The sequence below is a fragment of the Arthrobacter sp. NPDC058097 genome, from assembly GCF_042884885.1.
Taxonomy (GTDB): Bacteria; Actinomycetota; Actinomycetes; order Actinomycetales; family Micrococcaceae; genus Arthrobacter.
The window spans coordinates 1-56893 of the sequence record NZ_JBHVSZ010000009.1; the positions used below are offsets into that span (position 1 = coordinate 1).

Consider the following 56893-nt stretch of genomic DNA (forward strand, 5'->3'; position numbering starts at 1 on the left):
CCTGCTGTGAGGACGCGGAATCGCCGCGGTGATCCCGGAACCAGCCGATCAGATCAGCCATCGGGAACGACGCGGATCGGTCGGCGGCAGTCCCCCGTTCCTTGACAAAGAGGACTACAAGGGCCGGAACGTCGTCAAACGGAACTTCAATAACTTCCAGCGGTGTCTCATCGTCATTGCAACCGGGTAGAGATTTACAGTCCACGGGAAAGGCGTCCGCGGTGCTTCTACGGGCAAATGTCCTGGAGCCGCCTGATGGCCGCGCGTTCAACGAGTACGGGGACCATTGTCCGCACCGGGCCCGAATTGAAGGCCGAGTACTCTTCACAGACCGCGTCCTCAATGTCGGTCCGGGAGCGTCCGGGAAATCTGCAGGCAAGGGTGTTAATTACCGACACCACAGCATGCTGCTCTTCATTGGTTTCCATCGCTCACCTCATCATCGAAATGTCTATGGGGCTGCAGCCCTTCCGGCAGCTTGAAAGATAAGCATGCTTTCTATTATTGTCGGAGTCAATCTTCTTCGCCTGTCCCCCATCAGGCGGAGTGGTTGCCAGGAAAGCCCTGCAGCTCCACGTGCTGTGGGGCTTTTCGCTACCCGCGCTACGCGGCGGGGGTCATATCGGAACGGCAGAGGGAGTATGCAGTGGCTCAGGGTGACATTGAGACGTACTACGAAAACGGTGCCTGGAAGAACAAGCGCGAGGGCACCGGCCGCGCATTCGGCGCCGGGTACGGCACCAAAGACGAAGCGGTAGCTGCGGGCCGCGAGGCGGCCCAGGCCGACAAGGTGGAGCACGTCATCCGGAACCAGGACGGCCAAATCGGTTCCAAAAACAGTTACGGCAACGATCCCCGGAACGTCCCGGGCTGAATCAACACGCCGGCACCGGCTCCGACGGTTAACCCGGAAAGGAGCCGGTGTGCCGGCTCCTTTCGGGTTTCTCTGCAAGAAATCTAGGGTCAGTCTAGCTGAAGTGATGGCCGCATTCTGTCCCGACCTCATTGCCGGAGCGCGGCACCTGTCCTGTGTTCCTGCTTGCTGGCGTCGGACGGCGGTCCGCCGCTGGTGGGTGGCCGCTGTGGTGCGCCCTGGGCGGCGGACCGCCCGACTTCTGGAAGGTTCCTTGCCCGGGTGTGGTGATTGGGCCGGGGGCCTTGCCGGGCGGTCGGTCCGCCCGGCAAGGGGTTCATGTTTAGGCGGCTGTTTCGGTCTTTTCGCCGCTGTCGATGATGATCTGCTCGACCTCGCTTGCGGTGTATCCCCAGAGGACCAGCTGGTTCAGGTAGTCGCGGTGGGTTTGGCTGGGTGAGCGCCACGAGTCTTTTTGGATGGTCTTTTCATACCCGGCGCAGATCAGGGCGATCAGTGCGAACTCTGGCCGTGTGGTGGTCTTGGCGACGTGGTCCCGGAGCGGGTTCCAAGCCCACTGGCTGGATTCTTCGAACGTCACCCCGATCATCTCGGCGGCCACGTTGCCGTCGTAGCCGCTGGCGGTTTCGGAGTGGTGGGTGATCGCGTGGACGGTGAAGTACTGCCAGCCCTTGGGGGCCTGCTTCTTGGCCAGCAGGTTTTTGACCCATTCGCGGCGGACGGTCGTCGCGGACTGCATGAGCTTGTTGTTCTCGATCAGGGTCTTCCGCTCGGCTTTCTGTTCCTCCGTCATGGGGCCTTTGGGAGCCGATGACGTGCCGTAGCCGCTGTAGTAGCGGAGCGTGAAGCCCAGTTCTTTCCAGCCGGTGACCACGGCGACGGCGGAGTGCCCGCCGCGATAGTCCGTCTCGATGTAGACGGCGTTTCCGTCCTCGTCGGTGGCCGGTTCCCCGTCTGCCCTTTTCAGGGACGTGACCCGGAGTGTTTCGCTGTCCTCCCCGTACCCGCATTCCGGGACGACAATGGTTCCGGCCGCTTCCAGCTCGGCGGTGAGGGCGGCCAGCGCGGCGGCGCGGTCGCGCTTGTCGCGCAGTTGCTGGGTGACGTGCAGGAGCATGTCGGGTTCGTCCATGATGACTGACTCGATCTCAGCCGTGGCGTCTTCATCTGACTCAAATTCCGCGAGGATTAGGGCTTCTTCGATGGTGTAGCCCTTGCCCAGCGCGGCGGCTCCGGTGTCGGTGGACTTGGCTTTGAGGGCGGATTCGACGATGGTCTTGGTCCGTCCGGTTTTCTTGGCGATCGCGGCGGCCGGGACGCCGATCAGGGACAGCTGGTGGTAGGCGTCCGCTTCGTCCGCTTCTGTAAGTTCGGCGCGCTGGATGTTCTCGACCACCTGGGTGACGATGCGTTCGGCTTCCTCGGGGGACTCGATGATCATGACGGGAATCAGGGGGCGCTCGGCTTCGACGGCGGCGCGGGTGCGGCGCTGTCCCATCAGGACGTGCACGGCCCCGTCGTCCTTGCGGTGGGCGATAACCGGTTCCATCACTCCGTGTTCTTTGATGCTGGCGATGAAATCGGCGGTCAGGGCGGCGTCCTTCCGGACGTTGACGTCGACGGTCAGGGTAGCGGGGTCGAGCATTTCGAGCGTGGGTGTAGCGTTCATGGTTTTTGTCCTTGCAGAGACGTGGGGGTGTGGGGCGGCCCTTGGTGACCGGCCAGCGTCCCCTTCTCCCCCGACGCTTCTATGTCTGTCAAGCGGGTGGAAACGGTGCGGGCGCGGACCAAGTTGTCCCTTGGGGCGGTTTAGCGACCGGCCAGCTTCCCCTCTCCCCCCCTGTTGTTTTGGCTGCTGGCGAAGCTTGCGGAGCTGTGGCCGACGGAGGCCTGTCTACCCGCAGGGCAAGGGGCGGGAAATTCCCGGAGGAAATCAGCGACGAAGGAGCGCCGCAGGGACATTTCCTGCACCGCAGGCCCCGACGAAGGAGGGGCTAGACCGGCCGGAGCGGACACGTACAATCCGAAGGACAGCAGCCAAAACGTCGTAGACAACACAGGGCCAGGGACGGCGGAGCCCTGCGGAGCCGGCACTGGCCCCACAGCCGGCCGCGCCAGCGGACGCCCTTTCCTGGTGAGCCCTGCGAACCCTCCATTAGCAGCCCGGGTCTGCTTTCGGCCTCCTTAACCTCGGCGACCGCGCCGCCCCCAGTCGCCGGCACTGCGTGTAAGTGCCGCCACCCAAGGTCCCCGTAAATGCCTAAATGACGCCGTAACAAAGGCCCCTCTCAAAACCCCAGGACTACTTCCTAGGCCGCGAGAAGGGCTTTTTTATTTTTCCCAGATAAGGTGCAGAAACATCTCGTATTTCATATTGGGGGAACGATGAAAAAGCATGTCACTGCCGCTGCCGCTCTTCTGCTCTTCACTGCCTTGTCCGGCTGTGGGGCTGCCGCTGAAAGCTCCAGCACCGCCGCCACTACCAGTACGGCCTCGGCGCCGACACCTACTGTCACTAAGACGGTCACGGTCACGCCAACACCGACACCGGCGCCGATTAAGACGAGCGGTTCTTACAAAGCAGACCTCGCCGCCCTCGGCATCAAGCCCGACAACGTCCAGAACTTCGCCGACTTCATGAAAAAAGAGATTTGCGATGAGACCGGGACAAACCTCGGCGTTAACGTCCGCTCAATCGGCGGCAACTCGACGGGCGGCGGTCCCGACGGCGTTCGGCTCACAGTGGCGTACTTCTGCCCGACTAAGTCGCAGGAAGTCGAGTCTTACTTGGACTACTTCGATCAGTAATTAGGGCACGGAAAATGACCATTCCACGCGGCAAGAAATTCCTGGGAGTCGCCAGTCAGGCGCGCATCCAATTTCAGGACGCTAGTGCCGACCTAAGAAGCTTCCACGCGATACGGCAAATGTTGAAGGAACGCAAAAGAGCCAACCGCCATATCAACAAGGTATCGAAGGGTGTCCACGTCCTTATCGCGGCGACATGGGAAGCCTACTGTGAGGACTTGGCTCTCGAGTCCGCACGCTTTCTAGTGGAAAACGTCGCCGACTGGGAACAACTTCCCCGCCCCCTCGCCAGAAGGATCGCGAAAGAGCTTCGCGAGGATAAGCATGAACTAAGCCCTTGGAAATTGGCTGGGGAGGGCTGGCGAACGCACGTCCTAGAGAACCTCAGCAGCGCTCCCCTGTTCAACGTCCCGAAGGCGGAGAAAATAGATGACCTCTTCCTTCGGGCGATAGGCATAACTTCCATTTCAGAAAGCTGGGTCGACCCCGACGACGGCGTGGACCTCCGCGCCCGCCTTAGGCATCACGTCGAGCTTCGCGGCGCCATTGCCCACGGCACCCCGCCTGAAACGGAAGTCACGCCCGCCGTTGTCTCGGAGTTCTATCAAACGGTGATGCTACTCGCCCAGCAGACCGACGAGGCCGTAAGAGCCTTTCTCGAATCCTCGATCGGCTTTACACCTTGGGAAAAAGAGGGACTGACTCCGGCGGCCGTCGATGTTCTGTCGGAGGACCAGGAGTCCACGCCCGACGCATATACTTGACGGTTCTGGAGCCGGTATCGGGTCGGGGGCGGAACGGGGCGGGAGCCCTGCGGAGCCGGCACTGGACCCCGCAGCCGCCCGCGCCAGCGGACGCCCTTTCCTGTTTTTAAAAGGGCTGAGGCCGGCCCCTCGGGGCCGGCCTCGGTTTTTCCCTCAGCAAAAGGAAATCCAGTCATGCAGCGTCATTGCTGCATCAAGTTATAGGTCCAGCGGGGACTTCTCCCAGGAGATATCGATGATGGGCGTGCCTGGCTGCGGCATGGTCAGCATCGATAGCTCGAGGATGTCCTGGGCATGGGTGGCATCGCCAGGTGCTGCGTCGTCGTCCGTGAGGATGTACTCGTGGCTCATTTGCTGCCCCCAGGCTCTTAGTGGATCGTGTTCCTTTTCCACTGTAGCCCGACGTCCGGCTGGTTCCCGATTGTGTTGCTGCGCCCGCGGCAGCGTGATCGGCGGCCGGAGGAGCGCATGCGGGGGAGGCCGCCACCGCACCCAAGGGGGCCGGACCGGTTTCCCGGCCCGGCCCCGTTTGTTTAGCGGTGCCGCTTGTAGGCGGTTGCCTCGTTCTTCGCAACGGGGGCGATGGTTCCCCGGCTCACCAGCTGGTCCATCAGTTCGGCAAGCCGGTAGCCCGGTGTATCAGCGAGAGCCAGCTCGAAGTGGTCCGCAGCTACTGACGATTGGCCTTTGAGGTACGCCAGCCATCCGATCAAGGTCAGCAGGGGCGCCCGGTAGCCTTCGGGCGCGGCGTCGATGAGGTCCCGGGCGGTTTCCTGTGCCCGGTCTACGCGGTCCCAGTCCGGGGCGATCCCCTCCCCCATGAGCAGGTTTCCGCTGTCCTTGGCGTCCGGCAACTCGGGGTCGATCACGTTGCAGAACAACGTGTCGCGCAGGTCCGGGCGCTGGAGGCACGCCAGCAGCTCCACCGCTGTCTGCGGATCCGTCCAGCCGTCCCGGGTTAGGGCCTCGGCCCACAGTTCCCGGCCGGGGCGCAGCTCGGCGCCGAGCACTCCCGGAAGGGCGTGGCGGATCTGCTCCTCCCGGTCTGCCGGGCCTGCGAACGGGGAATAGCTGGTGCCGGGCGTTTTTTGGTAGCTGCTGCCACGGAACACCAGTTCCGCGTTGAGTTGCCCGTCGGTGATGGATTCCAGCGATTCCGGTGGGCAGCACCCGGCGTCGCTGTCGCACAGCAGGTTTTGCCAGTGCGACGGGGTGATGAGCCACGCGTCCTGCAGCGGGGTGCCTGCGCTGTCCAGTGCCTCAATGACGGCCTCGACGTGGTCGTGGAAGGGGCGGGCCTGCCCGGGCGCGGGGGTGCTGGCCGTGTAGACGGCCAGCAGCACCGCCGTGGCCTGAATGTCCAGCGCGATGTAGTCCACCATGGAACGGGCGAAACCGGCGGGTTCGGCGAACGCGGGGGCGTCGACGCGGAGTGTCGCGCCCAGCGTCTTGCCGCGCATGGTCAGGAACACGAAGGATTCACGCGGTACGAACCCGAGGGAGTGCGGGATGAAACCGAGGATGTCGGCGGGGCTGGAGATACGGATTGCGTCGTTCATGTTGAAAGTCCTTTGCTGAGGAATTTGGTGGGCGGGGGCGGTTCAGGTGACCGGCCAGCGTCCCCTCTCCCCTCCGTTGTTTTGGCTGCTGGCGAAGCTTGCGGAGCTGTGGCCGACGGAGGCCTGTCTACCCGTGAGGGCAAGGGGCGGGAAATTCCCGGAGGAAATCAGCGACGAAGGAGCGCCGCAGGGACATTTCCTGTCACGCAGGCCCCGACGAAGGAGGGGCTAGACCGGCCGGAGCGGACACGTACAATCCGAAGGACAGCAGCCAAAACGTCGTAGACAGGACAGGGCCAGGGACGGCGGAGCCCTGCGGAGCCGGCACTGGACCCCTCAGCCGGCCGCGCCAGCGGACGCCCTTTCCTGGTGAGCCCTGCGAACCCTCCATCAGCACCACCGCTTTTCCTTTTCGGCGCCCCTGACTCCGGTGGGCCGCGCACCCCGGTCCCCCACATGAGTCCTGGGCGGTTGGCGGTCCGCCGCCGCCGACCCACAGCGCAAGCCGGGCACGACGGCGGACCGCCCGCGGTGACCGCCCCGCCAAGGGGACGGCCACCTGAAGGGACTAGCTGGCGAGGAGTTCGGCCACTTCGGCCGCGTCGGACACCAGCACCGCCGCGCCTTCCTTCAGGAGCCGGTGGCATCCTGCCGAGTTGGCGCTGTGCACGCTCCCGGGGACGGCCGCGACATGCCGGGCAATGGTCTCCGCGTGATGGGCGGCGTTCAGCGCCCCCGAGCGCCAGCGGGCTTCCACGACACAGGTGACCCCGGCGAGGGCGGCGATGATGCGGTTTCTCTGCAGGAACCTGTACCGGGTCGGGGCGGAACCGGGCGGAAGCTCTGAGAGCGTCAGGCCGTTAACGCGGATCGCGGCCGCGAGGTCAGCGTTCCCGGACGGGTAGTCCCGGTCAAGGCCGCCGGCCAGTACCGCGAGGGTCGCCGGTCCTTCTCCCTGGCTTCCGGCCAACGCGGCCCGGTGCGCGTGTGCATCGATGCCATAGGCAAGGCCTGAGATCACGCAGATTCCACGTTGGGCCAGCCCGTATGCCATGTCTCCTGTCACGGAGGCGCCGTAGCTGGTCGAGTCCCGGGATCCGGTCAGGGCCACACACTTCGAAGGTGCGGGGATGCCGTTGTCGATGTTTCCCCGGTACCACAGCCCGTACGGGGCGTCGGGCAGGTCATCCAGGCCTTCCGGCCAGTGCTCATCTCCTGGGATGAGGAACCCGCCGCCCAGGCGTTCGATGGTGGCCAGATCCTTCTCCGGGTCGACCTCCGGACCCCTCGGAGCCCATCGTGTCAATGCTTCTGACAGTTCCTCGGCCGTAACCTCCGGGAGGGCGTGTACGGGCTGCACGCCGGTGGCAAGCCGCAACGCGGCGTACGCGCCGAGCCTGCCCACGAGGGCACGGCCGATACGGTCGCCGGGTTCGAAGAGTCGGGTCAGGGCAGCGCGTGCAATGCGATCGTTCATGGTTTCTCTCGTCCTTTGCTGAGGATCCGGCGGGTGGGGCGGCTCTGGTGACCGGCCAGCGTCCCCTCTCCCCGGGCGTTTGTTGCCTGCTGGCGGAGCAGCGCGTAGCTGTGCCCGACGGAGCCGGGGCAACCCGAAGGGCAAGCAGCGATGGGTTGTGGGAGGAAATAAGCGAAGCGCCGACACAAGGCATCGGCTGCGCAGCCGTCCGCAGGACGGTTGAGCCGGTGGAGCGGGCACGTACGATCCGAAGGACAGCAGCAAAAAACAGAAAAACGCTTCAACAGCCCGAGCAAAGCGAGGTCCGTGCAGTGGACCCGGGTGCTAGCTAAGCGAGGCCGGAAACCGGAGTCTTCAGGCGCCGCTTAGTTTCCGGGCTAGGTTGTGGTGCTCTCGCGTGCAGCCCGGGCTTGCTGGTGGCGGTAGAGCGTTGCGCGGCTCCAACCAACGAGACGGGCGGCGTCCTCGGCAGTGCGCCCCTTGGCGCGGGCGTCCTGGGCGATCGCGAGCTTGTCTGCGATGACGGCGGGGTCGGACAGCGGCCGGCCGAAGCGCGCGTGCCGTTTTGTCGTGCTGCAGAGATGCCGGCGAAGGCAGGATAGGTTTCTCGGAACACAGCCCTTGCCTCCCTGACAATAACCCTCTCGTTCTCGTGGTTTGCGTGGCGGTCACCCACCCCAAACTCTCATAGAAGCTACACGAAATTCTCTTCATAGCACCCTGTCAAGGCCGCGGAATCAGCTTCATGATTCGGCTTCACCGAGTCGCGGGTCATATCGCCTAAGGGAGGATCGGGTTTGCGTTCATCAGGATCGTGCTCTACCTCCCTTACTGGCGCCCTTGCTCAGAGGTCGCAATTTATCGCCACGATCCGCGCCTGCACTTTACTAACTGATGTAATATCAGTTAGTAACTGATCAAGGAGGAAACGGTGCTGTACCAAGCCCCCACTCTCGAAGACGTGGACTACCAAGTGCTTGGGGCCGTCGACGGGCTACGCGAGAAGCTTCGCTTTCAAGTTCGTGAGCCCCGCCGATGGACTGGTCTTTTGCGGCGAGTGGCTCTCGCTCGGGCGATCCGTGGCTCTAACAGTATCGAGGGCTTTCATGTAGACGTGAACGATGCCTTTGCCGCTGTCGGAGAGGAGGAGCCGATGACTGCTGACCATGCCGCCTGGTCGGCGGTCAAGGGTTATCGAGATGCGATGACCTATGTCCTGCAATTGGCAAACGAAGAGGACTTCGAGTACTCGGATGCGCTCGTTAAGAGTCTTCATTTCATGATGCAGCACTACGACCTCACCAAGTGGCCCGGGCGGTATAGGAAGGGCCCGATTTACGTATACGACGAAGACCAAGACATGCAGGTTTATGAGGGGCCAAACCCCGAGATAGTGCCAGCACTGATGCGAGAACTAGTCGTAGCTGTCAACAAACAGACCAAGACTCCCGCCATCGTCCGAGCGGCCATGGCGCACCTGAATTTAGTCATGATCCATCCCTTCAAGGATGGGAACGGGAGGATGGCGCGGTGCTTACAGGCACTGGTTCTAGCCCGAGAAGGTGTCCTTGCGCCCGAATTCTGCTCGATCGAGGAGAACCTTGCAAGAAACGAGCAGGCGTACTACAAGGTCCTCGCTGACGTCGGCAAAGGGAGTTGGCACCCAGAGAATGATGCCATCCGCTGGATTCGATTCTGTCTGACTGCACACTACCGGCAAGCGCTGACGGTACTCCGTCGCACCCAGCAGGCAGAGATGCTTTGGGGTGTTGCTGAACGTGAAATCCACGCAGCTGGACTAAACGAAAGGTGTATAGGCCCGTTCTTCCACGCGCTTTCGGGGTATCGGTTACGCAATCAGACATATAGAGAAATCGAAGATGTCTCCGTGAATTTGGCGAGCCGTGACCTAGCAGAGCTTGTGTCGGCGGGTCTACTCGAAGCTTTTGGCGCAAAGAAAGGGCGACATTACGAGCCTGTAGAACGGCTCAAAGAGGAAAGCTTGGAAGTTAGGGCGAAAGTACGCCGCGAACATCCCTTGGATGCAGACCCCTACGAGGCACTCGCTGAAGGAGGACGGCTAGAAGGCGCCACGGAAGTTTTTGAGCCGAGACTGTTTTAGCTGATCCTCTCTGTTGGTCGAGCAATAGATAAGCTCCGCCGCGCCGAAGTTCCCTGCTATTCAACCCCCTACCTCTATCTGGATTTACATCATGAACGCACGGCTTATGGTTTCACCACCGCAACTACGGCAGAAGCTCAATGAGGCTATGACCCAGGGCTCAAACCTCCTCGCCACCGACGCCAGAGATGACTTGACTGTCCTCTCGGCCGGCTATCAAACCTGGGACAAACGAAATCAACTCATCTTGGAAGGCAGCTTCGAAAACAAGTCGTTTTTCCAATCCGGGCCAAAAGCTGATTACTTAGACTTCCGCGGACTTTCGTACGGTTTCGGGCTGGACCACGTCGAGGAGGTCAGTCCCGAAGGATTGCGAAATGACATCGAGAAGAAGATTCAGAGGCTCGCCGTGATTAGAGACAACTTGGACCTTTACAGGTATGAATCTGTGACACATGACGATCGAGGCGCCGCCCGGGAGTCACCTTCAATTTTTCTAATCCATGGCCGGGCGGAAGCACCCCGTCTCCAGGTCCAGAATCTGTTGCTCCGCGCCACCGCTCACGAAGCGGTAGTGCTGATGGAGAAGACCAACCAAGGTGCAACAATTATCGAGAAATTGGAGGAACAGCTAGGCCAACGGGCTGGTTTCGCGGTGGTGATCATCACCGGAGATGATCAGGGCGGCCTGGTTGGCTCGCCAGAAATGCAACCGCGCGCCCGTCAAAACGTGATCTTGGAACTCGGTTATGCAATGGGCCGAGTAGGACGACGCAACGTCACAATTCTCTACGAAGAGGGCGTGGAACTCCCCTCAGACATAGCAGGAGTGGCGTACTACCCTCTCGACTCGCATGGTGGCTGGCAGCGTCACCTGCTCGGTGACTTGAAGGCAGCCGGATTCCACGTGAGTTCAGAGGCTTTGCTGTCGTAAATTGCCTGACCTGCTCCCCACGCAAGCGGAGCCCGAGTTTCTCGCCCGCAAATGACGATGATCCTATCGGGGTCCTTCCCAGATGAGCGTGGTTAGGGCGGTCCGAGACTGCCGCCAGAGCATTGGATACGCTGCTCGGTGTCAAGGGCGTCCACATCAGCTCTGTCACCGTGGCCGGGGCCAGCCTGGTTCTGAGTGCGGGATGATGTCACCGACTGTCCGGACTGCGGTGTCGTTGCCGTGGGCCATGGCCGTCGTCCGGTTCGACTCCGTGACATCCTGTGTTTCGGCCGGCCGGTGCGGCTCCCGTAGGCCAAACGCGTCTGGCGATGTCCGGACCCGGACTGCCCGAGAACTACGTTCATCGAGGAGCATCCGATGGCACGATCCCGGGCGAAACTGACAGCCACGGCAGTCGGGTGGGCGACCGATGCGCTGCAGCGTTTCGATACCTCCGTTTCCGCTCTGGCCCACCAGCTCGTCGTTTCCTGGAACACCATCTGGGACGTTGTCCGAGTGGAGGCAGCTGTCCAGCTACCAAAGCCATACCCGCCACCCCTGAGTAGCCGCGACCCTACAAACGGCCGAGGAACTGATGCCGGTGACAACATAAGGACAGCAGCCAAAAAACGTCGAAGACGTAGACAACGGGTTCAGGGTGTGACGGAGCTCTGCGACGGGCGCGCCCTAAACCCCGACAGCCGGCCGCGCCAGCGGACGCCAGATTCCCGTGCGGGCCCTGCGCCTCGGGGCCGATGGGCTTCCAAAGGCCCCCGGTTTACCAGGATCGGGAAGACAGGCTTGTGCCGTCCCACCTAGCTACGCTCACGGACAAAGGACTGCGGGCCCCGGCGCCGGGGCGCCCGGACTGTTCGCCATACAGCCGGGCCGGCGGAAAGGCATTCCCTCGCACCCGCGACCGCCACGAGTGACAAAGGGCCGCAGCAGCTCGGTCAGCGGTGCGGGTGGCAGGATGGTGCCGTGATGACCAGGCGGCGTACTGCGGCTCCGAACGCGGAGTGGGTACTGATGTATCGGGGCGGGCTCACCCGCTCCCGGATCGCCGCGCTCACCCGGGCGCCGGCCGCGACCGTCGGTTACCACCTGTCCGTGGCACGTGGCGCGGACCCGGGACTGCAGGCCGCCCACGAGCAAGCCGCGGGCCCACCGAGAATGCGGGTGGGCGGGCAGGGGCTGGCGCGGATGCGCCAGCTCGTGGCCCTGGTCCAGGAAACGGGTCGGTACCCTTCCCGCACCGCAACCGACACGGATGAGCGGAGGCTGGCGTCCTGGTTGGAGCGGCGCCGCCGCAACGCCGCGACTGGGACACTCGCACCGGCCTACCGTGACGGGCTGGCCGCCCTGCCGGACTGGCAACGGCCGCCGCGGTCCGTGGCCGATGAGGCCAGATGGCAGGACCGGCTCGCCGCCTTGTCGCGGTACCGGGCGGCAGGGCACGACTGGCCCCGGCATAAGGCCGTCGTGGCCGGCGAAGAACACGACCTCGGTGTCTGGTTGCATTTCCAGCGCCAGAAGGCACGCCGCGGCGAGCTCGAACCGGCCAAGGCAGGCGCGCTGGATGAAATGCTGCCGGGCTGGCGCTTCGGGCGGCAACGGGGCCGCAAACGCCGCACGGGCACCGTGTAACCGCGACTTCCGTCACTGACAGCAGGCAAACCACCAGGACCGGGTAAACGGGTTGTGCCCACTGGGGGCAGGTGGAGCCCTCCGGACAGCTCAAAGCTGTTCCCATTGGCGTGCAACCTGTACCGTCCACGCCGGGACAAGGGCCTCGTGCGTCCCGATGGCAGTTGGAGGATTCCTTACTGTCCGACCCCGGGTCTAAACTTGGAATCTATCGAACATATATTCGAAAAAGGTGTGTTGTGGCCGTCATTGTTGGTCCCCGTGTGCTAAACGCGGGCGTGTCCTTGTTGTCCGTGCTGGTCTCCCCGGTCCCGGTCGCGGCCGGGTACCCGTCGCCGGCGCAGGACTACTTCGACGGCCGGATCGATCTGAACGAGCACCTGATCAAGGACATCACCAGCACCTACGTGGTGCGGGTGACCGGGGACTCGATGGAAGGCGCCGGGATCAGCGACGGGGACGAACTGATCGTGAACCGGGCCCTGGAAGCGCAGGACGGCTCGGTCGTGGTCGCGGTCCTGGACGGGGAGCTGACCATCAAGCGTTTGCGGATCACTCCAGCCGGGGTGGTGCTGCAGGCGGAGAATCCGGCGTACCCGGACATCCAGGTCCCGGCGTTGTCGGACCTGACGGTGTGGGGCGTGGCGACGAGGTGCCTGCACCATGTCTGAGGAAAGCAATGTCTAAGCCCGTGGTGATGCGGCGGATGCCGCAGATCGCCCATGTGGACGTGAACTGCTTCTACGCCTCGGCCGAACGCGCCTTCAACCCGTCGCTGGAGAACCGGCCTGTCGTGGTGCTCTCCAACAACGACGGCTGCGCGGTGACCCGCTCCCCGGAAGCGAAAGCCCTGGGCATCCCGATGGGTGAACCCTGGTTCAAGCTCGCCCCGCGCGCGAAGGAATGGGGCCTGGTTGCGCTCTCGTCCAATTACGAGCTCTACGGGGACATCAGCGCCCGGGTGATGGAGCTGCTGGGCCGGTACTCGGCCTGGCTCGAGGTCTACAGCATCGATGAGGCCTTCCTCGGCGTCAAAGGCTCCCCCGCCGAACTCCTCACCCTGGGCCAGGCCATGAAAGCCGCGGTCGGCCGGCACGTCGGCGTGCCGGTCTGCGTCGGGATCGCCCCCACCAAAACCCTGGCGAAGCTGTGCAACAAGTGGGCCAAACACAACCCGGCCTTCGGCGGGGTCTGCAACTGGGACTCCGTCCCCGCCCCTGTACGGGAAGCACTGCTGGGGAAGTTGTCCGTGGAGGAAATCTGGGGCGTCGCCGGCCGGCTGACCAGACGCCTGAACGCCATCGGCATCCACACGATCGCCGACCTCACCTGCGCGGACCCGGTCGCGATCCGGGACAGGTTCTCCGTGGTCATGATGCGCACCGTCCTGGAACTGCAGGGCACCCCGTGCATCCCGATGGAGGAAGAACGCATCGGCCGGGACCAGCTGATCTTCTCCCGCTCCTTCGCCACACCCGTCACCACCGCCGCCGGGCTCCGGCAGGTCCTCTCCGTCTACGGCCAACAGGCCTCAGCCCGGCTGGGTAAGCACGGGCTGCAGGCCAAGGTCCTCACCGCATTCGCCGGCACCTCGCACTACAACCAGCACCAGAGCTCCTACCCGTCTGTGTGCGTGGCACTGCCGATGCCGACCGCGGACCCGGTCCTGCTCACCCGCGCCGCGCACGCGCTGCTGCCCGCCATCCAGGAAGGCACCAAATACGCCCGCGCCGGGATCATGGTCACCGACCTGCGCTCCACCGGCAACCAATCCCCTCTTGAGCCCTTCGAGAACCCGCACGAGGAACGCCACATCGGAACCCTCCTCGAAGACGTCACCCGCCGGTACGGGCGCGGCGCCATCGGCCTGGGCCACGCCGGCATCAAAACCGGCCTGGACTGGACCATGAAACGCGACATGCTCTCCCCCCGCTACACCACCCACTGGGACGAACTCCCCCTCGTCAAAGCCGCCTAACAAACACCCCCGACGACCAGCACCAACACGAAAGACAAACGAATGACGATCACCCACGAACCCTGCACCACCAGCCCTGCCGGCCCCACGCTCAAGACCCCACCCGCAACCGCGACAACGAAGCCCGGCGTGCCGGTACAGGTCCGGTTCAACCCCGCCGGAACTCCCCTGGCAGTCCGCCACGACGGACAGATCTGGGCGGTCGCGGCCGAACCGGTGCACTGGTTCGAACGCTGCGACTGGTGGCACACCGGCACCCGGGCCGCCATCGGCTCCGGGGACCTGGTCAGCGTCGAACACTGGCGCGTCCAGGTCCGCGCCAGCACCGCGGCACCGTTGCGGACGTTCGAGCTGCGCCGCGATCCGCTGTCGGAGCAGTGGCTCCTGGTTTCCATCACGGACGGGTAAGGGGCGATCGTGGGTGGGTTCTCCGGCCCGGTGCCGGACGAGATGTGGGCGGCGCTGCGCCGTGAGTTCGGACTTCTGCCACTGGAACAGGTGCGCGCCCGGCTCAGTGCACTGCCGGATCCGGAGCCGGCGCTGCGGGCCCTGGTCCGGGTGTTCATCGACGACGGGACCTTCTGCCCGGGCTTCCAGTTCACTACCGGGGGCCAGCTTGATTCCCGGGTGACGGCGCTGTTCCGGGCAGCGCTGGAGGCGAAAGTGCCGCACAACTACTTCGCCCTGTGGAAGATGACCCCGGCCCGGGAGCTGTCCTGGGCCCGCCCGGTGGACCGCCTGGACGAAACCAGCCAACTCGTCCGGCTCCTGCAGGCTGGCGCGGGGGCTGAGGCTATGGAGCGGAGCGTGAAAGGCCTTCTCTTTGTCAGGGGCGCCTGACACAATCGCTGTCAAGGATTCCTGACAGGAGGCGTTATGAGTTGGTCGACGGACTACAGCGAAGGTCATGAGGGGTGGGCGGCCAGCGTCACCCCCGATGGACGGCGCACGGGCAGCTCAACGGGCCAGGGAATGCTGGTCGAGGGGATCACCGGCCGCTACGAACGGGACACCACCCTGCCGGACTACGAGGTGGTTCCGCACCGGGAGATCATCGGATGGCAGGGCCAGTGTGAGTGCGGCTGGCAAGGAGAGCTCTGGGAACGCGTCCCCTCGGCAGAGGAAGCCGACGCAGGCCGGCGCAAAGTTCACCTTCCCTTGGAAAAGTCCGCCCATGCCCCGGAAGCGGTCGAAGATGCCATCGGCGATGAATGGCTCGAACACGTCGCGCCCTTCGGCGCGGTGGCTGGGGTGGAGGCCGCCGCCCGCGACTACGCCCAGGCCGGACGGCGGCTGGACAAGACCGTCGCGGCCGCCAAAGCCGCCGGGGCGACCTGGGCGGACATCGGCCGCGCCGCCGGGATCACCCGCCAAGCCGCGCACGAACGCTGGGCAGACAAATAGGCGGCATCCGGGGAACACGATCCGGCCCGCACGCGCGGTGCCTGGCGTAGCCTTTGGGCCATGGGACCGATGTACGACGATCCGCGGCTGGCCGCGCTGACCCTGCTGCGCATCGCCGCCGAGGAATCCGAAGGTCCCAGTGAACTGACCGGCCGGATGCACGCGGTCCTGGACGACCTCGTGAAGCGCAATGGCGCCGGGTATCTAGCGGAGCTGGCCATCGCCCTCGCCCGGACCGGGTTCATCGCCCTCGATGAACACGCCCGGGCCACCGGGAACAGCACCGCCGAAATCCTGGACGCCGTCGAGATCGACACGATAGAAGGCCTCGATGACGGATTCTAGAGTCGGTGCGGGATTGCCCTCGGGGCTTGCCCCGCCGGTGAAAGTCGCCCTCGCCCGTCCCGTCACGAAGTTGCCCCGCGCCCAGCCCGGGAACCTGCTGTACGAGGCCAAATGGGACGGCTACCGCTGTATCGTCGTCCGGGAGAATGACGGGGCGACGCTGCGGTCGAGGCAGGGCAAAGACCTGACGAAGTACCTGCCCGAGCTCATTCATGTCTTGGAGGCTGCCGTCCCTCCCGGGTGCGTGATCGACGGCGAGGCCGTGATCTGGGCCAACGGCCGCCTCAACTTCACCGCCCTGCAACAGCGCCTCAGCGCCGGCCCGAAAACTCTTCCCGGACTGGTCCGGCAGACCCCGGCCAACTTCGTCGCGTTCGATGTCCTCGCCGTAGCCGGACACGACGCCCGCGGCCTGCCGCTGCACCAGCGAAGGGCCCTCCTGGAAGAACTCGCCACCGGCTGGGAGCCACCACTGTCCCTCTCCCCCACCACCACTGACCCCGATGAAGCCGCCCGCTGGTTCGAAGAACTGCCCCACACAGGAGTGGAGGGGCTCATCATCAAAAACACCAACGAGCCGTACACGCCAGGCGTCCGCTCCTGGCTGAAGCTGAAGCACAGAGAAACTGTAGACGTCATCTGCGGGGCCGTGATCGGACCGATCACCCGACCCTCTGAAGTCGTCGCCGGCCTGATCCTCGAGGGTGAACTGCGGATCGTCGGCCGGTCCACCCCCCTGAAGACCGCTGACGCCCGGGACCTTGCCCGATGGCTGAAACCGCCAAAGAATCAGCACCCTTGGCCGGTCAGCGTGAAGGGCACGACACTGGACAGGTTTAACCGCGACAAGGAACCCGTCGCCCTGACACTTGTGGAACCCTTGGTCGTGGAAGTCTCCGCCGACACCGCCTGGTCGGGCCGGTCTTTCCGGCATCCCCTCCGGCTGCTCCGGGCCAGACCGGAACTGTCGCCCGCCGATGTCCCCCCGCCGGGCAGGTCCACACGGGTTAGCGGTCAGTGCGGATGGTGATGAGCTTTTGTCCATCTTGAAGACGCGCGTAGAGGTCATCCCGAGCCTCTTCGTAACTGTCACCTTCGACGTCGAGGTATCCGTAGCTGCCGTCGGAGTTAGTAATGGTGCCGGTGGGTTTCACTGCTTTGAGTCTATGTGGCTGCAGGTTCGACGGGCTCGATGAGTTCGGGTCCGTTGTTCCGCACACTGTTCGCGCGGGGGCTGACGATCCGGGGTATCAGGGTCGGTTCGGGCAAGGACTCCAGCAGATGCCGCACAGCGTTCTTGTCGGTCAGGTCCGGGTCGAGCCATTCCGCGAAGCGGTCCCTGGGGATGATGACCGGGGAGCGGTCATGCACATGGCCCAGCGCGTCCTGCGTCGTCGTGGTGAGCACGGTGCAGCTAAGCAGCCACCGGCCCGGGTCGTCCTCGGGCAGGGATGGGTCCGCCCACCACTCGTACAGCCCGGCGAAGCCCAGCAAGGGCTCCTTCTCCGAGTACAGGTAGTTCGGGATCTTCTTCCCGTCCTCGGTCTTCTGCCACTCGTAATAGCCCTCGGCCGGCACGATCGCACGCCGCTTTACTGCAGCCTTCCGGAAGGACGGCTTCTCCAGGATTGACTCACTGCGGGCGTTGATCAGCTTGGAGCCGATCTTGATGTCCTTCGCCCAGGACGGGACCAGACCCCAACGCGCAATGAGTAGATGCCGGTCAATCGTGCCCTCATCCAGACGTTCAGCAACGATCGGCACACTCTGGGTCGGCGCCACATTCCAGCTCGGAGGCGGCGGGCTCCCCTCCACCTCTTTGGCCTCAAAGTGGCTCAGAAGGTCACCAGTGGCTTTGGACATCACATATCTGCCGCACATGAGGCCATTCTGCCCGAGAACCCTCGGGAGCATCGGGAACGGACTGCCAACAATCCCAAGACGAACCATCGGCCCGGCATTGCACCTAAATGTCACATGCTCAGACTATGCTCCGCTCATGACTATAGATGCAGTAACAGCACTAGTTCTCGCATGGTCTGCTTCTCCATTGGGCGTTGGTGTTCTCACGGGCGTCATCGTTGCCGCCGTACTTTCTCTGCCACGCCTCGTCCGTTGGTTCATTCGAGGAATCATCAGCGCCCTAAACCTCATCGATCGAAGAACCTCAGCCAAGCATCCGGGCCTTCTTTAAAGAAGGCTCAATCCCAGGTGGTCCCGATCCGTTCACTCTCCACCGGGCTGCAGACACTTCAACTCCTGCGGTCGAGGGACCAACGCGCAGCATGCAGCCTAACCGCCGCCGTCATTTACAAGCAGATAAGGTGCGTGCCAATGATCCGAAGCGCGTTCTCATGAAACAAATGAACATTCGGTACGCCGGAGGCTGTCGGCTCTGCGGCGTCTCTCTTCCGGCCGGGACAAAAGCAGGTCGTTCGGGACCTTGTCGGGGATGTTCCGGTCACCGGGGCGCTGTGCTTCATCGAAGCAGACTGGCCCCTGATCGGAGGAGCGTTCTCGACTCGCGGCGTTCACGTGCGCTGGCCGAAACGGCTAGCCAAGGTGCTTGCAGCGGAGACAGCCGGCGATGTTGATGTGGCCAGAACGCGCGAGTGCATAGCTTCGCGGTTCAAGCCTGCGTGACATCAGGAGCCGACGTTCAAAGCTGCTCGGGAAGCCCATTAAGGGATCTACCTGCGAATCGAGCGATTGACCGCGAGTACTGACCCTCGCGTAGCCGGTTATGTTCCTGGACACGTCAGAAACCCTCCCATCCCCCTTTTGACCGGTTTTCTTTTCGGCAACGAGTTTTGACTAAGCGTCGGAGTACTTTTTCGACGTGTTGCTAAGGCTCGCCGGCAACAGGTCAGAAACTGTCGTTTTTGACCATAGTCTTTAGGATCCCCATGGCTACGGACGGCATCGCCATGCTGAACGCTCCAGGCCGGCCTTCCAAGGGATGTCGGCGTAGCAAGGCAAGATGCTGGTATGAGCAAGTTGAACCATGAATGGGCGATCAAAGAGATTCACCAGTTCCTACACGTGACCGACCAAGTCGGCTACGACAATAGCGGCGGCGGAGTCGTAATGCTTGGAACACACATGCGCGGGTCAAAGACTGAAGCATCACAGCGCGCACACGTGGTGGAGCAGATCCTTGATCGTGTTCTCTCTGGTTGGAGACAGGATCGGCCGGAGAAGGACATGAAATTTGTTTGGCTCCGGGACCGAGCCTCACGGGCCAAGGCTGCGCTGCAAAGGGCCGCGGAGCTTGCTGAGAATCTAGGGGATAACGCCCCCGATATGGATGCTGCCAACCTTCACCCATGGGCTTGGGAAAACGGGCGATCCTACTGGAACACAGGGCATTATCACCAGGCCGTAATGCAGGCGACTATCCGCGTCAACGCCGAGACGCAAGCGAAGCTAGAGCGCATGGACGTGTCTGAGACAGCGCTTTCAATGAGGCGTTCTCATTGGATGCGCCAAAGGACGGTGCCCCTCGGCTGAGGCTGACAGTAGATGACGGGGGCAAGACTTATCAGAACCTTCACCGAGGTGCTCGATCATATGCCGACGGGCTTTACACAGCGATCCGTAATCCCGGTATGCATAAGCCGCAGGAAAATAGCGGAGGAGAAGAGCAGCTTGCCCTAGAACAGCTGGCAGCCTTCAGCTTGCTGGCCCGTTGGATCGACCAGGCCGAAGTACGCCGGGTATAAGTTGTTGGGCCGCCAGGGTTGGACCGGGCCGACACGTGTAGGTTGTTATAGCAAAGCCTTTCACGGAGGCAGCCACTTCCAAATGCAATTAGGGGGAGACCGTGGCGAAAAATAAGCCGAAGAAGAGCTTGGCATCGTTGAGGGGATCAGCCGAGGAAAAGCTGGAGCGCTATACGTGTCGGACCCTTGGTTACGCCTTCAATACATACGACCACTTAGGTGAGGTGGACACACCCATTTCGCCGGGCGATGTGCTGATGGCAAACCTACTGAGCTTGAAGCTCAGTGCCGCTGAAGTCATCCCCCTATTTGCAGACGGTGACGGTCCTGCCCAGCAGCTCCGGAAGGCACTCGACAACGCTTTGGTTAAACTGCGCGACGCGGACAACCTGGAGTCATACGCCGACGTATCCGAATTGGAACGAGCGGTGGAAAGCTTGGCCGCAGCCAACAGAGCAGCTTTGGAGGTAACCGGGTGGACCGCAATAACAGTTTCTAAAGTTCTCCACCGTCGCCGCCCGCACATCGTGCCCTTGATCGATTCCCGGGTATACGACTTTTACGGCACGAGGTCTCCAGGTGAGGTTCGTACATGCCTCAACGAAGACATCCGGACGAACGTCGACTGGCTAACAGATTTGGCTGGGACTACCGTCACTCCTGATGGACGGGCACTGTCACTCCTACGTCTGGCGGACATCCTGATTTGGACGCCCGCCCAGTCGTGAACGGGCAGCTCATTTCCGGTACACCCAAGAAGCAGTCTGTAACGCGCTTCGACAGCGGCGCCCGAGAGGGAAGCCTACAGGCGGCCCTACCAGGCACGGTTTCCCACACCCTCGTGACAGCGGCCAACGCAGATTCGCTGAGAGAGATCTCCTTCCCCGTGGTTGCCTCGGCAACCACCGTCAAACAAGATCAGTTCGCCGCATCCAGTAGACCCAGCAGATTCCAAGCCGACTCTGGACGATTGCGTCAAGTACTTTTGGCTCCGGAAGGACAACTAAAACTGGCCCCACCCGGCATATTGGTGAGCGTCGGAGCCGAGTTGGAATGACCGTGGGCCCCCTTCCCTAACCGGTGCAGGGGCTTCGGGACTACGGCGCGATGCGGCGCTAAGTGCTGCTCTGCTATCAGATTTGAGGTTAGCGCTCTACACTGTGCAGCATCACTTACAGGCCGTGGGGCATTTTGATTTCACGCGGGCTTTGCCTGGTCATCGAGGATGATCAGGACATCCAGGATCTGGTCACGCTGATCCTGACACGAATGGGCTTCGATGTTCATGCCGTATCCACTTGGCGTCCAAGGGGTGACGGCGGCCTGGGAACACCAACCGGTTCTGGTCACGGTGGATTTGAACCTGCCGGACATGGACGGCCTCGACGTGGCCCGGGTATACCCGGCAACGGTCGGATGCACCGATGCTGTTCGTTACCGCCCGATCCGAGCCTGAAGATGAAATGGCCGGCATGGCCTCCGGAGCCTCGGCATATCTGACCAAGCCCTTCCGGGCCTGGCAACTGACAGAAGCGGTGAATAAGCTCTGCCCTGTCGGGAGGCCGGTTCAATCCGAATGACCATCGGCGCCCTCCTCCCCCACAACCCCGGGCCAATTAGCGCCCGCCATTCACTTACTGGCAAAGATCTTGACCAAAACCTTGGATAAATCTGCGGAAATACTCATCGGTTCTTCATCGGATCGTTCGCGTGCTCTACTAAAGTACTTTTGTCGTAAAGTACTCATCCAGTCGCCAATGGGACTTGTTCCGGCGAAATCAACCTAGTCCCGAGGAGTCCACAAATGAAGTGTGTCAAGTGCACCAGCGACAATGTCAGTGTCGAAATGCTGCAGTCGGGGGGAGGCACTCGAAAGCACGGAACCGGCCTTGGCGGAAATGTGAACAATGCGGCCCGCGGCTTGACAGCACTTTCAACTCTAGGGATGTCAAACCTAGTTTGGAAAAAATCAAAGGGAACTGAAAAGACAAAGTTCAAGACACAGAAGAGGGCCATTTGCCAAAGCTGCGGCCATGACTGGGCGATCCGTTAGCAATCCGTCGCTGTGGCAAAGCGTATTTGCGGTCTGACGGCCTTCGTCGACACGCTGGCTCGGTCCGGCGCAGTGATCCACCGTTCAGCCTCATGAAGCAGATGAGGCTTCGGTACGCGGGGGTGTGCAGGTCGTGCGACGCTGCTGTTCCGGCGGGAACCGAAGCGGTCTATGAGAGGGAGACAGAGACCGTCCGATGCTTGGAATGTGCCTCCGAGGCTACAGACGCCATGCCGCGCGGTCTCGAACCACCTCGTGGTGAGTCGTCCGCTGTGGCCGGAGTGGCCGGGTCGTCCGCCCGACGTGAATACGAGCGACGCAAGGCGAATGATGAGGCAAGGCTCCGTCAGAAGTGGGGTCGTTTCGGTGGCATCGCAGTCGCCCTCGCTGACGAGCGCCAAAGCACCAAAGCGTGGGATCGCGGTGCGGTCGGTGAGGAACGCCTGGGCGTTCGGCTGGATGCCCTGGTCACCAATGACATCTTGGTTCTTCACGACCGCCGTATCCCCGGCTCGAAGGCGAACATCGACCATGTTGCCATCACCCGCGACGGAATTTGGGTGATCGACGCCAAGCGGTACAAGGGGCGACCCGAGCTGAAGATCGAGGGCGGCATCCTCCGACCACGCGTCGAGAAGCTCCTCGTAGGACGGCGCGACTGCACGAAGCTGGTCGACGGCGCACTCAAACAAGTCGAACTCATACGCGAGCTCGTCGGGGACGTGCCGGTCACTGGGGCGCTGTGTTTCGTTGATGCCGACTGGCCCCTGATCGGCGGCGCGTTCGCGACGCGTGGCATTCACGTTCTCTGGCCGAAACGGCTGGCCAGAATGCTTACAGAAGAAACCGACGGCGACATCGATGTCGCCGCCGTACGTGAGTCGGTAGCTTTGCGGTTCAAATCCTCATGACGTCCTTCTCGGCTCCCCCGCTTCCGGCAGCTTATGCACAGGCCTCGGCAGGTAGGCTCCATAGGGCTGCCATACTTGGTGGCGGACGCTGTTGATACTTGCGGGCCCGGCTGCTCCTTGTAGCCGGGCTCTTCTCTTTTGAGCTGGACCAGCGACGACACTATGGGGAGGGCGGGCGGATGTTGACGACGTGGGGACCTTCGGGATTCGGGAAGCTTGTCACCGGTTCTGGCAATTGGGAACTGACGCTTGACCATGACGGTCTGACTGTCCACGAACAGGGAACATCATTTCGTGTCGGTCTGGAGGCACTGGTATCGCCGACAGTGCTACCAGGCGTGTTGTGGTCCAGCCTGGTAGTGCCGTACGAGGGCCGAAGCATCGTGCTCCGGGGTATTCCCTCCCGATCCGCCCGTGTACTCGCGCGGGCTGTCGAACTGCAGCTGCGTGTCGCTGAGGTTAAGGCCTGGGCCGCAGGGTTCGCCGACACTATCCTGCCCTCTGCCGGCGGGCGGCGATGGCTCAGCCGGGACTTTCGGCTGCGGTGGGAAGAAGCGAAACCCGGAGAAGGGCTCGGCGACCTTCTGCGCGACCCGCTCCTTGCCGGCCACATTGCCGCTCTCGACCACACTGCGCAGGAAGCAATCCGGTTATGGAGTGCCGACCTGGGAGAACACATTGCGGAGTTAAACGCGGAGCATGTGGTTTCGGAGCTGGAATCCTGTGCTTACTTGTTCGACCGGGTTGAGCGTTCACCCTTAACCCGGGAGCAGGCCCACGCCGTGATCTGTTTCGACAACCGCGTACAGGTCATCGCCTCGGCCGGTTCCGGGAAGACCTCCACCATGGTCGCTAAAACCGCATACGCCCTGCACCGGAACCTCGTTCCGGCGGAAAAAATCCTGCTGCTTGCCTTCAACAAGGACACAGCCGAGGAACTCAAACAACGCGTCAAAGACCGTCTGCATCCACTGGGGCTCGACGGTGACCAGGTCGCCGCCCGCACCTTCCACGCATTCGGACTGAAAGTCATCGGTCAGGCCACCGGCCGAAAACCGGCCCTGGCCCCGTGGCTGGACAGCGGACAAGACCATCATCATTTGATGCGCCTCGTCGACGCGCTCAGAGATACCAATCCTCGCTTCCGGACCTGGTGGGACCTTTTCCGTATCGTGCTCGGCAGGGACCTGCCCGAATTTGGACAGGAACACGACGATCCCGAAGACTGGGACACCGTCACGAAGACGTCGGGTTTCCGGACCCTGCAGGGCGAGATCGTCAAAAGCCAAGGCGAACGGATGATTGCTGACTGGCTGTTCTATAACGGGGTCCAGTACCGGTATGAAGCACGGTACGAACACGACACCACCGATGCCGAACATCGTCAATACTGTCCCGATTTCTACTACCCCGACATTGACGTCTACCACGAGCATTTCGCCTTGGACGCAAATGGGCGCCCGCCCGCCACCGGGTTCGAAGGCTACCTCGAGGGCGTCGCATGGAAACGTGCAACCCACCACCAGCACGGAACAACCCTGCTGGAGACCACCATGGCAGGAATATGGGACGGCACCGCGTTCCACTACCTGGAAACAGAACTCACCAGCCGCGGCATCGCCCTCGACCCCGACCCCGGCCGGCCCATCCCCGGACGCCCAGTGATCGAAAGCGCAGAGCTGGTCCGGACGTTCCGGACCTTCCTGATCCACGCGAAAAGCAACCGGCTCGATGACGCCGCCCTCCGGGACAGTCTCCAATCCCGGCACGGACTCAGGAACCGGTTCCGGCATTCGATCTTCCTGACCCTGTTCTCGGCGATCCGCAACAGATGGGACCAGGAACTCGCCGCAGAGAACTACATCGATTTCGAGGACATGCTCAACCACGCCGCGGACCACATCGAAGCCGGCCGGTGGAACAGCGGATACCACCTGGTCATGGTCGATGAACTGCAAGACGCCAGCCACGCCAGGGCCCGGCTGGTCCGGGCCCTGGTCAACCAGCCTGATCGATACCTGTTCGCCGTCGGGGACGACTGGCAAAGCATCAATAGGTTCGTCGGCGCTGACCTGTCCGTCATGACCGACTTCCACCAATGCTTCGGCCCTGGTCAAACCCTGCGCCTGGAACGAACGTTCCGGTCCACCCAAAGCATCTGTGACATCTCCGGTGCTTTCATCCAGAAAAACCCGCGACAACTGCCCAAAAAAGTCCGATCCCGGACCCCGGAATTCGGGGCCCCTGTCAGAATCGTCGCGGTCGCCGGCGACGCGAGCCGGTTCGCCAACAACGCCGACAGGTTCGCCGGCGCCGTGAACACCTACCTGGAACAGCTGAATCATGATGTGAGTGCGGGGACCGTACCAGCCGGCGCCGGAGGCAAAGTTCAGGTCCGTATTCTGGCCAGGTACCGTCACATGCTCACCAGCATTCCCCGCGGCTACGGAAACGGCTGGGACCACCTGAACCTAAAGATCGGAACTGTCCACAGCGCAAAAGGCCTAGAAGCTGACTACATCGTAGTCCTCGGGATGACCCAAGGCAGATATGGATTCCCCAGCAACATCACCGATGACCCTGTGCTCGAACTCGCGATGCCCTCCGGCGACGCTTTTCCGCTGGCAGAGGAACGGCGCCTCTTCTACGTCGCCCTGACCCGTGCCAGACGATCAGTGCTGCTCCTCACCGTTGAGCACCAGGAATCCCCCTTCATCAAGGAATTGGTACGGGATCACGGCCTCACCGTGCAAAACCTCAATGGACAAACGATGCCTTCGGTGATCTGCCCCGCCTGCGGCAACGGTTTCATGACCCAACGCTCCGGTAAGTACGGCACCTTTTACGGCTGCAGCGAATACCCCGCCTGCACAGAAACAATGAACACGGCCAACTACGCCAAAACCACCACCAACGTCCAGAGACACAAACACGCCAACGGCCCACAGGCCAACGCTGGAACTCCTAATGCTCGATGAGCCAAAGTGGCACCATTGGTCATGGCGCAGACTCGTCCAGTCCATGTCCCAAGCTGCCTACCGTAATCTCACTCAGGGAAAACCCGCCGAGCCCCCATCGGCTGGGTTTTTCATGCATAAAGCTGCCACTAATCGGGGTCTGACGGAATCAATAGCGGGTCAGAACAGGTCGTTATTGACATGCTCGGAGTCAGCCTAGCTTCGAAGGAAATCTTGGCCCCGACTCATAGACTCCCCCACTGCGCCCAGCACTGCCTTCAGAAACGGTCGTTTTTGATTTGCTGCGCCATGAAAACCCATCAGGAGGCAGGTGGGGGTATATCGAAACTTGCGCCTCCACGCGCGTTCTGGGACGTGCAGTCCGGAAGGAGGTTTGGACCACCATCCGGAACTGGAAGTTGGAGGCCACTGGGCCGAGCGCCCTCGTCCGCCGGGAGCCGGAGCGGGTGGAAAGGAGGCCCCGGCCCGGCTCAGACAGCAGCAGGCAGGGGCCCCCGGCAAGGCAGCTCTTGGGGGAAAGCTGCACCGGCCAGCATTAAAGCTACCGGCCAGTAAGAAGCCGCTTTTGCCTCAGGCACGGGTTTCCGTCATTCTTGAGCCAATCTTGAGCAGGGCTTTGCCGAAGGGCGGCCTGGTGTGCCGACGATGTGTTCGCGGACCAACGCCGGCATAGCCGTGAACTGGATGCTGGTATGGCTTTGGATTTGGATTCGTATCCGTCGAAACTGGCCGGGCGGGATGCTTTGAATGCCGAGGTTGCCGGCAGCCTGTCGACAAGGAGACCCTCACCAACGAGGAAACCGAGACTGGAGACGGTCGCAAGGAACGTGTTGAGCCGACGGTTGGGACCAGACCCGCGGGTAAGCACCACGCCGCTGACGTTGACGCCATGAGGGGCCACTGCCATGTGGCCCCTCATGATGCTTTTGCGGTGGAACAGCCAAGGCCCCCAAGACCTAATTGGTTACGACAGCTGGTTGATGTCCACTTGTTCAGCTGGGGCAGGCTGCTCCGCGTCTGTCCGTTCCCTGGCGGATTCCTGCTCGGATGAACGAAGTGCCTGCCAGAGGGCGACACCGCCGGTAATGGTCGCCGCGGCGACTGCGGCGACCAGCCAGGCCTTCCGGGGTGGTTTGACAGGTGGTACGGCCCGAGCCGGGACCGCCGCTTCCGGAATGAGCCGCGTTATCCTCTCATGAAGCCGGGGCGTTGCGGCTTCCACTCCACCGGCGAGCTCGTCGGCGATCGTGCGCAGGCTCGCCTGCAAGCGGGGTGATGCGGCTTCCAGTCCGCTGTCTATTCCCGTCAGCATGCGTCGCAGCGCCGCTTCGATGCCTGGTGTCGCCCATTCCCTGCCTTTCGCAAGGCGCAGAACGAGAGCATCTTGGAGCTGCCGTGTCTGGGCTGCACGGCTCGTTTCTACCTCAGTACGCATGAGAACCTCCCGGTTGGATCAGTGAAGCTTCGACTGGATACGCAGCCACGGGACGCCGCCGAGAGGCGCCGCGCTGCTTCTGGTCTACATAGCCACGTGCCACAGGAATTAGCAAGCATGCTTACGATTCGGGGTGTCTCCCGCACGCACGCCACGAGTATTGAAGATGGCGATCACCGAAACGGCTCCTAAACGCCAAATGCGGCCAAGGGCAAGTCTTGACCCTCCTGCCACCCGTCGGCCCCTTGCACCCATCCGATAAAGCAGGTGCCAGCGGTTGACTTGCACGAATGGTCCGCCCTTCAGGCCTGGGCGGACCATTCGTGGTTCACCGTGCCGGGATCGCTCCCGGGTGGGACTTGTGTCTAGCGGTTGGTACCGCCGTCGTCATCGAGTTCGATGTTTTCCTTGCGGACTTCCTCGGTGACGGTGTGTTCGTCGGTGATGGTCTCTTTGTCCAGGCGAACGCGTTCGACGGGGACGGCTTCCTTCTGCACGACGGGGCGTTCTTCGTGGAGAACGACTTCGTGTTCCTCTTCGCTGATCGCCGGCCCGTCCATGGCTGCGCCGATGTTCGCGTCGGTGATGGGTTCGCGTTCGATCCGGACCTCTTCGCGCTCGACCGGGACGGTGGTGGTGACGTTCTCGGTGGTGACGTACTTGCGCAGCCGTGCCTTGCCGGTGGCCTGCTTATCGGTGCCGACGTGCAGCTGTTCTTCGGACCGGGTCATCGCATCATCGGTTGTGGGGCCGGACGTGTCATGCCCGACCGTGCCGTGTCCGGCCGTGCCGGTGGTGTCCTGGGTGCCGGCGAACCCGTTTCCGCCGGTGAGTCCGTAGTAGCTGTAGAGGCGGTTTTCTTCGTCGGGTTCCAGGTGGCCGTCGGGGGCGACGCGGGGCGCGTCCTTGACCTTGTCCTTGCTGTGCGGGAGAACGATGTCGTTGCCGTCCTGGGTCGCGCCGTCGAGCGGGGCGAAGGATTCGTGGGTTCCGAAGAGCCCGGTCTTGACGGTGACCCACGTCGGTTCGGAGGTCTGGTCGTCGGCGTAAATCTGGCCGATGGATCCGATCTTGCTGCCGTCGGAGCCGATGACATTGCCGCCGGCGGCGGTCAGTGCGGAGAGGTTTTCGGTGCTGATCATGGGTGTACTCCTTCTTACTTTGGGATGGGCCGTGCTGCTTACTGGGGACGGATCTTGGGCCGTTACTTTCGTTGGGGATTGGCGCCGGTATGGGTCTTGGCGGTGTCCCGCGTTGTGGTTAGCGGGTGGCCGTACGGGTGGTGCGGGTGTTGCGGGAAAGCATGATGGCCAGGGCGATCATGCCGATTCCAAGGATGAAGTGCAGCCAGTTGTCAGCGGTGTTGACCGGGACGAAGTTGACCGGGGTGTCATGGCCGGTGATCAGGCCGTAGAGCCACAGGACGAGGTAAATCACGCCGCCGTAGAGCAGGTAGCTGCGGGCCTGTCCATGGGTGCGGGACATCAGGATGCCGGCGACGCCGAAGAGCAGGTGGACAATGTTGTGCAGGACCGAGACCTGGAAGATGCCCAGCAGCAGCGCTCCGGAGCCGTGTCCGGCAAACGAGAGCGCTTCATAGTTGCTGGTGATGCCCGGGATGAAGCCGAGGACGCCAACCAGCAGGAAGACTGCGCCGACTGCCTGGGATGCTTTTTGAAGGGTGGTTTTGGCTCCGGCTGCCCGGTTTGTTGTAGCCATGTGGTTGCTCCTGTTGGTCGAGATGGGTGGTTTCGCTGTTCCTGCCCGTGGCCGGAGGCCGGCCCGGTTCGTGCCCCCCGCCCGCTTTGTCCCCTGCCGGGCGGCGCCGCTTGGTTCTCTGTTCCTCAGACGGAGGGTGGGTTGAAGTTCCGCAACGGCCCCAAAGGCGCCCAGCCCTGAGGTGGTGAGTTTGTACCTGGCGAGCCGTTGGTTGAGCACGGCTTTCGGGAAGCCGGGCCATGACAGTAACCAGCCGGTGCCTAGTCCGCTGCTCCACGCCCGGTCGGGGCCGCGTACGGTTGCCGGCGCCGGGCCCCGGCGGGGAGTTGCTGGTCCGGGTCCGTGAGCCGCCGCACGGGATGCTGTGCGGCTCACGGCCCCTTGTCCTGGCCGCTCATGTGTTCTGGACGTTGTCCTTGGCATCGATGGCATGGTCTTTGACATCGGCCGTGGCGCTTTGGCCTTCGGCTTTGACGTTCTGGACCGCGTCAGTGGCGGTGGCCTTGAGGCTTTCCACCGCTTCCTGGGCCGGTTCTTTCAGGTCCTGGACCACGTCCTTGGCTGCCTCGCTGACCTTGCCGACCAGCGGCTCGGCCGCCGTTTTGAGTTGCTGGGCCGCTTCGCGTTCCTTGGTGCTGGCCGGGATCAGAGACGAAAACAGCATTCCGGCGCCGAATGCGATCAGCCCCGCGGCCAGCGGGCTCCCCTGGGCCTGGGCCTTGACCTGCGCTGGGGCGTGGGAAATAGCGGTGCCGGCGTCAGAAAGCTTGGTGGCCACCGTGTCCTTGGCCCCGTGCAGGGACTCCCCGCCTGCACTGTGCACGGCGTCCCCGGTGCTGCTGGTGCCCGAGGAAACCTTGTCCTGGACAGTGGACGTGGCCGCATCGGCTGCCCCCATGACCTTTTCCTTCACACCGGCGACGGCGTCCTTGACGTTGGACTTCACCTTGTCGGTTTGACGGTGGACGATGTTGGACGGGGTGACCTTGTCCGCGACCGCGTCGACATTGGTGCCCATCCGTGCGCGGGTTTCTTCGATTTCCTGACGGATTGCATCGGGGTTCTCGCTCATCGGTTTACCTCACCTGGTTTAAGGGTTGGGGGAATTTCAGAGAGTGTTTCGCCTGTCTGCGGCAGACCCTTGATCTGGTTGAGTTCCTTGCGGCCCTTGGCCGCCAGGACAGCGGCGATGATCGCCCAGATAATGGCGACAATCACCGCGGCCCAACCCAGAGGCATTAGCGCGCCGAGGGCGAACATCAGGGCCAGTGACAGGAAGACCAGGACGAAGTGCCCGGCGACGCCGGCGCCGGCGAGCATCCCGCCGCCTTTCCCGGCGCGCGTGGCGGACTGCTTGGCCTCGGCCTTGGCGAGCTCCACTTCCTGGCGCATCAGCGTGGACAAGTCCCGGGTCACATCCCCCAGCAACTCCCCCAACGAGGCGTTATCAGCCTTCACATGCGCCTCACTGGTCGCCGGCTCCGGAATCTGGCTGCTCACAGGGCGCGTCCTTCGGCCGGCTGATAGGGGTCATTCTCGAACCGCAGAGGCGTATCTTCCGCCGTTCCTGACGGCAACGCCGTAGTGGACGCAGGCGCTGCGCCGGTGACAACAGGCTCCTCGTACAAATCGGCGCCGCCGCCTGTGGGGAACGTTTCCTGCGGCAGCGCAGCTGCCTGCGGAGCCCGGTCCGGCTGGACGGGCCGGCCGCCGTTTTGTGACGCCGGGGCCCCTGCGGCGAGGCTACGGGTGAGCCGTCCGGCCACAAGGCCGGCGCCTGCGGCCAACAGCAGGAAAGCACCGGGGCGGTTGCGGGCGAAGCCCTGCACCTCGTTCAGGAGCTCACCGGGCTCCTTGTTCTCAATCCAGGAAGCCACCGATGAAGAGCGGTCCGCAGCCTGGCGGATCAGGTCACTGGCCACGCCCTGCTGGCCCGGTGCATCGGCCATGGCCTGCAGCTGGCCGGAAATGGTACGGATCCCCTCGGCAGCCTTCTGCTGCTGGGCGCCGGCCTGGCCGGACAGACCCGACGCCACTTGGGACAACAGCTCCTTCGCGCTGGACTTCCCCTCCGCGGCGACGTTGGCGACTTCATCCTTCGCCGTCTGCGCTACCCCCTGTGCGGCGGTGGCGGCATGCCCTGCCACGTTCGACGCCTCTTCCTTCACCGCGTCCTTCTTGGACCCGGCCACTGCGTCTGACGTGGCGTCCGGGGTCGTCGGGATGATCGTGGTCGCCTCCGGATCCCGGGAGGAGGACCCGGTGACGTTGCTCCCCTGATTTTCCGTCATCATGCTCTCTTTCCTTCGCGGTCAACTGCTGGGACGACCAGCACCGACGCAATACTAAGCATGATTACTAATTTTTAGTAAGCAATCTTCCTAAATTTCTGTACCGACCGGTCTGTCTCGCTTTGGCGTGTAGTGTCTGACTAGTGATGGAACACGCTCACGACCCTTCAACTGCCGCCGATGACGCCCCTGCCCTGCCACGCCTGAGGCCAGGTGGCAGCCGGGATCGGATTCTGGATGCCGCTTACGAACTGTTCTTACAGCGCGGTATCCGCGACGTCGGCATCGCTGAGCTGATATCCCGGGCCGGGGTGGCGAAAGCAACCTTCTATGCGCACTTCACTTCAAAGGATGAACTGGTCCTCGCCTACTTGGAGCGTTGCCACCAGGACATGACGGTTGAGGCAATCATCGCCGAAACCGGAAGGCGGACCGAGAACCCCACGGGCCGGCTGATGGCCATTTTCGATGTCCTCGACGGGTGGTTCCGCGAGGATGACTTTCAGGCCTGCGCCTTCATCAGCACCATGCTCGAAATGGGCCCCGCACATCCACTGGGAGTTACATCAATCGAGTATCTGGCACAGGTCCGGGCCTTCATCCGCGCGCTGGCCGTCGAGGCCGGCCTCGAACAACCCGACGTTCTTGCCCGCTCCTGCCACATCCTGACCAAGGGTTCGATCATTTCCGCGGTAGAGGGAGACCGGGAGGCAGCAGTAGTCGCCAAGCGCATGGCCGCTTCCCTCATCCGTGACCACGGCGGCGACCCCATCGCGGCCGACTGACCCTCCATCACCAACACCCGGACATTCAGTTCTCAGTTTTTGACGGACGGTTCAAGGAGCCGGCGCATGCGTATCCACGTTTTGAGGGACTCGCGCTCTTGGCGCTGAATTCGTCCAGTCCATGTCCGAAAACGGTTCCCGTACGGTGGGCAACAGGAAGCCCGCCCAACCCCCATCGGCGGGCTTTCTTCTTGCCCTCACGAGGGCTACTTCGCTTCCCTGCCCAGGCTCTTCTTCCAGATCCGATTCGTGTCCGGAAGCTTTCCGCCACCAGACCGACCTTAGCTATATTAGCAAGCCGGTTCGCGAAGAGTTGGGACGGTTCAGGGCCGGGACGAGACCGTGACAGGGTCAAGCTGGCCTGTCTGCGGTTACGCCAGGGCTTCCAACGACCACCTCTAAATGCCACTCTGCTATCAGATTGAGGTTAGCGCTCTACACTGTGCGGCATCACTTACAGGCCGAGGGGCATTTTAGTCTCACGCGGGCTTTGCTTGGTCGTGGAGGATGACCAGGATATCCGGGATCTGATCACGCTGATCCTGACACGATTGGGCTTCGAGGTTCATGCCGTATCCATGGGCGCGCAGGGGGTGGCGGCGCCCTGGGAACACCATCCGGTTCTGGTCACGGTGGACTTGAACCTGCCTGACATGGACGGCCTCGAGGTGGCCGGGTATATCCGGAAACGGTCGGACGCGCCGACGTTGTTCGTTACCGCCCGAACCGAGCCTGAGGATGAAATGGCCGGCATGGCGTCGGGAGCCTCGGCGGCCGGGTTAAGCCGACGGGGTTAAGCCGGCGGGGTGTTGCCAGACTGCAGGCCAGCCACGATTGGCCAACTTGCCACCACGACGGCCCGCCTGCCTTCATGCATGAAAGTGTGCTCGGTTGCAAATTGGCATTCCATCCTGCAAGGAAGGAGCCAAAGGCAATGGAGTAATCAAAGACACATGACGCTGGCCACCCATGCATTCATGCATGAAAGAAGGCAGCCATCACTCACGCAGCCAGACGTGGCGGCCTCCAGGAACTTCAGGGAAACGAACAAACGCCAACCTTTCATGCATGAATGCATGGTGGATTGCACGAACGCATGTGTCGGGATTCAGTCGAGGGCGCAGGCTGTCGGCAACGCTTGCGGTCATGCATGAAAGAATGCCTGCCGTCACGCCATGCAGGAGGGCGCAAGCGGCTGATGCGATTTCCAATCCCGCTGCCGTCCACCGTGAAGCGTGCAATCAAACATGCATGAATGCCTTCTGGATGGCGGACATGTGAGAAGAGCCGCTGGTGGCTCAGACAAGAACTTCCCTCTTCCGCCGGGACATGCATGAATGCTTGCAGGCGTGCAAGACGGAAAGCCCGGTTGCAGGCACGCATGTATGGATAGATGATGCACGGTCAGTGTCAGTGTCAATTAACTCACCCCGGCCACGTCCAGGTGGGGACCTTCGCCGTCAAGGAGAGGCTTGCGCGTATACATGCCCGTAGAAAGCCCCAGCGGTCATTCATGCATGATTGAACGCAAGAACAAGAAGAGGAAAAGCCCCCGGCCAGCCATATGCAGCCTGCATGCTTACCAGCCAGCTTTCATGCATGCATTCCAGCTCGCATGCTGGCGGAAACAACTAGGCTCCCATCGGGACGACATGCCATCTTCCATCCAGCCCTGCAAGCATTCGTTCATTCATGCATGCCTCCGAGCCTGGCTGCGTTCTACCGCTAATAGAAGGGTCCAATCCAGAGCGGAGGCTAAATATGCCAGCATCCATCCCTGCCAGCTTGCATCCATGCATGAAGTCACCGAGCCCAACGCCACTCCGATGCGAGGGGCCACCATGGGCCGCTGATACGTTCCGACCGCCGGAAACAATGCCCTCCACCATTCATACCTGCCAGCGCGCAAGCTTTCCTTGGTGCCAGAAAGCCAGCCCGCCTGCAGGCGCGCATGAATGCATGAAAGCATGAAGGCAATTGAGTAAAATAATCGCCCATAGCCCCATATACATGGCCACGATCCGGCGGCGTCAGCCGCTCTCGACCTTAGCGGGCCCTGCGGGCTGCGGGGACCTAGCCTGCATCCCCACAGGCTGCCCTACTTTCATGCATGAATGCATACACACCCGCGCTCAGCCCTTCAAACAAGGCCCACAGAATATCCGATCGGCGGGGGAGGGTTGTGAGTCCGGGGGCGTCGGGCTGCCGCTAGGCGGCCCATGAGGGGGACACCAACCAGCCTGCAAGCGTCCTTTCTTTCATGCATGAATGAAAGCAAGGCGCCATGCCAGTTTGATCACAGCGGGGAGTGCTCGGCGTGGCTCCTTGTAACGCACACGTGGCCCCGGAAAGCTTGGGGCCATGCAAACAATCATGGTTTACAGCGAGTCAGGTGGCGCCACCAAGACGACATCGGCTGTATCACTTGCCGCTGTAACAGCCGCTTCGGGCCGCAAAGTCGTTCTCGTTGATCTCGACCCGCGTGCAGCTGCCAGCAAATGGATAGGTGTCGAACCGAAAGAGGAGGGCCTGCACGTGGGCGCCATCCTGGGAGATCCAGACCCCGAGGGATGGGCCGAAGACCTGGCCGTCGAGTCCTCCTGGTTCCCCAACCTACGTGTCGTTCCGTCCGCACGAAGCGTCTCTAACCGCGAAGCCGACCGGGCCGACCACGCGGAGCTGCGCCTTCGGGCATCCCTAGTGGGCATTGACGCTGACGTCGTCGTCATCGACTGCCCGAACCGCCAGGGTGGCCCGCTAACCCTCTCTGCTTTGAACGCCGCGGACACCATCGTGTACGCCGCCGGCGCCACTGTCGACGGGGTGGACGGCGTCGCCGGCGCCCGCCGCAGCGTGGACCAGTTCCGCATGTCGCGCAAGAGGATCGGGGCCCCCGACAACCTCCACGAAGCCGGCATCATCGTCGGGGCTGTAGCCTCCACCGTCATGTCCCGGATCGCGGTCGCCAGCATCGAGGAGCTGCGCGAAACCGGAATGCTGCTCACTCCGCTGGTTCCGCACCGGACGATTGTCCAGGAAATGCGAATGACCCAGGAGTGGTACGGGGAGTACCGCAAGGGCCTGCCCGTCGTAGAGGCCTACACCGAGCTAATGAAAGAGATCGTCCGATGACCGAGGCAAGCATTATCAAAGATCGTCCGGCACAGCTACGGCGCAGGCCGCGCCCGGCGCCGGATGAGACCGTGGATCCGGTTGACTACACCCCGTCCAATCCTGTGCCGGCGCCGGCGGCCGCGCCTGTTCGGTTGAAAAACGACCCGACAACCGGTGAGGGAGTGGAGCCTGAACCAGTTCCAGCGGCCGCCGCTGCCTCGGTCGAGGATGCGCCGGCTGCCGCAGCGGTCACTGAACCTGCAGCTCCTGCCGAAGTGGCTCGGGTCCAGGACGAACCTACCCCGCCTCCTGCAGCTACAGAACCCCCAGCTGCTACCCAAGCCGCTCCAGTCCAGGAAACGCCAGTGCCGGTTCGCGCCTCAGCACCCACAGGCCCTGCACCGGCCAAACAGTCCACTCGCGCAAGCAAGTCGTCCAAGTCGACCAACAAGAAGTCCTCGCGCCGGGAGGTCACTTTTCCGTTGAGCACCCGGGTGTCGCAGGACATCCTGGATCTGCTCTACGACGCCCAGGAGAACGAGGGGGTCACACTGCGGGACGCGATAGAACAGGGGATCAGGATGCGCTGGAGCTAAAACACCTACGCCGTCCCGGGCCATGCTTTCCTGCTTTCATGCATGAAAGCATGGCCCTCCTTTTTGCCCGCGAAGGGTCACCCGGTCTGACCGAACGCCATGTCTGCCAAGGACCATTCATCGGGCGGCCCTTCGAACATCTCCCATGGATAATCCTCGCCGGGGGAGAGGAGCTCCGTGACGGTGGTGACATTCTTGGAAAGCCATTCCCGCCAGACGATACGCTCGATCCGGTAGCGCTGCATCTGCGCGGCAACCGCCTCCAGGACCCCGAAGTATTCGGCCAGTTCCTTCAATGACGTGGACGCCACCACGGACCAGACTCTGGCTGTGCTCCGGCTGATCATTTTCCAAGCAGCCAGGATTTCAAGTGCTTCGGTGACAGCGGTGCGAGACAGCTTAGTTAGGCGCACGAGCTCCATGGTGGGCAGGGGAGTGGGGGACTGCTCCAAGGCCTCGTAGACGAACGCAGCCGGCAGACCCAGTTCCCTGAAAACCGGCCGCAGCGCATAAATCTTCCCTTTCCTCCAGGTCAGGTCTTCTGCTGCCGTCTTCAAATCCTCCGGGATGGTCAGCATGTACAGATCGCCTTTAGTCCCGCGGCCCTGCTCAACCAGGGTAACCAACGGATTGTTCTCAGAACGCAACGCCCTCAGGTGCGAACCCACGGTCGTGTGGTCCAACCCAGTAGCCACAGCCAAGGACCGGTCGCCGAACTCGATGAAGCGGGAGGCAGTCATGTGTGCAGCCTCCCCCAACGCCCGCAGCACCATTCTTCGTGCCAAACCTGTTCTGGAGTCGGTGTACGCCGGCTCTTTCAAACGCAGCGCATTTCGCCATGTCCTGATGTACCGGTGTTCAGCATCGGGATTCGAGGAGTCGATCGATTCTTTTAGAGCTATTAGGGCCCCCGCCTGTGTAGGGGGCTGGCTTGTGGGGGATATATGGACGCTGTTCTTTTTGGCTTCTTTTCCTTGGCTTTTTCGCAGGTGGGCAAGTGCGTTAGCCCAGTCGCGCTTGAGGGCCGGCATTCTGTGGCGGGAAGGGTAGCGTGCGTAGAAGGACGCCAAGCCCGGCCAGATGCCCTGCAATATGCGGCGCTCGACATCCACTAGCTCCATCCCGGCAGCCGCAGCATTCACGATGACTGCCTGCCGGGCGTCGGAGTCCGTGGCGTAGCGGTTGACGTCGTAGAGACCTGTGAGTGCCAGCTGCTGCATGGGCCGCGACATCCTGCCGGCAAGCCGCGGTGCCTTGGGTGTTTCAGTAGTGGCCGGAATGAACGACTGCTCGAGACGCAGAGCCCGCACGGCGGCAATCTCAGCCGCCAAGTCTGCCGTGAGGTTTGCCCAGATTTCCGGGCTGTTGGGGCGGCGGACGACGTCGTAAGCCATGTTCAGGCTCATGGCGAGCTGCTGGTGGCCGCCGCGTTTGTGCGGTGAGCCGGGGGTGCGCATGCAGCCATGCAGGAGGTTTTGGTGCGGGGTCTTGTCCAGGCTTCGGTGGCGGGTGCCCAGGGCCTCGACGAGGTCACGCGCTTCCGTGAAGGTAACACGCTGTTCGAGCGGAATGTAGACGTGCCGGCCGCCGCTGGGGGAGTAGTCCTCGATCCAGCGGGCGCCGCAGGAGTGCAGCCAGGTCTGCAGGGCACGGACATCAGCTTCTACCCAGTCCGCACCGGCGACTGAGGAGTCGAAGTCCAGGAAGATGGCGGCGCAGGTCCCGTCTTTGCCGAAGATGCGTACCGCCGCAGGAAGCGTGGGGAGGGCGTCGGTGAGGTCCCGTTCAAACTTCTGCGGGTAGGTTTTTCCGGCGTCACGGGAGAGACGCACACGGGGCTGCCCGGCCAGAAGAGGCGCCAGCGCTGACCACAGACGTGCGGGGTCGCTTGATTCGCGCGACACGCCAGCATCGTGTATGGCTGGCAGCACGCGCGCGTGCTGATGTACGATGAGGACAATCCTTTCGGGGAGATCCTGTTGCAGGGATAACAAAGGGCCGGCCCGCCAAGACCGGTTTCATACAAAAACCAATGGTCGACCTGTGAAGGTCCACCGCCCGACTTACAATCTGTCAGCCGCCAAGCAAATCCAGAATGTAAGTCCCAAGCTCACGACGGCCCGCCTTGTGCGGGCCGTCGTTATTTATGAGGCCAATCGGCCAAGAGGCAACTCCTCCTGCTGAGATATTGCGTGCAGTTTGGTGTTAGCCAGGCGTTCGTCGACCAAATCGGACAGCCAGTCGCTGACATACTGGTAGCCCTCTGCCTTGGCAATCTGGTCCATTGCGTCGGCTTTGGGCGTTGCGATGCGGAATCCGACGAATTTGCGGTCGCCCTTAGAGCGCCTGCCTGTACGTGTAACTGGAGCCATCATCCCTGTCCTTTGAACTCCGGTGACCCTGGCCAGCCACCGCTACTTCAATAGATTGGTCGAGCCAATTGCCTGTTGGCCCTGAGTCGGTAAATGCTAGGCACTCCACCCTTCTCTGAAACTGAAACTACCACCGGCCTCGTCAGCGATCCGGCATTGAAACAGAAACACCTTTCGGCGTGTTGAAACAGAAACAACATCCGCGTGAGCTGGAGGGACACGCGATTTCATGAGCTTTGGTTTGCACCTGGCGGCAAGTGCTCGCGAAGTCCAGCCTCCAGGGATCATGCCGACCGAGCGGTATCCACCGCCACAAGGTCCTCATCCTTGTTCAGGAGTTGAATCTAGCGGCGGACCGGCGGGGGAGAGAAGACGCCGTTTCCTCGCGATCCGGTCTGGCAGCCCATCGGTCGGTGCAGGGAGGCGTAGTGGCGTTGTCATCTTCAGAAGCCCTTTGCTACGGCTGCTGCCGCGGCGAGCCATGCGCGCTGTGTTGCCGGTTGGAGGGCGTCGTAGCGGATGGGTCCGTTGACGAGGGCGGGGTCGTAGGGGATGCGGACCACGGCCTGTACATGGGGTGCGAAGCCCTCGGCGATTCTTTGGGCCTCGTCCTTGGCGCGTTTGAGCGCGTCGCCGCTCATGCTTCGCTTGGCGTCGGTGGACTCGGAGACGATGACGACGGCGTTGCGGGCCAGTTCGGCGTCGTGGCCGCCGCGGGATTCGAGGGTTTGGAGGGTCAGGCGGGCGGCTTCGGCGCGGTCTTCGATGGCTGTCACGGGGACCACGAGCTGGTTGGTGTGGTGGATCATTCGGCGCCAGTTGGCGGCGCGGGCGGTGTTGCCGGAGTCCATGACGATGAGCCGGTAGTAGCGGGTGAGTACCTGGTGGGCGATGTCCACTTCTTCGGCGGTCACTTCGTGGTCGCCTTCGTCGTTCTCGTCGGAGCGCAGGACGTCGAACTTGTCGGCGGTCTGGTGGTGGACGAACCGGGCGATCTGTGCTGCTTGGGCGCTGGGGGAGAGCAGGGCCTGGGAGGAGTCGATGAGGTCCAGGACGCTGTTGTTGTGGCCGCCCTGTTCGGTGCGCCAGCCGAGGGTCCCCTGTGATTCGTTGTTGTCCCAGGCGACGGTCGCTGCGCCGCTGTAGCGGGCCAGGATGGCGCTGAGCATGACGACGGTGGGTGTCTTGTTAGCGCCGCCCTTGCGGTTGACGACCGCGACGGTGCGGGGCCCGGGCCAGTGTTGGCTGACGGTGCGGATGTCTTCGCGTTCGGCCAGCTCCTCGGGCGAGGGGTCCATGCGGAAGCCCAGGCGGCTCAGAGCGCCGCGCCAGCCGCGCGTGGCGGGCTGAATCACGGGAGCGCTGATCAGGAATGAGGTGTCTTTGAGGCTGCGCCTGGTGCCAGGCTCCTCAGCGGCTGGTGTGGCGGCCGGTGCGGGCTCCTGTGCTGCGTCCGTGACGGCTGCACCCAAGGTCACCGGCGCAGCGCCGGCTGGATGCGCTGGCGTTTCTTCGGCCGGAGGGGCGACGGGCGCCGGAGCCGGCGCGGCTGTGGCTTTGGCCGTTTCAGGTGCAGAGGCGGCCTTGACGGGCAGGGTGTCCTGCGCCTGCCGGGAGGCGAGCTTGATGGGGGTGGCTTCGCTGACGACACCGTCGGGGGAGACGATGATGAGGCCCTGCCCGTCCGGGTCGGTGGTGCTGACGCGGACGGGTCGGCCGAGCTGGATGGCGGTTTCGGTGATGATGCGTAGCGCGTCGGTGAGGACGGCGGCTTCGTCGGCGGCTTCGATCGGATGGGAGGTCCCGTTGATGGTGACTTCGCCGGTTCCGTTGGTGCGGAGAACGGCGTTGATTTTGGGGAAGTCGAGTGCTTGGGTTTCCATCATCTGTCCTTATTTTTTGCCGTTCGGGGGTGTGAAGCGGTTGACTTGCCAGGGCTTGTGGGCAGCTGTGCGGAGCAGCTGCACTTCATAGTCGCCGGCATCGGTGGGGAACACGACATGGCAGCCGAAGCCGTTGCTCTCATCGATCTTGAGCTGGCCTGGTCCGGTGACCTTGGTGGCCGGGATGTTGGCTGGGTCAACGTATTGGTAGTCGGCGGTGGCCTGGGCGGTCAGGAGTTGGCCGAGGTCCTGGATCCAGACCTTGTCCGCGACCGTGGGGCGGGCGTAGAGCGTCATGGCCTGGGTCGCGGTTTCCAGCGCGGCTGTTTTGCTTGCCTCGTCCCAGGCAATGCCCAGGGTGGCCGGTGCTGTGCCGCCGGGTGCCTGGGGCTTGCCGCCTGCGCTGAGGGTGGCCGGCGCTGTGGACGCCGGGGTGGTGGGAGTGCTGGGTGTTGGTTCCTTGGGCGTTGTGCTGGATACCGGCGCGCAGGCTGTGCACATAATCACAGCGGCCGCGAGGGCTGTCAGGGTGCGTTTCATGGTTCCTCCGGTGAGTCACTGCCGGGCAGGTAGAGAAAGGCGCTGGGGATGCCGTTCTGTACGGTGCGGGTGTAGTAGGTGTGGTCGTTGGGGGCGGGGTTGCCGTTGTAGCCCTCTTCGAGGAAGCTACCGTCACCGTTGACGGCTTTGACGATGGCGACGTGGCCGTAGGTGCTGTCTGCGCCTCCGGCGCCGGGGGAGTACCAGACGACTGCGCCGACACGTGGTGTTGTGCCGGTGGGCCAGCCTTTGGCATCCCAGCCGTCCTTCCACGTCAACGCGGAGCCAAGCACGGCACCGTCGGGCCGGAACGTGCCGTTAAGGATCTTGTACGGGGCGGTGGTGCTGCCCAGTTGCTGGTTGACGCGCCAGAGGGCGAAGTCAACGCATTCACGGTTGAACATGCCCAGAGGGGATGGCTCATAGATCGTGGCCGTGCTCCACGGCAGGTCATCCTCTTTGCCGGACTGGCCGGGGATACCGCAGGAGCTTTCGCCGCCGGCACCGGTGATCTGTACGTCCCCCAGGGCGGCGACGACCTCGACGGCGGCCGCCCAGTAGGGCCGGTAGTGGAACGGGTCCGCGTTGCGCTGGACCCTGTGCGCGGCCGTGGTGGGTTCCAGCTGTTCCCAGCCGTCGATCTTCTGAAGGGCCTTGAAGAAGTTGGTCGCCGATGCTGTGGGGTTCATCCGGTCCTGATAAGTGCCCCAGACGCCGTTGCCGCGCTGCTGGAACAGTCCCCGGGAGTCAGGCCCCGGTCCGTCTCCGTGGTCCAGGACGCGGAGCCCGGACTCGCCCATGGCCGTCATGACACCGATAGTCTGCCCCCGGGCAGACAGGCCAAGGGCTTTGCCCGCGTTGATGATCAGGGCGGCGTTCTTCAGCTGCCCGGCCCCGTAGCCGGCGACAGCGACCTTGGGCAGCTGGCCTGCGTCAACGCTGACGCTGGACCCGGTCGGTGAGCAAACATCGGCCGCCGCCTGGGAGCCCCCGCCGAACAGGATGATGGACAGCACCAAGCCGACGGGCGCAAGGACGGCACCGGCAACCAGCACGGGCCCGTTCCCCGATGATGTCATGTGTCCCCCTCACATCTGTCCAACTGACATTTGTCCCGACTGCTTCGCCCTAGGGCTGGTCCTCGTTCACTTCCGGTGTCGGGCCCTTCCTCAAGGTGTTCCGGTTCTCCCAGACCCAGTCCTTGACTTGATCTCTGGCGATCAACCATGTCTTCTCGACTTGGTAAGCAGGAATCACTCCGGTTTGGAGCCAGCGGTAGACGGTGTTCCGGGACAACCCGAAGATCTCTTCAAGGTCCTGAGGCGTCAGACGCTCCGGGTACTTGGCGAAGAGCGCTTCCAGGTACTTCGGGTCCACGCTCAGTCCGTCCCACCGCATAGAGCCAGCATAGACCACAAATTGGTACTGTGGTGTACTGGAAGTGATTGAAAGGTACTAAAGCTGTTATTGGGAGTCACTTATGGCCTTTCGTGTCGGATGGTACCGATACGATCTTTGCGGACATTAGTAGGGGATGTGAAATGCCGGTCTCAAAAAATCGCTGGGTGACGCTCGGCGCAGAAACACTCGACGAACCCGTTCCAGCGACCCCGGAAGAACCGCCTTTCACCCCTACGGGGGCTACCAGGCCGCAGCTCAGTGTTCCGCAGCCGGACCAGGCGGACCGGCTTCCCCGCAGGAACGTCACGGGAAGGGAACCGGAATTCTGGTGGCTTGGCGTGCACGGCGGCGCGGGCGAAACGTCGCTGGCACGGCTGGGCAGGGACACCAGGGCAGCCGATCATCACTGGCCTCTGACGGCAACCGGGTCCGTCGTCGTCCTGGTCGCCCGTTCCAATATCCCCGGCCTGGCCGCGGCACGGTTGGCGGCGCGTGAATGGGCTTCACGGTCACTCCCCGGGATCCAGGTCGCCGGCCTGGTGGTCATGGCCGACGCCCCCGGACGCCTCCCCAAAGAAATCCGCGACTTCTCCCGCATCGTCGGCGGGGGAGTGCCCCACATATGGCACTTTCCCTGGGTGGACGAATGGCGCTACGGCCACGACGTTGCCCCCGAAGAACTTCCCAAAGAAGCCCGCACCGTCCTCGAGCAGGTACCCCTCGCAGTAACTGCCACCGCCGCACTCACGGCCAAGTAGAAAGAAGAAACCCCTATGTTGTTCTCCAAGGCCATGGAATGGTCCAGCATTGCCATCACCGAGATACCGAACCCGGGCACCGGTGAAGCACCTCCCGGCTCCGAAGGATTGATCACAATCCTCAAATGGATCGCCTGGATCGTCTTCGGCCTCGCCGTCGCAGGCATTCTGATCACCGCCGGAACGATGATGATCAACAACCGACGCGGCGAAGGCGGCGAGCACGCCGGCCGCCTGGCATGGGTCCTGGGCGGCTGCATCCTCGCAGCCTCCGCCGGCGGTGTCGTAGGCGCCCTGGTCTAAGGAACCCAGCCATGACTGAACCGACTATGAACGAAGACCAGAACCCCCTGACCAAACCTAAGTTCATCATCTCGGCCGTTGTCGTGGCGATCATAGCCGCGCTCGGAATCATCCTGGCCCTGCTCCCCAAAGGGGGAGGAAACCCTGCAGCCGAACCAAGCAACTCCGGATCCCCCACAGCCAGCACACAACCCAGCCAAGAAGCGGCCGCAAGCATCTGCGGCCTGCCCTCCGGCGACCAGGCCAAACCAGCCACCGCACCGGCTGATACCAAGTGGGAGTTGGTTGGCAAGATCGCTGCACCGACATCGCCTACCCAATTCGGGCCCGGTAAGACCGAAGCCAACGGCCTCCGCTCCTGCTTCGCACATTCACCAACCGGGGCGCTCTACGCCGGGGCAAACATGATTGTTCTCGGGAGTTCCGGACGTCCCGACCTATTAGCCCAGTATCTCGTGGCGGAGGGACCGGAACGAGACAAGATGCTGTCGGAACCGCCGACCAGCGCCCCGACGACGGCACCGTTTCAGATCGCCGGCTACAAGGTCGTGGACTACACCGGTGATCGAGCCGTCATTGAATACGGCCTTACAGCAGCAAACGGCAGCGTAGGTTCAGTGCCCGTTGCAGTGCAGTGGCAAGGGGGAGATTGGAAATGGGTTCTGCCGGCCAGTGGCATGGCGGAAGCACGACAGCTCTCTGATTTGAACGGCTTCATTAGTTGGGCGGGTGTCTAACTTGCTTCCGGCCAACGAGAACGGTCAGCCCTGCAAACCGTGGGAAGTTGGCTGCGTCGTCTCAGACTGGGCGAATGATCGTGCCAATGACGCGGTCAAGAACATGGCCCAGGCAGTCGCAGACGCTGTGGGGAACGTAGTCAAGACGCTTGGGACGTTTTGGGTGAATGTGGGGACTCCCGCTCTAACCTCAGCCCCGGGTGGGTCCGCGGCGAGTGATCCGGTGTTGTTCCTGCAGAACAGCCTCTATTTTTGGACAGCGTCGCTGGCTGTGCTGTCTGTCCTTGTGGGTGCGGCAAAGATGGTGATCGAGCGCAGGGGCGCACCCTTGCGTGATCTGGGGCGTTCGCTGGCGACCCTGGTCGTCGTCTCTGGCGCGGGGGTAGCAGCCGTGGGCCTTCTGACGGTCGCGGCCGATAAATTCTCTGCCTGGATCATCGAGAGTTCCACGGAAGGGACGTCGTTTAACGAGAACATCACGTCCCTGTTGAAACTTTCAGCTACCAGCCCGATCGGCTCGATCATGATCATCCTCCTGGGGCTGATCGCGATCCTGGCCTCCGTGATGCAGATCGTCCTCATGATCGTCCGCGGTGGCCTGCTCGTCATCCTGACCGGGATTTTCCCTACGGCTGCAGCCTTTACGAACACCGAGGCCGGCAAGGGCTGGTTCCAGAAGTGCACCGCCTGGCTGATCGCCTTCATTCTCTACAAGCCCGCGGCCGCCATCGTTTACGCCACGGCCTTCCAACTCAGCGGAACCAAAATTTTCGGTGACGGCGGAGATGGAAAGGACTTCGGCTCCGCACTGATGACGACAATTACCGGGTTGGCCCTGATGGTCATTGCCTTGTTCGCCATGCCCGCGCTGATGCGCTTCGTGACTCCGATGGTGGGTGCCGTCGCCGGCGGCGGTGGAGGACTGGCGGCGGGAGCCGTCGGCGCACTGGCTTCCGGTGCTATCAGCATGGGCAGCGCCGGCCGCGGCGCTGGCAGCGGCGGTTCGGTTGCTTCCGCACCGGCCAGCAGCTCCAGCGGATCAGGGGGCTCCGAGGGGCCATCAGGGGCCGGTGATTCTGGAACGGCCGGGTCTTCAGGGACACCGGGCGAGACCGGGGGAGAGGGCACCTCCGGGGGCACCCCATCCGGAGCCGGCACAGAGGCTGCCGCAACAGACACCGCCGGCAGCGGTGCCACGGCAGCCGAGGGCAGCGGTGCCGCGGCGGCCGGTGGCACCGGTGCCGCCTCCGGCGCGGCAGCAGCAGGCGGGGCAGCCGCAGCAGGCCCTGCCGGGCTTGGCGTGGCCGCGGCCCAGAAAGGTATTGAGGCCGGCCAGGCTGCCGCCGGTGCCGTGAACACCATGACCGAAGACTCAACGGGGGGTGCCTGAAATGGCAGCGATCGAGAACACTTACAGGGAACCGACCTACGGCAACTGGCGACGTCCGCGGAAAGCCGGTATCGGTACTCTTGGCGGGCTGGCCACAGCAGGACTGTTTGTTGGCCTCATCATCACCGTGATCTGCTTCTTCGTCGGCGGCTGGTTCGCCGGGCTTGTTGCCCTGCTCGTCCTTGGGTTGGCGCTGGCCGTCGTCTCGGTGACCGACAAGCACAACAAGTCTGTAGGGGAGCGGTTCTTCGGCCGTCTCGCGTTCGGCTTAGCGCGCCGGAGACGCGCCAACATCTACCGTTCCGGCCCGTTAGGTCTGACGCCCTGGGGCGAGTTCCAACTGCCGGGAATCGCCGCCGGCTCCAAGCTTTACGAGTTCACGGACTCCTACGGTCGTCCCTTCGCGTTGATCCACCTTCCCTCCACCGCCCATTACACCGTTGTCTTCGGGACGCAGCCTGACGGGGCGTCCCTGGTCGATCCCGAACAGATTGATGCCTGGGTGGCGAACTGGGGCGGCTGGCTGGCTTCGTTATCGAATGAACCTGCCGTCGTGGCTGCCTCCGTCACGATCGAAACCGCCCCCGATTCCGGGGCACGGCTCCGCCGGGAAGTCGAGTCGAACATCCACGACGGCGCCCCTGACATTGCCAAGGCCATGCTCCGGGAGGCCCTGAGAACCTACCCGCAGGGGTCGGCCACCATCCGGGCGTGGGTCGCGTTGACGTTCAGCGCCGCCGCCCGGGCAGGCGGGAAGCGACGCACCGCCGACGAGATCGCCAAGGATCTCGCCTCACGGCTTCCCAGCCTCACCGAGCGTCTGGAATCCACCGGCGCCGGTGCCTGCGCGCCGTTGAACGCCAAGGAACTGTGCGAGGTCGTTCGGGTCGCATACGACCCTGCAGCTGCCCGGCTCATCGACGAAGCCCATTACCAGGGCACCCCCGTTGACCTGGACTGGAGCGACGTCGGACCGTCCGCCCACCAGGCCGACTGGGACGGCTACCGCCACGATTCCGGCCACTCGGTATCCTGGTCAATGACGGGTGCACCCCGCGGCCACATCCTGGCGTCAGCTTTGGCCCGCCTGGTGGCCCCGCACGGGGAGATCGCGCGCAAACGCGTCACCTTGCTGTACCGGCCGATCGAAGCCGGCCGCGCGGCCGCGATCGTGGAGTCGGACCAGACCAACGCCCTCACCCGGGCGTCCTCGACCAACCGGCCCACCGCCCGCGCCCTGGTCGACGCCCGCGCAGCCCAGGCCACCGCGGCCGAGGAAGCCAAGGGGGCCGGGTTGGTGAACTTCGGCATGGTCGTCACCGCCACGGTGCTGTCCTCCCGTGACCTCGATGACGCCGTGGCCGTGGTGGAAGGCAACCTCGGCCCGTCGGCACGCCTCCTGCTGCGGCGCGCTTACGGGTCGCAGGATTCTGCCTTTGCCGCGTCCCTGCCGCTGGGACTGGTCCTGCCCAAGCACCTGAAGGTTCCCGAAGAGATCCGCGAGGCCATGTAATGTTCAAAAGCGGTACCAAGCGCCAGCGCACCCAGCCCCCGGCCACCAAACAGGGCCCTGCCGCCAAGCAGGCCCCTGCCACGAAGCTCGCGGCCGCGGTCGCACGCCGCCCGGGCCTGCGGGGCTGGCGCGGCCAAGGGCAGGGCGAAGCCGTCTACGTCACGGCAGCCGACGAATGGCGCGGAACCTCGGTCCAGGTCTGCGGTCTCTGGCCGTTCGTGGGCGGCAGCGGGACGCCGATCCTGGGGGTGCCGATCGGCGTGCACACCGACACCGGGGCCCCGTTCGGGGCCGACCCGATCAGCTGGTTCATGCACGGCATGATCAACAACCCCTCCATGTTCGTCCTCGGCCTGCCGCACTACGGCAAGTCCACCCTGGTCCGGCACATCGTCCTCGGCCTGGCAGGCCGGAGCATCAACCCGTTGATCCTTGGTGACCTGAAGCCCGACTACGTTGACCTCATCGAAGCCCTCGGCGGACAGGTCATCAGCCTGGGTCCCGGACGCGGCCACCTGAACGTCCTGGACCCCGGCGAAGCCACCGGCGCCGCGGCCCGGCTGCGCGCCTCCGCCGAAGAACACCGGACCAACGCGAACCGGGTCGTGAACGATCCAGATGGTGACCAGGCCGCGGCCGCGCAGTCGCTGGCATCGGCGGTGAAGGCGGAGAAGCTGGCCGAACAGCTGATGGCTGACTCGCACAACCGGCGCCTGAACATGATCACCGCTTTGATCACCATCGTGCGGAACGCCAAGCCCAGCGCCCACGAGGAATCCCTGATCGACCGGGCCCTGCACATCCTGGACGAGCGCCTGGACCGGGTGCCCCTGATCGGGGATCTGATCGAGGTCATCAAAGACGCCCCCGACGAGCTCCGCGCGATCGCCCTGGACCGTGGCGACATGAGCCGCTACCTCGACGCGACCGACCAGCTGCGCCAGTCGCTGTACTCCCTGAACGGCTCGGGCCGGTTCTCGGACATGTTCTCCAAGCCCACCGACCAGCCGATGGACCTGACCAAACCCGTGGTCTTCGACCTCTCAGGCATCTCCGACACCCAGCGCGACATCCAGGCAGCCTGCCTGCTGGCCTGCTGGTCAACCGGGTTCGCCACCGTCCAGGTCGCCCACACCCTGGCAGACGCCGGGCTGGAACCGCGCCGGAACTACTTCGTCGTCATGGACGAACTCTGGCGGGCCCTGCGCTCCGGCGAAGGCATGGTCGACCGGGTCGACTCACTCACCCGCCTTAACAGGACCGAGGGCGTCGGGCAGGCCATGATCACCCACACCATGAGCGACCTCGAAGCCCTGCCAACGGAAGCCGAACGGATGAAAGCCCGCGGATTCGTCGAACGCTCCGGCATGGTCGTCTGCGGCGCACTCCCCGGAGCCGAAATGGAAAAACTCAACAAGGCCGTCACCCTCTCCCGGGCCGAACAGGCCCGCCTCATCTCCTGGGCTGACCCCGGCTCGTGGACGGACGTCGGCGGATCCCGCAAACGCGTCCGCCCGGGCCTGGGCAAGTTTCTCTTCAAAGTCGGCGGCCGCCCCGGCATCCCGGTCGCCCTCAAACTGACCAGCGTCGAGGAGAAACTGCACGACACCAACAAGCGCTGGACGATCAGCCGGGCCAGTGAAGGGGAGAACTGATGGGTGCACCAAGCAGCGGCAAACGTTCACAGCTCGACACCGAAACAATCCTGCTCTGGGTCTTCATCACCCTGGTGGTGCTCGGCGTCGGCTCAGTCACCGGCGCCGTGCACCTGGGGTCCATGCTGTCCCATGACGGGCAGAAGCTGCCGGCCAACCCGTTTGAACTGGTCTTCGGCCTGATCTCGCACAAGGTCACCTGGCCTCCGGCCGCCACCGGGGTACTGATCGGCTTCGGCGTCCTCATCATCGTCCTGGCCGTCCTGGTGGTCCGCGCGGTGCTGCGCCGGCGGTCCAGGCGTTCCCGCGTGGACGCCGCCGCCCAGCACATGGCCAAGGGCCGCGACCTGCGCGCCCTGAGCCTGCGCGGCGCCACGGCCACCGCCGAACGCCTCGGGGTGAACGGATCACCCGGCGTCCCCGTCGGCAAGACAGTCCTGGGCGGCCAAATGGTCTACGGTTCCTGGGAAGACATGCACATCGACATCTGGGGCCCCCGCACCGGCAAAACCACCTCCCGGGCCATCCCGGCAATCCTCGCCGCCCCCGGCGCCGCCCTGGTGACTTCGAACAAGCGGGACATCGTCGACGGGACACGCGACGTCCGCGCCGTCGCGGGCCCGGTATGGGTGTTCGACCCGCAGTCCGTCGCTCTCGAGGAACCCACGTGGTGGTGGAACCCCCTGTCCTACGTCACCGACGAAGTGAAAGCGGCACGCTTGGCCGATCACTTCGCCGCCGGTTCCCGCGGCCCGGACGCCAAAACGGACGCCTACTTCGACCCTGCCGGTCAGGATCTCCTTGCCGGGCTCCTGCTCGCCGCCGCCCTCCACGGTCGGCCGATCACCCAGGTCCATACCTGGCTGACCCGTCCCGCCGACGATGAAGCGGTGGACATCCTCAAAGCCCACGGCTTCACCCAGACCGCGAACGCCGTCGGCGGCGTCATCAACGCCCCCGAGAAGCAGCGCGGCGGCGTGTACGGCACGGCGCTGCAGATGGCTTCCTGCCTGACCAACCGCCAGGTCGCCCGCTGGGTGACGCCGCAGGGCGACAACGACTCCCGGCCGCAGTTCGACCCGGCAGAATTCGTCCGCTCCAAAGGGACGCTGTACAGCCTGTCCAAGGAAGGCAAGGGCACCGCGGGTCCGCTGGTGACGGCTTTGACCGTGGCCACCGTCGAGGCCGCCGAAGAACTCGCCGTCCATTCGCCCGGCGGCCGCCTGGCCACGCCCATGCTCGGTGTCCTGGATGAAGCAGCCAACGTCTGCCGCTGGCGCGAACTGCCCAACCTCTACAGCCACTACGGCTCCCGGGGCATCGTCCTGATGACCATCCTCCAGTCCTGGTCCCAGGGCGTGGAGGTCTGGGGCCGGGACGGGATGCGCAAGCTCTGGTCCGCCTCCAACGTCAAGGTCTACGGCGGCGGCGTCGCCGAAGCTGAATTCCTGAACGAGCTCGCACAGCTCGTGGGGGAGTACCGGTACTCCAACATGACAAGAAGCCGCTCCAAGCAGGGCACCTCCTACAGCCACGACGACGACCGCAAGGAACGCACCCTGGACGTGTCGGACTTGGCCGCGTTCCCCCGTGGGCGGGCCATCATGTTCGCCTCCGGCGCCCCAGCCGCGCTGCTGGAGACGGTGCCCTGGATGAACGGCCCGCACGCTGACGCGGTACGGGCCTCCATCGCCGCCCACGACCCGGCGAACAAGCCGGCGGCCGCGGCCGGGAACCGCTGGGTCACCGCGGGTACCTCTCATGAGTGAGGGCCTGGGGGAATGGGACGACGAACTGGAAGACACCCCTGCAGCCGCGGATCCAACCGGGGAGGACTCGGAAGCCCCTGAGCTGTTCTACCCTAACGTCGCCGAATTCGTCAGCGGCAAGCTGGCCACCACCTACCGGCGGCAACTCAACGTCCAAGGCGGTGTCACCTGGTGCCCCCAGTGGTGGAAACACGCCGAAGCGATCAGCCGCCTCGAAGCGCTCTGGCGGGCCTGGGAGTTCCTGCGCCTGGACGGCACCACGGGGATGAGCGTGTGGTGGCGCGACCACGCAGACCACCACATGTCAGTACTGCTCTCAACCGATGGGCCGTTCAAAGGCTGCACACCGGACGACGGCCACCGCCCCAAACTCGCCCCTCTACCCTGCGAGGAACCCCCCGCAGGCCTGTTCTAAACCGGACGCTGTCAGTCAACGACTCCGGGTGAGCATGCGGGCTGTCCACAGTTGGAGTCGATCAGGTTATCCACGGCTGGAAAACGGGAGCCATCGGGAAAGCTCCCTCAGCCGCAGTAGCGGTGGATAACCCATCAGGATTGTCCCCGGCTGTGGGCAGCATAGCCAATTGTCCAGACGGTCGCTGGGTAACCGCAACTTTCGACTCATGCCCGATGTCTCGAAACGCTAGCGTTCCGAGACACTTGGGTTATGACACAGCCCGCATCGGATGGGAGAACGGTTCCGTAAGGGGATCGCCACCGGACGCCACCAACTCTTATGCGTGCGCGGACCATGTCTAGTTCTTTCACGACATCGGCGTCGACGACAGGTTGGTGCACAACCGCCGTCACCTTGGAACTTAGAATGTCACCCGGGAGCAATAGACCTGTTAGCGGCTGCCGCGGCGGTTCTGCAACCAATGAGCGCTGCTCCACCCAACGCCGCCGTGCCACCCACTGCTGCGGTGTCAAACTTTTACATGGGGGACCTTTGACTGCTGAACCGATTGCCCGTCCGCTCACCTTCCTCAAGGGTGGTAGCCACTACAGGGCAGGTGAGCACGATGCTGCGCGGCGTTCGCCCTTTGAGATCGCCAAGAATGACTTCAACGAAGTGCTCTCATCGAAGAATCTAACGTTCCTCTTAGGCTCTGGGTGCTCGTCGCATGCTCCTAATCGGGATGACGAGCATGGCATTCCTACGATGGCCCCACTGGCGCAAGGCATCTTGGCCGAAGCCAACAGGTCGGTGGCCGCCCGATACGGTCTCACGGACGTCGTCAGGGAACAGTTGGCTAATGAGCTTGGGATAGATCTGAGCGATGATGATTACGCGTGGAATCTTGAGCGCCTCATGGAGGTTTTGTTTGGGTTCCAGTTCGCTCTGGCGAAAACGAGCAACAGCGCGTTATCCGAGGCAAAAGTCTCGTTAGACGCCGCGATTGAGGCAATCAAGAGATACGTCTTTGATGCGTGCAAGGCAGGGCAAGATGGGCCCTCCGCAGAAACCGTCGTCTCCTTCTACCAGACCTTCTACCGAAAGCTCTCGCAAAGGTCTCGCTCTCTGCCTCGCCCTACCATCGCGACGACAAATTACGATCTTTTTAACGAGATCGCGATGGATCGCGCCGGCGTCCCCTATATCAACGGTTTTCTCGGCTCGGTAGAAAAACGGTTCAACCCGGCGTCATTTCGCTACACAATCGCGCAGCGCCTTGATCTGACTTCCCAGCGCTGGACGTCGCTCGACAACCTCGTCTACTTCCTGAAGCTTCACGGCTCTCTTAACTGGCATGCGGTGGAGAAGGGGCTCTTCCCGGTGGCCGAGCGACCGCTAAGCGAAAGTGGGGACGGCAAAGCCATGCTGATCTACCCAACGCCAGCGAAACAAAACGCAAGCTTCGCGGCTCCCTACTCGGATATGTTCCGGGAGTTCCAAACCAAGGTGGTACAGGAGCAAAGTGCCCTGGTGACCCTCGGCTACAGCTTCGGCGATGAGCACGTCAACAACATCATCTACCAGGCCCTCACCATCCCAACCTTCCGGCTAGTGATCTTCGCTAAACCTGAGTTCGGCACTGAAACCTCGAATGAGCACGTAAGAATGCTTCAGGACCTGAACGATCCACGCATCTGGGTCATTGGAACTGAGGATTCGGGCTCGACGTGGAAAGCTCATTACTTCAATCAATTCGTCGCAGACATCATGCCTTCGGGCGACAACGACCCCGCCGAGAAGGCCATCGGCAACGTGATGGACCTCTTCGCTTCCTTCCAAAAGGGTGGCAACCATGGCGACAACTGATGCACGCCGCAGGCGACTTGGGACAGTCGTTGACGTGAACGCAGAGCGGTTCAGGGTGGAGATGACCGAGGCTGCCGACGGATATACACTGGTCGGCTTCGATGACCAGCATTACGTGGCGCGCATCGGCTCCCTTGTCCTGATTCCGCTAACAAACCTTTACGTGGTGGCCGAAGTCACTGGGCTCCAGGAGCGTCCTGACGCTGGCCCGGTTTCCAGTGCCTCGAAATCGATGGAAGACATTACCCAAGTCTCATCACGCCAGCTCTCCCTTACGCCTCTTGGCAGCCTTCCGTTCGACGAGACCGGAAATTTTTCCTTCGGCGTTTCGGAGTTCCCTCCTCTATATGCAGACGTTCTGCACGTGGAAAACCGGGACCTAGACCGAATTCTCAATGTGGCGAACCAAGAAATCGCGATTCCACATTCTTCTCCGGAAGCGACGATGCTTAGGAGCCTCACGATTGGTACATCGGTCGTGTTCAACGACTACGAGGTCAAGATCCGGATCAATGAGTTCTTCGGCGCCCACTCCGCCATTCTTGGTAACACAGGCAGTGGAAAGTCATGCACTATTGCCAGCCTCTTGCAGGCATCACTCGGTAAAACAACCCAGGCTCCGGCAGGTGGAAGCACTTTCATCTTGTTCGATACCAACGGCGAATACCGTAGGGCTTTGTCAGGGCTCCCCGATCCGATCCACCGCACATATGCTCGAATTTCCCACAGACAAGCAGCGCCCCTCGACCCGGCCGATCAATCCAACGATGGAGAAGAGTCGCAGGAGTTCCAGCTCCCTCATTGGCTCCTCACTCCTGAGGAGTGGGAGCTCCTACTTCAGACGAGTGATCGTGTTCAACGCCCAGTGCTACGCAACGCACTCGGACTGACCTCGTTGTTTGCTGAAGAGTCAGCTGGGGATTTGAAGGATCTCAAGAACCACATTCTGGCTTCCTGTCTCCAACATCTGCTTCGTGACACTGAGAATCACACCTCAGCCAAACACCGCATGCGCTCCCTCCTAAACGTGTACGGATCGGATGAAATTTCCGTACGCGGTGTTCTGCGCAACAGGCAGGTCAGATACGGTCTTTTTGATGATGCGGACATCGCGGATATTGAGAGCACGCTGAAGTCATTCATACTGCAGGATGCGGAGATCCCGGCGTACCGACAGCATCCTTTCAAATTTTCAGACCTTGAAACTGCCCTCGACATGGCGATCCTCTACGAAGAGAGCCACGGAAACAGCCGGGTCCGCGATTACTGCTCAACCCTTCTCACCCGGGTCAAGGCTCTGCAATCGCGCGACGAGTTTGAGTTCCTGCGGGCTGATCCTGGCCAGGACCTGATTCATGATTCTCGTGACAGCTTCGTTAACAACCTTCTCGGCATTGGCCGGAACGGAAGTCAGTTGATCAAGCGCGCGCAGGTATTCATCCTTGATCTCAGCACCGTAGACGACGAGGTAGTAGAGGTTGTGTCTTCCGTCGTCACCAGGCTCGTCTTCGACCGTCTCCGACGAAGTAGCATCAGAAACGCTTACCCCGTGAATCTGGTTCTCGAAGAAGCACATCGATATGTCCCGAGCCAGCCGGCCTCTGCAAGCACTCTCGACGCTACGAAAATTTTCGAGCGTGTGGCCAAGGAGGGGAGGAAATATGGGCTCTTCCTTATCCTTTCCTCGCAGCGGCCGAGTGAACTGTCTGGAACGGTCCTGTCCCAGTGTTCGAACTACATGATCCACCGCATTCAGAATCCTGAGGATCTTCACCACATACGACGGATGACTCCGTTCATATCGGAATCAGTACTGAATAGGCTGGCCTCGCTGCCGAAACAGCACGCGCTGGTGTTCGGAACGTCGGTTAGTATCCCAACTACATGCAAGATCCGAACTGCTTCTCCGCTGCCCCACAGTGATGACGCGGATGTAAGCACCTACTGGTACAGATCGCCGGGCGAAGTGAGTGCTCTGCCTGTTTAGGGGCCTTCGCAGATGAGCGTGGTTGGGCCTTTGACGCCGGGGGGCAGGAGCGTGTCCTGGTGCCGCTGCGGGGTGGTGCGGGAGGAGATAGGTCAGGGCCTCTTTGATTGGTAGCGACCTAGCTTCCAAATAAAGAGACCTGCTCCGGGCAGAAACGTCAGGTTGGAATGTAAGACGTTCTCGACGGCGTGTCAGGAAATCCCGGTTCGGATCCTAGTCTGACTGCACTTCGGCTATGTGCCTGACGTCAGGTTGGGGTGTGCTCCCGGCTGATACATACTCGACTCCGCAGCACTCCTGCTGAAGCCAAGCCGAGTTACTTTCGTCTACTTGGGCCCATTAAAGTACGACGGCGGCCCCCAAGGTTCAGGGCTTGGGGGCCGCCATCTCTTTGACAGTTCTCGGATACCAGTGCCTTACTTTTCCGGAACTGTCAGCTTTGGGTACCTGGGCTAGAAGCCGAGGTAGGCGTGCTGCAGGTGCTTGACCTGCGGTGGGGCGGCGAAGTGGGGTCCGACGAGTTCGCGCCATTGCTGGAAGTCCGGGGATTCACGGAACCCAACGATGTGGTCTTCAAGGGTGGCCCAGCCGACGGTGAGGGTGTATTCGTTGGGGCTTTCGATGGTGCGGTCCAGACGCCAGCTGAGCGCACCCGGTGCTTTCTGGAACAGGGGCACGGCCTTCGCGGCGGCGGCTTCGAAGTCCTTCTCCCGGCCGGGGGTGACGGTGAGGGTAGCGATTTCCTGGATCACGCGTTTGCTCCTTCAGTGACGGGCGGCTGGTTGGCCTGTTCTTCGTCGATGCGGTTCCGGTCGGTGGTGCCGGCCATGGTGCGGGTCGCGTCGATGGAGGCGTAGGTCCAGAAGATCTTCATCTCTTCGGTGTCGGAGGCGTTCCGGAACCGGTGCACGATGTTCGCGGGGACGAAGGTGGTGTCGTAGGTGTCCAGGTAGTGCTCGGTCCCGTCGATGTCCACGTACGCGGTGCCTTCGATCACTGCCACGGATTCGACGCAGTTGTGGGAGTGGTGCCCGATCGCCGCTCCCGGGGCGAAGGTGGTGATGCCGTTCAGGAACGTCGTCGCGCCCAGGTGCGCGCCGACCAGGGGGACGGTGGACGCGCCGTTGCCGCGGTCCTTGCGGGGCAGTTCCTTCGGACGCAGGATGACCGCGTCGACTGAGCTGGTGCTGGTGCTGATATGGGTCATGATCGGTTTCCTTAGTCGGCGACGGCCGGGGTGGAGGTTGTGGATGGCTGGCCGGTCCAGAAGGTCTTCATGTTGGTGAATTCGCGGATGCCATAAGAGCCGAGTTCCCGGCCGTATCCGGACTTTTTGATGCCGCCGAAGGGCAGGCGCGGGTCGGAGGCGACCATGCCGTTGATGAATACCGCACCGGCATCAATCCGGGGCAGCAGGTCACGGGCCGCGGTTTCGGTGTCAGAGGTCCACAGGGCGGCGCCGAGGCCGTACTCCGACTGGTTGGCCAAGGCGATGGCTTCCTCGGTGGAGGAGACCCTGATGATCGCGGCGACGGGGCCGAAGGTTTCCTCGTCGAACGCTGCCTGGCCCGGCTTCACGTGGTCGATGATGGTCGGCTCATAGAAGTACCCGGGACCGTCTACCACGTTGCCGCCCAGGACCAGCTTCCCGCCGGCCTCCACTGTCCGCTGCACCTGGTCGTGCAGTTCGGTGCGGAGGTTTTCCCGTGCCATCGGGCCGATGGTCGTCGCTGGATCCGTGGGGTCGCCGACAACGAGTGCCCTGGTGTTGGCGGTGAACTCGGCAACGAACTCGTCAGCGATCTTTTCATCGACGATGAAGCGCTTGGCGTTCACGCAGGACTGGCCATTGTTGGTGAACCGGGCCTTGACCGCGACCTTCGCCGCAGCCTTTATATCCGCATCAGCCAGGACGATGAAGGGATCGGACCCGCCCAGTTCCAGGACCTGCTTCTTCAGCGCGGCCCCGGCCTGGGACGCTACGATCTGGCCGACCTGTGTGGACCCGGTCAGGGTCACGGCAGCGATACGGTCATCGGCGATGAGGCCGGCAACCGCGGAGGATTCGATCAGGACGGTGGAGAACAGGCCCTTGGGCAGGCCGGCCTTGTCCATGACGTCCTGCACTGCCAGGGCGGCCTGCGGGACATTGTTCGCGTGCTTCAGGATCGCCCCGTTGCCCGCCGCCACGGCCGGGAGGATGAAGCGGAAGAACTGCCAGAAGGGGTAGTTCCAGGGCATGATTGCCAGCACGACACCCAGGGGGTCGAACACCACACCCGACTCCGCGGCGCTGGACTCGATGGCCTCCGGAGCCAGGTGCGCGGCAGCGGTCTCGGCGTAGTACTCGGCTGTGAGCGCGCACTTTTCGATCTCGGCCTCGGCTTCACCGACGGGCTTTCCCATCTCCAGGGTGATCAGGGCCGCGTACTCGGCCTTGCCTTCGCGCAACACCTTGGCCGTGTTCCGCAGGACCTGGACGCGGTCTTCGACGGGCACGGTGCGCCATTGCTGCTGGGCGGTGACGGCTGCTTCGAGTACGGTCTCGACCTGTTCCGGTGTGTGGGCGGGGAAGGTGGCCGTGGTTTCACCGGTCACCGGATTGATCGTGGCAATCATTGGTTCAGGGTTCCTTCTGGTTGGGTGTTCTAGAACAGGGGGTAGGCGGCGAAAATGCCACCGACGAGCAGCATGACGAGGGCGACGATGAGTCCGCGCCAGATGACCTTCTTGAAGTGGTCGCCGAGGTTGACGTTGGCCAGGCCGATCAGGAGCAGGAAGGACGCAACGAGCGGGCTGGACTGGT

55 protein-coding genes and 1 pseudogene (1 of these 56 cut by a window edge) are annotated in these 56893 nt (G+C 63.0%); 32 read left to right on the plus strand and 24 right to left on the minus strand.

What is annotated here, in order from left to right:
• Positions 1-227: 227 nt before the first annotated feature.
• The gene (locus tag ACFVTE_RS15900) at positions 228-428 is read right to left on the minus strand and encodes a three-helix bundle dimerization domain-containing protein (RefSeq protein WP_387101917.1); all 201 of its coding nucleotides are present in this window, start codon (positions 426-428) and stop codon (positions 228-230) included.
• A 218-nt stretch (positions 429-646) separates the two neighbouring features.
• Between ACFVTE_RS15900 and ACFVTE_RS15905 the strand changes: the two genes are divergently transcribed.
• The gene (locus ACFVTE_RS15905; RefSeq protein WP_387101919.1) at positions 647-874 is read left to right on the plus strand and encodes a DUF2188 domain-containing protein; all 228 of its coding nucleotides are present in this window, start codon (positions 647-649) and stop codon (positions 872-874) included.
• Between the two features lie 322 nt (positions 875-1196).
• On the opposite strand, the gene ACFVTE_RS15910 is transcribed toward ACFVTE_RS15905, so the two are convergent.
• Positions 1197-2543, minus strand: a complete 1347-nt coding sequence (locus ACFVTE_RS15910) for a ParB/RepB/Spo0J family partition protein (protein ID WP_387101921.1) — start codon at positions 2541-2543, stop codon at positions 1197-1199.
• Between the two features lie 716 nt (positions 2544-3259).
• Here ACFVTE_RS15910 and ACFVTE_RS15915 point away from each other — a divergent pair.
• Together ACFVTE_RS15915 and ACFVTE_RS15920 are read left to right on the plus strand one after the other, a co-directional pair.
• Positions 3260-3682 (plus strand): hypothetical protein, encoded by a 423-nt coding sequence (locus tag ACFVTE_RS15915; RefSeq protein WP_387101922.1) that lies wholly within the window; start codon positions 3260-3262, stop codon positions 3680-3682.
• Positions 3683-3696: 14 nt separating this feature from the next.
• A complete protein-coding gene (locus ACFVTE_RS15920; RefSeq protein ID WP_387101924.1) occupies positions 3697-4446 on the plus strand; it encodes a HEPN domain-containing protein in 750 nt (249 codons plus the stop codon).
• Positions 4447-4644: 198 nt separating this feature from the next.
• On the opposite strand, the gene ACFVTE_RS15925 is transcribed toward ACFVTE_RS15920, so the two are convergent.
• The 4 genes and pseudogenes from ACFVTE_RS15925 to ACFVTE_RS15940 form a co-directional block, all read right to left on the minus strand.
• Positions 4645-4797 carry a hypothetical protein gene (locus ACFVTE_RS15925; RefSeq protein WP_387101925.1) on the minus strand — a complete coding sequence of 51 codons (153 nt, stop codon included), beginning with the start codon at positions 4795-4797 and terminating at the stop codon, positions 4645-4647.
• Positions 4798-4979: 182 nt separating this feature from the next.
• Positions 4980-6005 (minus strand): DUF4192 domain-containing protein, encoded by a 1026-nt coding sequence (locus ACFVTE_RS15930; protein WP_387101927.1) that lies wholly within the window; start codon positions 6003-6005, stop codon positions 4980-4982.
• Positions 6006-6573: 568 nt separating this feature from the next.
• Positions 6574-7482, minus strand: a complete 909-nt coding sequence (gene dprA / locus ACFVTE_RS15935; RefSeq protein ID WP_387101928.1) for a DNA-processing protein DprA — start codon at positions 7480-7482, stop codon at positions 6574-6576.
• A gap of 377 nt (positions 7483-7859) precedes the next feature.
• Positions 7860-8071: pseudogene (locus ACFVTE_RS15940) on the minus strand (recombinase family protein); the annotation flags it as partial.
• A gap of 342 nt (positions 8072-8413) precedes the next feature.
• Here ACFVTE_RS15940 and ACFVTE_RS15945 point away from each other — a divergent pair.
• From ACFVTE_RS15945 to ACFVTE_RS15990, 10 genes are all read left to right on the plus strand, one after another.
• Entirely contained in the window at positions 8414-9604 is a 1191-nt protein-coding gene (locus tag ACFVTE_RS15945) for a Fic family protein (protein ID WP_387101930.1), read from the plus strand.
• 91 nt (positions 9605-9695) lie between these two features.
• On the plus strand, positions 9696-10538 hold the full coding sequence (locus tag ACFVTE_RS15950; RefSeq protein ID WP_387101931.1) for a TIR domain-containing protein: 843 nt from the start codon (positions 9696-9698) through the stop codon (positions 10536-10538).
• Between the two features lie 984 nt (positions 10539-11522).
• Complete coding sequence (locus tag ACFVTE_RS15955; RefSeq protein ID WP_387101932.1) at positions 11523-12185, plus strand: helicase associated domain-containing protein; 663 nt, start codon at positions 11523-11525, stop codon at positions 12183-12185.
• A gap of 239 nt (positions 12186-12424) precedes the next feature.
• Entirely contained in the window at positions 12425-12856 is a 432-nt protein-coding gene (locus ACFVTE_RS15960) for a LexA family protein (protein WP_387101934.1), read from the plus strand.
• Positions 12857-12882: 26 nt separating this feature from the next.
• The gene (locus ACFVTE_RS15965; protein WP_387102339.1) at positions 12883-14163 is read left to right on the plus strand and encodes a Y-family DNA polymerase; all 1281 of its coding nucleotides are present in this window, start codon (positions 12883-12885) and stop codon (positions 14161-14163) included.
• A 42-nt stretch (positions 14164-14205) separates the two neighbouring features.
• Positions 14206-14571, plus strand: a complete 366-nt coding sequence (locus ACFVTE_RS15970) for a hypothetical protein (RefSeq protein WP_387101935.1) — start codon at positions 14206-14208, stop codon at positions 14569-14571.
• 9 nt (positions 14572-14580) lie between these two features.
• Positions 14581-15003, plus strand: coding sequence for a hypothetical protein (locus tag ACFVTE_RS15975; RefSeq protein ID WP_387101936.1), 423 nt, complete (start codon positions 14581-14583; stop codon positions 15001-15003).
• Positions 15004-15039: 36 nt separating this feature from the next.
• On the plus strand, positions 15040-15567 hold the full coding sequence (locus ACFVTE_RS15980; RefSeq protein ID WP_387101938.1) for a hypothetical protein: 528 nt from the start codon (positions 15040-15042) through the stop codon (positions 15565-15567).
• Positions 15568-15627: 60 nt separating this feature from the next.
• The gene (locus ACFVTE_RS15985) at positions 15628-15912 is read left to right on the plus strand and encodes a hypothetical protein (protein WP_387101940.1); all 285 of its coding nucleotides are present in this window, start codon (positions 15628-15630) and stop codon (positions 15910-15912) included.
• The gene (locus ACFVTE_RS15990) at positions 15899-16942 is read left to right on the plus strand and encodes an ATP-dependent DNA ligase (protein ID WP_387101942.1); all 1044 of its coding nucleotides are present in this window, start codon (positions 15899-15901) and stop codon (positions 16940-16942) included. The genes ACFVTE_RS15985 and ACFVTE_RS15990 overlap by 14 nt, the downstream gene beginning before the upstream one ends.
• On the opposite strand, the gene ACFVTE_RS15995 is transcribed toward ACFVTE_RS15990, so the two are convergent.
• Together ACFVTE_RS15995 and ACFVTE_RS16000 are read right to left on the minus strand one after the other, a co-directional pair.
• Positions 16920-17066: a hypothetical protein gene (locus tag ACFVTE_RS15995; protein WP_387101944.1), complete on the minus strand. Its 147-nt coding sequence runs from the start codon at positions 17064-17066 to the stop codon at positions 16920-16922. The genes ACFVTE_RS15990 and ACFVTE_RS15995 overlap by 23 nt on opposite strands.
• Positions 17067-17076: 10 nt before the next feature.
• Entirely contained in the window at positions 17077-17793 is a 717-nt protein-coding gene (locus ACFVTE_RS16000) for an SOS response-associated peptidase (protein ID WP_387101946.1), read from the minus strand.
• A gap of 1107 nt (positions 17794-18900) precedes the next feature.
• Between ACFVTE_RS16000 and ACFVTE_RS16005 the strand changes: the two genes are divergently transcribed.
• From ACFVTE_RS16005 to ACFVTE_RS16025, 5 genes are all read left to right on the plus strand, one after another.
• Positions 18901-19422 (plus strand): hypothetical protein, encoded by a 522-nt coding sequence (locus ACFVTE_RS16005; protein WP_387101948.1) that lies wholly within the window; start codon positions 18901-18903, stop codon positions 19420-19422.
• A complete protein-coding gene (locus ACFVTE_RS16010) occupies positions 19389-19634 on the plus strand; it encodes a TIGR02391 family protein (protein WP_387101950.1) in 246 nt (81 codons plus the stop codon). Before ACFVTE_RS16005 ends, ACFVTE_RS16010 begins: the two co-directional genes overlap by 34 nt.
• A 101-nt stretch (positions 19635-19735) precedes the next feature.
• On the plus strand, positions 19736-20362 hold the full coding sequence (locus tag ACFVTE_RS16015) for a DUF6308 family protein (RefSeq protein ID WP_387101952.1): 627 nt from the start codon (positions 19736-19738) through the stop codon (positions 20360-20362).
• A 1555-nt stretch (positions 20363-21917) separates the two neighbouring features.
• The gene (locus ACFVTE_RS16020; RefSeq protein WP_387101954.1) at positions 21918-22598 is read left to right on the plus strand and encodes a nuclease-related domain-containing protein; all 681 of its coding nucleotides are present in this window, start codon (positions 21918-21920) and stop codon (positions 22596-22598) included.
• A 179-nt stretch (positions 22599-22777) separates the two neighbouring features.
• Entirely contained in the window at positions 22778-25576 is a 2799-nt protein-coding gene (locus ACFVTE_RS16025) for a UvrD-helicase domain-containing protein (RefSeq protein WP_387101956.1), read from the plus strand.
• Positions 25577-26540: 964 nt separating this feature from the next.
• On the opposite strand, the gene ACFVTE_RS16030 is transcribed toward ACFVTE_RS16025, so the two are convergent.
• From ACFVTE_RS16030 to ACFVTE_RS16055, 6 genes are all read right to left on the minus strand, one after another.
• Entirely contained in the window at positions 26541-27011 is a 471-nt protein-coding gene (locus tag ACFVTE_RS16030; RefSeq protein ID WP_387101958.1) for a hypothetical protein, read from the minus strand.
• A 365-nt stretch (positions 27012-27376) separates the two neighbouring features.
• Positions 27377-28153, minus strand: coding sequence for a YsnF/AvaK domain-containing protein (locus tag ACFVTE_RS16035; protein WP_387101959.1), 777 nt, complete (start codon positions 28151-28153; stop codon positions 27377-27379).
• 118 nt (positions 28154-28271) lie between these two features.
• Positions 28272-28730 (minus strand): DUF4383 domain-containing protein, encoded by a 459-nt coding sequence (locus ACFVTE_RS16040; protein WP_387101961.1) that lies wholly within the window; start codon positions 28728-28730, stop codon positions 28272-28274.
• Positions 28731-29124: 394 nt separating this feature from the next.
• Entirely contained in the window at positions 29125-29802 is a 678-nt protein-coding gene (locus tag ACFVTE_RS16045) for a DUF3618 domain-containing protein (RefSeq protein ID WP_387101963.1), read from the minus strand.
• Positions 29799-30230 (minus strand): phage holin family protein, encoded by a 432-nt coding sequence (locus ACFVTE_RS16050; protein ID WP_387101965.1) that lies wholly within the window; start codon positions 30228-30230, stop codon positions 29799-29801. The genes ACFVTE_RS16045 and ACFVTE_RS16050 overlap by 4 nt, the downstream gene beginning before the upstream one ends.
• Positions 30227-31024: a hypothetical protein gene (locus tag ACFVTE_RS16055; RefSeq protein ID WP_387101967.1), complete on the minus strand. Its 798-nt coding sequence runs from the start codon at positions 31022-31024 to the stop codon at positions 30227-30229. Before ACFVTE_RS16055 ends, ACFVTE_RS16050 begins: the two co-directional genes overlap by 4 nt.
• A 143-nt stretch (positions 31025-31167) precedes the next feature.
• Between ACFVTE_RS16055 and ACFVTE_RS16060 the strand changes: the two genes are divergently transcribed.
• From ACFVTE_RS16060 to ACFVTE_RS16075, 4 genes are all read left to right on the plus strand, one after another.
• A complete protein-coding gene (locus tag ACFVTE_RS16060) occupies positions 31168-31806 on the plus strand; it encodes a TetR/AcrR family transcriptional regulator (protein WP_387102342.1) in 639 nt (212 codons plus the stop codon).
• Positions 31807-32306: 500 nt separating this feature from the next.
• Positions 32307-32603 carry a response regulator gene (locus ACFVTE_RS16065; protein ID WP_387102345.1) on the plus strand — a complete coding sequence of 99 codons (297 nt, stop codon included), beginning with the start codon at positions 32307-32309 and terminating at the stop codon, positions 32601-32603.
• A gap of 1564 nt (positions 32604-34167) precedes the next feature.
• Positions 34168-34938 carry a ParA family protein gene (locus ACFVTE_RS16070; protein WP_387101969.1) on the plus strand — a complete coding sequence of 257 codons (771 nt, stop codon included), beginning with the start codon at positions 34168-34170 and terminating at the stop codon, positions 34936-34938.
• Between the two features lie 347 nt (positions 34939-35285).
• Complete coding sequence (locus ACFVTE_RS16075) at positions 35286-35516, plus strand: hypothetical protein (RefSeq protein ID WP_387101971.1); 231 nt, start codon at positions 35286-35288, stop codon at positions 35514-35516.
• 77 nt (positions 35517-35593) lie between these two features.
• Here the strand turns inward: ACFVTE_RS16075 and ACFVTE_RS16080 are convergent, their stop codons facing one another.
• From ACFVTE_RS16080 to ACFVTE_RS16105, 6 genes are all read right to left on the minus strand, one after another.
• Positions 35594-37420, minus strand: a complete 1827-nt coding sequence (locus tag ACFVTE_RS16080) for a MarR family transcriptional regulator (protein ID WP_387101972.1) — start codon at positions 37418-37420, stop codon at positions 35594-35596.
• A gap of 240 nt (positions 37421-37660) precedes the next feature.
• Positions 37661-37891: a hypothetical protein gene (locus tag ACFVTE_RS16085; protein ID WP_251024689.1), complete on the minus strand. Its 231-nt coding sequence runs from the start codon at positions 37889-37891 to the stop codon at positions 37661-37663.
• Positions 37892-38331: 440 nt separating this feature from the next.
• Positions 38332-39774 carry a MinD/ParA family protein gene (locus tag ACFVTE_RS16090; RefSeq protein ID WP_387101974.1) on the minus strand — a complete coding sequence of 481 codons (1443 nt, stop codon included), beginning with the start codon at positions 39772-39774 and terminating at the stop codon, positions 38332-38334.
• Positions 39775-39780: 6 nt separating this feature from the next.
• A complete protein-coding gene (locus tag ACFVTE_RS16095) occupies positions 39781-40311 on the minus strand; it encodes a hypothetical protein (protein WP_387101976.1) in 531 nt (176 codons plus the stop codon).
• On the minus strand, positions 40308-41390 hold the full coding sequence (locus ACFVTE_RS16100) for a CHAP domain-containing protein (RefSeq protein ID WP_387101978.1): 1083 nt from the start codon (positions 41388-41390) through the stop codon (positions 40308-40310). The genes ACFVTE_RS16095 and ACFVTE_RS16100 overlap by 4 nt, the downstream gene beginning before the upstream one ends.
• A gap of 49 nt (positions 41391-41439) precedes the next feature.
• Entirely contained in the window at positions 41440-41709 is a 270-nt protein-coding gene (locus tag ACFVTE_RS16105; protein ID WP_387101980.1) for a helix-turn-helix domain-containing protein, read from the minus strand.
• Between the two features lie 167 nt (positions 41710-41876).
• Between ACFVTE_RS16105 and ACFVTE_RS16110 the strand changes: the two genes are divergently transcribed.
• The 10 genes from ACFVTE_RS16110 to ACFVTE_RS16155 all read left to right on the plus strand — a co-directional run bounded on the left by ACFVTE_RS16110 (position 41877) and on the right by ACFVTE_RS16155 (position 54087).
• Positions 41877-42470, plus strand: a complete 594-nt coding sequence (locus ACFVTE_RS16110) for a DUF6668 family protein (RefSeq protein WP_387101982.1) — start codon at positions 41877-41879, stop codon at positions 42468-42470.
• 15 nt (positions 42471-42485) lie between these two features.
• Complete coding sequence (locus tag ACFVTE_RS16115; RefSeq protein WP_377990271.1) at positions 42486-42773, plus strand: hypothetical protein; 288 nt, start codon at positions 42486-42488, stop codon at positions 42771-42773.
• Positions 42774-42784: 11 nt separating this feature from the next.
• Complete coding sequence (locus ACFVTE_RS16120; RefSeq protein ID WP_387101983.1) at positions 42785-43510, plus strand: hypothetical protein; 726 nt, start codon at positions 42785-42787, stop codon at positions 43508-43510.
• Between the two features lie 271 nt (positions 43511-43781).
• On the plus strand, positions 43782-44900 hold the full coding sequence (locus ACFVTE_RS16125) for a hypothetical protein (protein ID WP_387101985.1): 1119 nt from the start codon (positions 43782-43784) through the stop codon (positions 44898-44900).
• Position 44901: 1 nt separating this feature from the next.
• Positions 44902-46413 (plus strand): SCO6880 family protein, encoded by a 1512-nt coding sequence (locus ACFVTE_RS16130; protein ID WP_387101987.1) that lies wholly within the window; start codon positions 44902-44904, stop codon positions 46411-46413.
• Positions 46413-48068, plus strand: a complete 1656-nt coding sequence (locus tag ACFVTE_RS16135) for an ATP/GTP-binding protein (protein WP_387101989.1) — start codon at positions 46413-46415, stop codon at positions 48066-48068. The genes ACFVTE_RS16130 and ACFVTE_RS16135 overlap by 1 nt, the downstream gene beginning before the upstream one ends.
• Positions 48068-49837 carry a type IV secretory system conjugative DNA transfer family protein gene (locus ACFVTE_RS16140; RefSeq protein ID WP_387101990.1) on the plus strand — a complete coding sequence of 590 codons (1770 nt, stop codon included), beginning with the start codon at positions 48068-48070 and terminating at the stop codon, positions 49835-49837. Before ACFVTE_RS16135 ends, ACFVTE_RS16140 begins: the two co-directional genes overlap by 1 nt.
• Positions 49830-50252, plus strand: coding sequence for a DUF4913 domain-containing protein (locus ACFVTE_RS16145; protein ID WP_387101992.1), 423 nt, complete (start codon positions 49830-49832; stop codon positions 50250-50252). The genes ACFVTE_RS16140 and ACFVTE_RS16145 overlap by 8 nt, the downstream gene beginning before the upstream one ends.
• 534 nt (positions 50253-50786) lie before the next feature.
• Complete coding sequence (locus ACFVTE_RS16150) at positions 50787-52100, plus strand: SIR2 family protein (RefSeq protein WP_387101994.1); 1314 nt, start codon at positions 50787-50789, stop codon at positions 52098-52100.
• Positions 52087-54087, plus strand: a complete 2001-nt coding sequence (locus ACFVTE_RS16155; RefSeq protein WP_387101996.1) for an ATP-binding protein — start codon at positions 52087-52089, stop codon at positions 54085-54087. The genes ACFVTE_RS16150 and ACFVTE_RS16155 overlap by 14 nt, the downstream gene beginning before the upstream one ends.
• A 452-nt stretch (positions 54088-54539) precedes the next feature.
• Here ACFVTE_RS16155 and ACFVTE_RS16160 read toward each other — a convergent pair whose 3' ends face one another.
• The 4 genes in view from ACFVTE_RS16160 to ACFVTE_RS16175 are tightly spaced (at most 29 nt apart) and all read right to left on the minus strand, a layout consistent with a single transcriptional unit that may run on beyond the window.
• Complete coding sequence (locus tag ACFVTE_RS16160) at positions 54540-54839, minus strand: antibiotic biosynthesis monooxygenase family protein (RefSeq protein WP_387101999.1); 300 nt, start codon at positions 54837-54839, stop codon at positions 54540-54542.
• Complete coding sequence (locus tag ACFVTE_RS16165; protein WP_387102001.1) at positions 54836-55294, minus strand: cupin domain-containing protein; 459 nt, start codon at positions 55292-55294, stop codon at positions 54836-54838. The genes ACFVTE_RS16160 and ACFVTE_RS16165 overlap by 4 nt, the downstream gene beginning before the upstream one ends.
• Before the next feature lie 11 nt (positions 55295-55305).
• Positions 55306-56706, minus strand: a complete 1401-nt coding sequence (locus ACFVTE_RS16170; RefSeq protein ID WP_387102003.1) for an NAD-dependent succinate-semialdehyde dehydrogenase — start codon at positions 56704-56706, stop codon at positions 55306-55308.
• Positions 56707-56735: 29 nt separating this feature from the next.
• Positions 56736-56893 carry the 3' end of a CitMHS family transporter gene (locus ACFVTE_RS16175; RefSeq protein ID WP_387102005.1) on the minus strand. The gene runs 1285 nt beyond the window's last position, so only the last 158 of its 1443 coding nucleotides appear in the window; its start codon lies off the right edge, out of view — the gene reads right to left on this strand; the stop codon is at positions 56736-56738.

Bases quoted from the DNA above. Each gene is read 5' to 3' on its own strand.
- ACFVTE_RS16140 (WP_387101990.1), top strand. From the start codon at position 48,068: ATGGGTGCACCAAGCAGCGGCAAACGTTCACAGCTCGACACCGAAACA.
- ACFVTE_RS16095 (WP_387101976.1), bottom strand. From the start codon at position 40,311: ATGAAACGCACCCTGACAGCCCTCGCGGCCGCTGTGATTATGTGCACA.
- ACFVTE_RS15925 (WP_387101925.1), bottom strand. From the start codon at position 4,797: ATGAGCCACGAGTACATCCTCACGGACGACGACGCAGCACCTGGCGAT.
- ACFVTE_RS16170 (WP_387102003.1), bottom strand. From the start codon at position 56,706: ATGATTGCCACGATCAATCCGGTGACCGGTGAAACCACGGCCACCTTC.
- ACFVTE_RS15965 (WP_387102339.1), top strand. From the start codon at position 12,883: ATGCGGCGGATGCCGCAGATCGCCCATGTGGACGTGAACTGCTTCTAC.
- ACFVTE_RS16165 (WP_387102001.1), bottom strand. From the start codon at position 55,294: ATGACCCATATCAGCACCAGCACCAGCTCAGTCGACGCGGTCATCCTG.
- ACFVTE_RS16045 (WP_387101963.1), bottom strand. From the start codon at position 29,802: ATGAGCGAGAACCCCGATGCAATCCGTCAGGAAATCGAAGAAACCCGC.
- ACFVTE_RS16030 (WP_387101958.1), bottom strand. From the start codon at position 27,011: ATGCGTACTGAGGTAGAAACGAGCCGTGCAGCCCAGACACGGCAGCTC.
- ACFVTE_RS15970 (WP_387101935.1), top strand. From the start codon at position 14,206: ATGACGATCACCCACGAACCCTGCACCACCAGCCCTGCCGGCCCCACG.
- dprA (WP_387101928.1), bottom strand. From the start codon at position 7,482: ATGAACGATCGCATTGCACGCGCTGCCCTGACCCGACTCTTCGAACCC.
- ACFVTE_RS16105 (WP_387101980.1), bottom strand. From the start codon at position 41,709: ATGCGGTGGGACGGACTGAGCGTGGACCCGAAGTACCTGGAAGCGCTC.
- ACFVTE_RS16055 (WP_387101967.1), bottom strand. From the start codon at position 31,024: ATGATGACGGAAAATCAGGGGAGCAACGTCACCGGGTCCTCCTCCCGG.
- ACFVTE_RS15980 (WP_387101938.1), top strand. From the start codon at position 15,040: ATGAGTTGGTCGACGGACTACAGCGAAGGTCATGAGGGGTGGGCGGCC.
- ACFVTE_RS16005 (WP_387101948.1), top strand. From the start codon at position 18,901: ATGAGCAAGTTGAACCATGAATGGGCGATCAAAGAGATTCACCAGTTC.
- ACFVTE_RS15950 (WP_387101931.1), top strand. From the start codon at position 9,696: ATGAACGCACGGCTTATGGTTTCACCACCGCAACTACGGCAGAAGCTC.
- ACFVTE_RS16020 (WP_387101954.1), top strand. From the start codon at position 21,918: ATGCCGCGCGGTCTCGAACCACCTCGTGGTGAGTCGTCCGCTGTGGCC.
- ACFVTE_RS16040 (WP_387101961.1), bottom strand. From the start codon at position 28,730: ATGGCTACAACAAACCGGGCAGCCGGAGCCAAAACCACCCTTCAAAAA.
- ACFVTE_RS16090 (WP_387101974.1), bottom strand. From the start codon at position 39,774: ATGATGGAAACCCAAGCACTCGACTTCCCCAAAATCAACGCCGTTCTC.
- ACFVTE_RS15985 (WP_387101940.1), top strand. From the start codon at position 15,628: ATGGGACCGATGTACGACGATCCGCGGCTGGCCGCGCTGACCCTGCTG.
- ACFVTE_RS15910 (WP_387101921.1), bottom strand. From the start codon at position 2,543: ATGAACGCTACACCCACGCTCGAAATGCTCGACCCCGCTACCCTGACC.
- ACFVTE_RS15990 (WP_387101942.1), top strand. From the start codon at position 15,899: ATGACGGATTCTAGAGTCGGTGCGGGATTGCCCTCGGGGCTTGCCCCG.
- ACFVTE_RS16115 (WP_377990271.1), top strand. From the start codon at position 42,486: ATGTTGTTCTCCAAGGCCATGGAATGGTCCAGCATTGCCATCACCGAG.
- ACFVTE_RS15915 (WP_387101922.1), top strand. From the start codon at position 3,260: ATGAAAAAGCATGTCACTGCCGCTGCCGCTCTTCTGCTCTTCACTGCC.
- ACFVTE_RS16025 (WP_387101956.1), top strand. From the start codon at position 22,778: ATGTTGACGACGTGGGGACCTTCGGGATTCGGGAAGCTTGTCACCGGT.
- ACFVTE_RS16070 (WP_387101969.1), top strand. From the start codon at position 34,168: ATGCAAACAATCATGGTTTACAGCGAGTCAGGTGGCGCCACCAAGACG.
- ACFVTE_RS15900 (WP_387101917.1), bottom strand. From the start codon at position 428: ATGGAAACCAATGAAGAGCAGCATGCTGTGGTGTCGGTAATTAACACC.
- ACFVTE_RS16135 (WP_387101989.1), top strand. From the start codon at position 46,413: ATGTTCAAAAGCGGTACCAAGCGCCAGCGCACCCAGCCCCCGGCCACC.
- ACFVTE_RS16155 (WP_387101996.1), top strand. From the start codon at position 52,087: ATGGCGACAACTGATGCACGCCGCAGGCGACTTGGGACAGTCGTTGAC.
- ACFVTE_RS16060 (WP_387102342.1), top strand. From the start codon at position 31,168: ATGGAACACGCTCACGACCCTTCAACTGCCGCCGATGACGCCCCTGCC.
- ACFVTE_RS16145 (WP_387101992.1), top strand. From the start codon at position 49,830: ATGAGTGAGGGCCTGGGGGAATGGGACGACGAACTGGAAGACACCCCT.
- ACFVTE_RS16100 (WP_387101978.1), bottom strand. From the start codon at position 41,390: ATGACATCATCGGGGAACGGGCCCGTGCTGGTTGCCGGTGCCGTCCTT.
- ACFVTE_RS15920 (WP_387101924.1), top strand. From the start codon at position 3,697: ATGACCATTCCACGCGGCAAGAAATTCCTGGGAGTCGCCAGTCAGGCG.
- ACFVTE_RS16085 (WP_251024689.1), bottom strand. From the start codon at position 37,891: ATGATGGCTCCAGTTACACGTACAGGCAGGCGCTCTAAGGGCGACCGC.
- ACFVTE_RS15930 (WP_387101927.1), bottom strand. From the start codon at position 6,005: ATGAACGACGCAATCCGTATCTCCAGCCCCGCCGACATCCTCGGTTTC.
- ACFVTE_RS16130 (WP_387101987.1), top strand. From the start codon at position 44,902: ATGGCAGCGATCGAGAACACTTACAGGGAACCGACCTACGGCAACTGG.
- ACFVTE_RS16000 (WP_387101946.1), bottom strand. From the start codon at position 17,793: ATGTGCGGCAGATATGTGATGTCCAAAGCCACTGGTGACCTTCTGAGC.
- ACFVTE_RS16035 (WP_387101959.1), bottom strand. From the start codon at position 28,153: ATGATCAGCACCGAAAACCTCTCCGCACTGACCGCCGCCGGCGGCAAT.
- ACFVTE_RS15955 (WP_387101932.1), top strand. From the start codon at position 11,523: ATGACCAGGCGGCGTACTGCGGCTCCGAACGCGGAGTGGGTACTGATG.
- ACFVTE_RS16120 (WP_387101983.1), top strand. From the start codon at position 42,785: ATGACTGAACCGACTATGAACGAAGACCAGAACCCCCTGACCAAACCT.